The sequence below is a fragment of the Archangium sp. genome (assembly GCF_036277355.1).
Lineage (GTDB): Bacteria > Myxococcota > Myxococcia > Myxococcales > Myxococcaceae > Archangium.
Genome location: NZ_DASUNC010000142.1, coordinates 1 through 56,410, shown reverse-complemented (window position 1 = coordinate 56,410; position 56,410 = coordinate 1). Strand labels below are relative to the sequence as shown.

46 protein-coding genes and 2 pseudogenes (1 of these 48 cut by a window edge) are annotated in these 56,410 nt (G+C 69.3%); 16 read left to right on the top strand and 32 right to left on the bottom strand.

Going from position 1 to position 56,410, the window contains the following annotated elements; translation table 11 throughout:
* The 3 genes in view from VFZ09_RS34635 to VFZ09_RS34625 are tightly spaced (at most 3 nt apart) and all read right to left on the bottom strand, a layout consistent with a single transcriptional unit that may run on beyond the window.
* Positions 1-767: the 5' portion of a nitrate reductase cytochrome c-type subunit gene (locus VFZ09_RS34635; RefSeq protein ID WP_329732022.1), read on the bottom strand. The gene continues 22 nt to the left of window position 1, outside the view; the window shows 767 of its 789 coding nt (coding positions 1-767); the start codon lies at positions 765-767; its stop codon lies beyond the left edge, outside the window.
* Entirely contained in the window at positions 764-3,181 is a 2,418-nt protein-coding gene (locus VFZ09_RS34630; protein WP_329732021.1) for a molybdopterin-dependent oxidoreductase, read from the bottom strand. Before VFZ09_RS34630 ends, VFZ09_RS34635 begins: the two co-directional genes overlap by 4 nt.
* Positions 3,182-3,184: 3 nt before the next feature.
* Entirely contained in the window at positions 3,185-3,430 is a 246-nt protein-coding gene (locus tag VFZ09_RS34625) for a hypothetical protein (RefSeq protein ID WP_329732020.1), read from the bottom strand.
* 237 nt (positions 3,431-3,667) lie between these two features.
* On the opposite strand from VFZ09_RS34625, the gene VFZ09_RS34620 reads away from it, so the two are divergent.
* Genes VFZ09_RS34620 through dsrP form a run of 3 tightly spaced genes read left to right on the top strand, consistent with a single transcriptional unit; the run spans position 3,668 to position 6,440 of the window.
* On the top strand, positions 3,668-4,264 hold the full coding sequence (locus tag VFZ09_RS34620; protein ID WP_329732019.1) for a hypothetical protein: 597 nt from the start codon (positions 3,668-3,670) through the stop codon (positions 4,262-4,264).
* Positions 4,257-5,162: a 4Fe-4S dicluster domain-containing protein gene (locus VFZ09_RS34615; protein WP_329732018.1), complete on the top strand. Its 906-nt coding sequence runs from the start codon at positions 4,257-4,259 to the stop codon at positions 5,160-5,162. The genes VFZ09_RS34620 and VFZ09_RS34615 overlap by 8 nt, the downstream gene beginning before the upstream one ends.
* Positions 5,163-5,165: 3 nt before the next feature.
* The gene (gene dsrP / locus VFZ09_RS34610; RefSeq protein ID WP_329732017.1) at positions 5,166-6,440 is read left to right on the top strand and encodes a sulfate reduction electron transfer complex DsrMKJOP subunit DsrP; all 1,275 of its coding nucleotides are present in this window, start codon (positions 5,166-5,168) and stop codon (positions 6,438-6,440) included.
* Between the two features lie 166 nt (positions 6,441-6,606).
* On the opposite strand, the gene VFZ09_RS34605 is transcribed toward dsrP, so the two are convergent.
* Positions 6,607-7,392, bottom strand: coding sequence for a hypothetical protein (locus tag VFZ09_RS34605; protein ID WP_329732016.1), 786 nt, complete (start codon positions 7,390-7,392; stop codon positions 6,607-6,609).
* Positions 7,389-10,946, bottom strand: a complete 3,558-nt coding sequence (locus VFZ09_RS34600; protein WP_329732015.1) for a hypothetical protein — start codon at positions 10,944-10,946, stop codon at positions 7,389-7,391. The genes VFZ09_RS34605 and VFZ09_RS34600 overlap by 4 nt, the downstream gene beginning before the upstream one ends.
* 503 nt (positions 10,947-11,449) lie before the next feature.
* On the opposite strand from VFZ09_RS34600, the gene VFZ09_RS34595 reads away from it, so the two are divergent.
* The 3 genes from VFZ09_RS34595 (at position 11,450) to VFZ09_RS34585 (ending at position 14,489) form a co-directional block, all read left to right on the top strand.
* On the top strand, positions 11,450-11,677 hold the full coding sequence (locus VFZ09_RS34595) for an ATP-dependent Clp protease proteolytic subunit (RefSeq protein ID WP_414640782.1): 228 nt from the start codon (positions 11,450-11,452) through the stop codon (positions 11,675-11,677).
* A 63-nt stretch (positions 11,678-11,740) separates the two neighbouring features.
* The gene (locus tag VFZ09_RS34590; RefSeq protein WP_329732014.1) at positions 11,741-12,565 is read left to right on the top strand and encodes an SDR family NAD(P)-dependent oxidoreductase; all 825 of its coding nucleotides are present in this window, start codon (positions 11,741-11,743) and stop codon (positions 12,563-12,565) included.
* A 73-nt stretch (positions 12,566-12,638) separates the two neighbouring features.
* On the top strand, positions 12,639-14,489 hold the full coding sequence (locus tag VFZ09_RS34585) for a M48 family metallopeptidase (protein WP_329732013.1): 1,851 nt from the start codon (positions 12,639-12,641) through the stop codon (positions 14,487-14,489).
* A 7-nt stretch (positions 14,490-14,496) separates the two neighbouring features.
* Here the strand turns inward: VFZ09_RS34585 and VFZ09_RS34580 are convergent, their stop codons facing one another.
* Both VFZ09_RS34580 and VFZ09_RS34575 read right to left on the bottom strand, forming a co-directional pair.
* On the bottom strand, positions 14,497-15,405 hold the full coding sequence (locus tag VFZ09_RS34580) for an SPFH domain-containing protein (RefSeq protein ID WP_329732012.1): 909 nt from the start codon (positions 15,403-15,405) through the stop codon (positions 14,497-14,499).
* The gene (locus VFZ09_RS34575) at positions 15,402-16,430 is read right to left on the bottom strand and encodes an SPFH domain-containing protein (protein ID WP_329732011.1); all 1,029 of its coding nucleotides are present in this window, start codon (positions 16,428-16,430) and stop codon (positions 15,402-15,404) included. Before VFZ09_RS34575 ends, VFZ09_RS34580 begins: the two co-directional genes overlap by 4 nt.
* A 217-nt stretch (positions 16,431-16,647) precedes the next feature.
* On the opposite strand from VFZ09_RS34575, the gene VFZ09_RS34570 reads away from it, so the two are divergent.
* On the top strand, positions 16,648-19,089 hold the full coding sequence (locus VFZ09_RS34570; protein ID WP_329732010.1) for an ATP-binding protein: 2,442 nt from the start codon (positions 16,648-16,650) through the stop codon (positions 19,087-19,089).
* Between the two features lie 106 nt (positions 19,090-19,195).
* Entirely contained in the window at positions 19,196-19,957 is a 762-nt protein-coding gene (locus VFZ09_RS34565) for a hypothetical protein (RefSeq protein WP_329732009.1), read from the top strand.
* 31 nt (positions 19,958-19,988) lie between these two features.
* Here the strand turns inward: VFZ09_RS34565 and VFZ09_RS34560 are convergent, their stop codons facing one another.
* From VFZ09_RS34560 to VFZ09_RS34535, 6 genes are all read right to left on the bottom strand, one after another.
* Positions 19,989-20,771: an NAD(P)-dependent oxidoreductase gene (locus VFZ09_RS34560; RefSeq protein ID WP_329732008.1), complete on the bottom strand. Its 783-nt coding sequence runs from the start codon at positions 20,769-20,771 to the stop codon at positions 19,989-19,991.
* Positions 20,768-21,805 (bottom strand): phosphatase domain-containing protein, encoded by a 1,038-nt coding sequence (locus VFZ09_RS34555; RefSeq protein WP_329732007.1) that lies wholly within the window; start codon positions 21,803-21,805, stop codon positions 20,768-20,770. Before VFZ09_RS34555 ends, VFZ09_RS34560 begins: the two co-directional genes overlap by 4 nt.
* On the bottom strand, positions 21,802-22,830 hold the full coding sequence (gene plsX, locus VFZ09_RS34550) for a phosphate acyltransferase PlsX (protein ID WP_329732006.1): 1,029 nt from the start codon (positions 22,828-22,830) through the stop codon (positions 21,802-21,804). The genes VFZ09_RS34555 and plsX overlap by 4 nt, the downstream gene beginning before the upstream one ends.
* Before the next feature lie 85 nt (positions 22,831-22,915).
* A complete protein-coding gene (gene gltC, locus VFZ09_RS34545) occupies positions 22,916-24,904 on the bottom strand; it encodes an adventurous gliding motility protein GltC (RefSeq protein ID WP_329732005.1) in 1,989 nt (662 codons plus the stop codon).
* Positions 24,901-25,710 (bottom strand): outer membrane beta-barrel domain-containing protein, encoded by an 810-nt coding sequence (locus VFZ09_RS34540; protein WP_329732004.1) that lies wholly within the window; start codon positions 25,708-25,710, stop codon positions 24,901-24,903. The genes gltC and VFZ09_RS34540 overlap by 4 nt, the downstream gene beginning before the upstream one ends.
* Positions 25,707-26,552 carry an outer membrane beta-barrel domain-containing protein gene (locus VFZ09_RS34535; RefSeq protein WP_329732003.1) on the bottom strand — a complete coding sequence of 282 codons (846 nt, stop codon included), beginning with the start codon at positions 26,550-26,552 and terminating at the stop codon, positions 25,707-25,709. Before VFZ09_RS34535 ends, VFZ09_RS34540 begins: the two co-directional genes overlap by 4 nt.
* 300 nt (positions 26,553-26,852) lie before the next feature.
* Between VFZ09_RS34535 and cglC the strand changes: the two genes are divergently transcribed.
* From cglC to ybaK, 5 genes are all read left to right on the top strand, one after another.
* Positions 26,853-27,332 carry an adventurous gliding motility lipoprotein CglC gene (gene cglC, locus VFZ09_RS34530; protein ID WP_329732002.1) on the top strand — a complete coding sequence of 160 codons (480 nt, stop codon included), beginning with the start codon at positions 26,853-26,855 and terminating at the stop codon, positions 27,330-27,332.
* 69 nt (positions 27,333-27,401) lie between these two features.
* Positions 27,402-28,802, top strand: a complete 1,401-nt coding sequence (locus VFZ09_RS34525; protein ID WP_329732001.1) for a vWA domain-containing protein — start codon at positions 27,402-27,404, stop codon at positions 28,800-28,802.
* 162 nt (positions 28,803-28,964) lie between these two features.
* Positions 28,965-29,426 (top strand): 5-(carboxyamino)imidazole ribonucleotide mutase, encoded by a 462-nt coding sequence (gene purE, locus VFZ09_RS34520; protein ID WP_329732091.1) that lies wholly within the window; start codon positions 28,965-28,967, stop codon positions 29,424-29,426.
* A complete protein-coding gene (gene purK, locus VFZ09_RS34515) occupies positions 29,423-30,568 on the top strand; it encodes a 5-(carboxyamino)imidazole ribonucleotide synthase (protein WP_329732000.1) in 1,146 nt (381 codons plus the stop codon). Before purE ends, purK begins: the two co-directional genes overlap by 4 nt.
* Positions 30,569-30,572: 4 nt before the next feature.
* Positions 30,573-31,055: a Cys-tRNA(Pro) deacylase gene (gene ybaK / locus VFZ09_RS34510; RefSeq protein WP_329731999.1), complete on the top strand. Its 483-nt coding sequence runs from the start codon at positions 30,573-30,575 to the stop codon at positions 31,053-31,055.
* A gap of 42 nt (positions 31,056-31,097) precedes the next feature.
* On the opposite strand, the gene VFZ09_RS34505 is transcribed toward ybaK, so the two are convergent.
* The 13 genes and pseudogenes from VFZ09_RS34505 to VFZ09_RS34445 all read right to left on the bottom strand — a co-directional run bounded on the left by VFZ09_RS34505 (position 31,098) and on the right by VFZ09_RS34445 (position 45,434).
* Positions 31,098-33,809 carry a PAS domain S-box protein gene (locus tag VFZ09_RS34505; protein ID WP_329731998.1) on the bottom strand — a complete coding sequence of 904 codons (2,712 nt, stop codon included), beginning with the start codon at positions 33,807-33,809 and terminating at the stop codon, positions 31,098-31,100.
* Between the two features lie 266 nt (positions 33,810-34,075).
* Positions 34,076-34,882, bottom strand: a pseudogene (locus VFZ09_RS34500) (alcohol dehydrogenase catalytic domain-containing protein); the annotation flags it as partial.
* A gap of 191 nt (positions 34,883-35,073) precedes the next feature.
* Entirely contained in the window at positions 35,074-35,196 is a 123-nt protein-coding gene (locus VFZ09_RS34495) for a hypothetical protein (protein WP_329731997.1), read from the bottom strand.
* Positions 35,197-35,234: 38 nt separating this feature from the next.
* Positions 35,235-35,381 (bottom strand): annotated as a pseudogene (locus VFZ09_RS34490) (ISAzo13-like element transposase-related protein); the annotation flags it as partial.
* Positions 35,382-35,399: 18 nt separating this feature from the next.
* On the bottom strand, positions 35,400-36,866 hold the full coding sequence (locus VFZ09_RS34485) for a hypothetical protein (RefSeq protein WP_329731996.1): 1,467 nt from the start codon (positions 36,864-36,866) through the stop codon (positions 35,400-35,402).
* Positions 36,867-36,874: 8 nt separating this feature from the next.
* On the bottom strand, positions 36,875-38,137 hold the full coding sequence (locus VFZ09_RS34480; RefSeq protein WP_329731995.1) for a hypothetical protein: 1,263 nt from the start codon (positions 38,135-38,137) through the stop codon (positions 36,875-36,877).
* A gap of 59 nt (positions 38,138-38,196) precedes the next feature.
* The gene (locus VFZ09_RS34475; RefSeq protein WP_329731994.1) at positions 38,197-38,646 is read right to left on the bottom strand and encodes an arsenate reductase ArsC; all 450 of its coding nucleotides are present in this window, start codon (positions 38,644-38,646) and stop codon (positions 38,197-38,199) included.
* 19 nt (positions 38,647-38,665) lie between these two features.
* The gene (gene arsB, locus VFZ09_RS34470) at positions 38,666-39,772 is read right to left on the bottom strand and encodes an ACR3 family arsenite efflux transporter (RefSeq protein WP_329731993.1); all 1,107 of its coding nucleotides are present in this window, start codon (positions 39,770-39,772) and stop codon (positions 38,666-38,668) included.
* Positions 39,773-39,815: 43 nt separating this feature from the next.
* Complete coding sequence (locus VFZ09_RS34465) at positions 39,816-40,181, bottom strand: metalloregulator ArsR/SmtB family transcription factor (protein ID WP_329731992.1); 366 nt, start codon at positions 40,179-40,181, stop codon at positions 39,816-39,818.
* A 76-nt stretch (positions 40,182-40,257) separates the two neighbouring features.
* Positions 40,258-41,898, bottom strand: a complete 1,641-nt coding sequence (locus tag VFZ09_RS34460) for a hypothetical protein (protein ID WP_329731991.1) — start codon at positions 41,896-41,898, stop codon at positions 40,258-40,260.
* Between the two features lie 37 nt (positions 41,899-41,935).
* A complete protein-coding gene (locus VFZ09_RS34455; RefSeq protein ID WP_329731990.1) occupies positions 41,936-44,359 on the bottom strand; it encodes an alkaline phosphatase PhoX in 2,424 nt (807 codons plus the stop codon).
* 107 nt (positions 44,360-44,466) lie between these two features.
* Positions 44,467-44,967: a DUF192 domain-containing protein gene (locus tag VFZ09_RS34450; RefSeq protein ID WP_414640781.1), complete on the bottom strand. Its 501-nt coding sequence runs from the start codon at positions 44,965-44,967 to the stop codon at positions 44,467-44,469.
* 44 nt (positions 44,968-45,011) lie between these two features.
* Positions 45,012-45,434, bottom strand: a complete 423-nt coding sequence (locus VFZ09_RS34445; protein ID WP_414640779.1) for a TIGR02266 family protein — start codon at positions 45,432-45,434, stop codon at positions 45,012-45,014.
* Between VFZ09_RS34445 and VFZ09_RS34440 the strand changes: the two genes are divergently transcribed.
* Both VFZ09_RS34440 and VFZ09_RS34435 read left to right on the top strand, forming a co-directional pair.
* Entirely contained in the window at positions 45,433-47,793 is a 2,361-nt protein-coding gene (locus VFZ09_RS34440) for a hypothetical protein (RefSeq protein ID WP_329731988.1), read from the top strand. The two genes, VFZ09_RS34445 and VFZ09_RS34440, sit on opposite strands and share 2 nt — an antisense overlap.
* Before the next feature lie 92 nt (positions 47,794-47,885).
* Positions 47,886-48,353, top strand: a complete 468-nt coding sequence (locus VFZ09_RS34435; RefSeq protein ID WP_329731987.1) for a nuclear transport factor 2 family protein — start codon at positions 47,886-47,888, stop codon at positions 48,351-48,353.
* Between the two features lie 23 nt (positions 48,354-48,376).
* Here the strand turns inward: VFZ09_RS34435 and VFZ09_RS34430 are convergent, their stop codons facing one another.
* Positions 48,377-49,348, bottom strand: coding sequence for a homoserine kinase (locus tag VFZ09_RS34430; RefSeq protein ID WP_329731986.1), 972 nt, complete (start codon positions 49,346-49,348; stop codon positions 48,377-48,379).
* A 140-nt stretch (positions 49,349-49,488) separates the two neighbouring features.
* On the opposite strand from VFZ09_RS34430, the gene VFZ09_RS34425 reads away from it, so the two are divergent.
* On the top strand, positions 49,489-51,084 hold the full coding sequence (locus VFZ09_RS34425) for a tetratricopeptide repeat protein (RefSeq protein WP_329731985.1): 1,596 nt from the start codon (positions 49,489-49,491) through the stop codon (positions 51,082-51,084).
* A 71-nt stretch (positions 51,085-51,155) separates the two neighbouring features.
* Here the strand turns inward: VFZ09_RS34425 and VFZ09_RS34420 are convergent, their stop codons facing one another.
* The 5 genes from VFZ09_RS34420 to VFZ09_RS34400 all read right to left on the bottom strand — a co-directional run bounded on the left by VFZ09_RS34420 (position 51,156) and on the right by VFZ09_RS34400 (position 56,300).
* Positions 51,156-51,650 carry a hypothetical protein gene (locus VFZ09_RS34420; protein ID WP_329731984.1) on the bottom strand — a complete coding sequence of 165 codons (495 nt, stop codon included), beginning with the start codon at positions 51,648-51,650 and terminating at the stop codon, positions 51,156-51,158.
* A complete protein-coding gene (locus VFZ09_RS34415) occupies positions 51,647-52,975 on the bottom strand; it encodes a cyclic nucleotide-binding domain-containing protein (protein WP_329731983.1) in 1,329 nt (442 codons plus the stop codon). The genes VFZ09_RS34420 and VFZ09_RS34415 overlap by 4 nt, the downstream gene beginning before the upstream one ends.
* 43 nt (positions 52,976-53,018) lie before the next feature.
* The gene (locus tag VFZ09_RS34410; protein WP_329731982.1) at positions 53,019-55,028 is read right to left on the bottom strand and encodes an FHA domain-containing protein; all 2,010 of its coding nucleotides are present in this window, start codon (positions 55,026-55,028) and stop codon (positions 53,019-53,021) included.
* Positions 55,029-55,253: 225 nt separating this feature from the next.
* Complete coding sequence (locus VFZ09_RS34405; RefSeq protein WP_329731981.1) at positions 55,254-55,880, bottom strand: hypothetical protein; 627 nt, start codon at positions 55,878-55,880, stop codon at positions 55,254-55,256.
* A 12-nt stretch (positions 55,881-55,892) separates the two neighbouring features.
* Positions 55,893-56,300 carry a hypothetical protein gene (locus VFZ09_RS34400; RefSeq protein WP_329731980.1) on the bottom strand — a complete coding sequence of 136 codons (408 nt, stop codon included), beginning with the start codon at positions 56,298-56,300 and terminating at the stop codon, positions 55,893-55,895.
* Between the last annotated feature and the right edge of the window lie 110 nt (positions 56,301-56,410).

Below are 56,410 nucleotides of genomic sequence, written 5' to 3'. Positions count from 1 at the left end.
AGACCGGGCCCCCCTGCCCCACTGACGCGCTGGTCGAGCCGCGCCGAGGAGCCATGGCACTGCTGGCAGTTCTGCCGCTCGGGGTGCGAGGTGCGCAGCCCGGGGAGACCGCGCGGACCGTGGCAGCTCGCGCAGTTGTCCCGCATGAGCGTCGGGTGGGGCATGGTCGGCGGAGCCCCTGGCCACGCCCGCTCGCCCTTCCCCGCCGAGGCCAGTCCCACGAAACCATTCCTCGGAGAGTCCTTGTACGGAGCCAACGGACGCGGCGAGTCCCCCACCACATGGCACTGCGTGCAGCTCTGGTACGGCGGATGGCTGATCTTCGGAGCCACCCGGTTGCCCAGCTTCATCCCCTCGCCATGGCAGGCCAGACAGCCGGGCACCTCGCGCTGATCAATCTCATGGGGAATGGTGGGCGGCGCTCCGTCATAGGCGCGATGGCCCTGACGCTGTGCCACTGCCTGTGCGCGCTGCTCGGGGGTGGCCACGGGCAGCGGCTTCACCGGAAACGGCTCTTCCGCCAACGCGCCGATGGCCCCCTCGTACATGCGCGCATTGGCCCCTCGCCGCTGCTCTCGCAACTCGCCGTAGCTCGGAGCACGCTCGGCCCGTTGCGCGTGGGGATCCGAGGCCACCGGACGCTCCGGCATCTCCGGCGCGCGGATGCCCGCGAAGTACCCCGTGGCAGCGAGCGCCACCGCCACGGCGGCGCCCACGTGGAGCCAACGCGCTCCGAGACCACTGCCCTGTCCACCCTCGGGGCTCATCCCTGCTTCTCCGCGACGAGCTCACGCCGTCGCACACGGGCCGCGCACTTCTTGTAATCGGGCTGCTTGGAGAACGGGTCATGCTCGTCGAGGGTGAGCCCGTTGATGAGCAGCCGCTCGTCGAAGAACGGAACGAAGAGCGAGCCCTCGGGCGGCTCACCGCGGCCGCCGACCCACACGGGCAGGTCCAACTTCCCGCGCCGCGTCTCCACCGTCACCTGGTCCCCATTGCCCACCCCGAGCCGCCGCGCATCCGCGCGGTTCATCTCCACATACGCCTGGGGCATGGCGCGCTGGAGCTGCGGAATCCGCATGGTCATCGTGCCCGAGTGCCAGTGCTCGATGACGCGGCCGGTGCACAGCCAGAAGGGAAACTCGGTGTCGGGGGACTCGGGAGGAGGCTCGTAGGGGCTGAACCAGATCTGCGCCCGGTCGTCGTGCGTGGTCGAGTGGTAGAACTGGATGTCCCGCCCCTTCTTCACGTAGGGGTCATCGAAGCCGGCGAAGCGGAAGCGCGTCTCGCGCCAGCTGCCGTCCGGCTGCTGCACCACGGGCCAGCGCAGGCCGCGCGCCTTCACGTACTCCTGATAGGGCGCCAGGTCCTTGTGCTTGATGCGGGTCGTCTTCCGGTACTCCTCGAAGAGGTGCTCGTCCACGTTGACGTCGTAGTAGTGGGCGAAGTCCCAGAGGGGCACGGGCTTGCCGTCCTTGCCCTTCACCTCGAAGAGGAAGCGGCCGTCCTTGTCCTTCATGCCCTCGAAGCCAAGCTCGAGGAGCCGGTGGGCCACGGCGATGAGCTGCCAGGCGTCGTCACGGGCCTGGCCGGGAGGCTTCACCATCTTGAACCACTGCTGGGTGCGCCGCTCGGAGTTGCCCACCATGCCGTTCTTCTCCACCCACATGGCCGAGGGGAGGATGAGGTCCGCGATGCGCGCGGTGGCCGAGGGGTAGACATCCGAGACGATGAGGAACTTGTCCGCCAGCTTCCGGCTGGGGTCCACCAGCTTGTGCGTGTTGGGCAGCGTCTGCGCGGGGTTGGTGACCTGGACCCAGAGGGTGTGGATGTCGCCACCCTGCTCGGTGGGCGTGGAGAAGCGCTTCCACATCTCCAGTGTGTGGTAACCGGGCTTGTCGTGGAGACGGCCCTTGGGGACGTTCCAGATCTCCTCCATCTGGGCGCGGTGCTCGGGCCTGGCCACCACGCGGCCACCGGGGAGCGCATGGGCGAGCGTGCCCACCTCGCGCACGGTGCCGCACGCGGAGGGCTGGCCGGTGAGGCTGGTCGGCGCGTCCCCCGGCTTGCCGAAGTGTCCGCTGAGCAGGTGGAGCCCGTGGACCAGGTTGTTGATGGCCGTGCCCCGGGTGTGCTGGTTCATCCCCATGCACCACAGGCTGGTGATGCGCACGTCGCGCCGGCCGAACAGGTCCGCGAGCATCCGCAGGTCCTTCGCCGGCACACCGGAGATCGCCTCCACCTTCTCCGGGGTGTAGGGCTTCAGCAGCTCGCGGTACTCCTCGAAGGTGATGGCCTTGCCCTCGAGCGCGGCGGGCTCGCTGGGGGCGCGGAAGGCACAGTGGGCCTCGACGAAGGCCTTGTCGTAGGTGCCGTTCTCCACCAGCAGGTGGGCGATGCCACACGCGATGGCCAGGTCCGTGTTCGGCTTGAAGCGCAGCGAGTGGTCGCAGAAACCGCTGGTGCGCGTCTTGCGCGTGCCGATGTCGATGAGCGTCACCTTCTCCCCGCGCGAGCGGCGATCGATGACGCGCGAGAAGAGGACCGGGTGCATCTCCGCGGGGTTGTTGCCCCACATGATGAGCACGTCGCAGGCGTCGAGGTCGTCGTAGCAACCGGCGGGCTCGTCCACGCCGTAGGTGGCGAGGAAGCCCGTCACCGCGGACGCCATGCACAGCCGCGCGTTGGCATCCAGTTGGTTGGAGCCCAGGCCGCCCTTGACGAACTTCGAGGCGGCATAGCCCTCGGGGATGGTCCACTGGCCGCTGCCGTAGAGGCCGAAGCCCTTGGGGTCCTTCAGCACGCGGCGGGCGACGATGTCGATCGCCTCCTCCCAGCTGATGGGCACGTGCGTGTCACCCTTCTTGAGGAGCGGCGTGGTGAGCCGGTCGCTCCCGTAGAGGGCGAGCCCCACGTGGTAGCCCTTCACGCACAGCAGGCCCTTGTTCACCGGCGCCTGTTGATCACCCGCGATGGCCACCACCTTGCCGTTCTGCACGCCCACCTGCACGTGACAGCCGGTGCCACAGAAGCGGCAGGGCGCCTTGTTCCACTGCACGCCCTGGCCACCCGTGACAGCGGGCGGAGTCCCCGCCGCCTTGTCCTGGCCATACGCGAGGCGGCTGGCGGCGAGCGTCGCCGCCGTCATGGCCGTGCCCTTGAGGAAGTCCCGGCGATCCATGGTTCAGCGCTCCTCCTCGGAGAAATCCACCATCACGACGTCCACGAAGCTCACTCCGGGGAGATCCCTCAGGGACTCCGCGAGCGCCTCGCCCTCGGAAAGACTGCCGGTGTCCGTCACCACCGGAAGCCAGCGCTCCTCCAGGGGAGTCCCCAGGGTGATGCGCGGATCTCGAGCGACTTCACGAAGCGCGCTCGCCCTCCGTTCGGGAGAAGCATCGAGGGTGAGCACCAGACTGCTGATGGGCATACAGGCTCCGTCCATTCGGGCATGACCCCCAGGAGCAAGAGGTGGACCACCCCGGCCCCCGAGAGGAGCCGGCGGAGGTGACGCAAAGCCTGCGTTCAAAGCTGCCTCGCTGATGCAGGTTTTTCGCGGGCAGGCGGGCGGACCGGGACGTCTTCACGGTGGGCCCACAGGGACGGGAGGTGCTGGCACGGACGCTGCTTTGCGCAAGCACCCGTGGAGAATCCTCTCGACAGATGGATGCGCCCGGCGTTCGCCGCCGTGCTGCTCGCGTTCGGCGGGTGCGGGAAGGATCAGCCCGCTCGCTTCCAACCGCCCCCGGGGGCGCCCACCGGCAAGGAGACGCTCCACCAGCCGGCGAAGCTCACCTCGGTGGAGAGCGACCAGAAGGACGCGCTGGGCCGGCCGCTTCGCGTGGCGTGCGAGAGCTGCCACTCGCTGCGTGAGACGAAGCCCATGCCCTCGCGGCCCGAGGAGCTGAAGGAGTTCCACCAGGGCCTCCAGTTCCGGCACGGTGAGCTCGCCTGCACCTCGTGCCACCAGGCCAGCCAGCCGCGCTCGCTGCACCTGGCCACGGGCGAGCCGCTGCCGATGCCGGAGGCGGTGACGCTGTGCGCGCAGTGCCACGGGCCGCAGTACCGCGACTTCAAGGCGGGGGCGCACGGCGGCATGACGGGCTACTGGGATTTGTCGAAGGGAGACCGCACGCGGAACCACTGCGTGAGCTGCCACGACCCACACTCGCCGAAGTACGCGGGCGGGCATCCGGTGATGCCTCCGCGCCACCCGTCCGCCCAGGGCGAGCCGGACACGAAGGAGCCCCAGCACCATGAGTGACATCTTCTCCCGCCGCACCGTGATGAAGGGCGCCGGGGCCACGCTCGGGGCCGCGGCCTTCGCGCACGCGATGGCGCCGCTCACCGAGTGGACACAGGACCTGAGCGTCGATGCGTTCCTCCAGAAGCACTACAAGGAGCTGACGCGCGACGAGATGGCGCGAATCCTGGTCCACCTGAAGGCCGAGGCGAAACAGAAGTACGGCCGGGACGTGGACATCCAGGACCTGCCGCCGCAGGAGGGCGTGTCGTTCGGCTACGCGCTGAACCTGAGCGTGTGCATCGGCTGCCGCCGGTGCGCCGAGGCGTGCCACCAGGAGAACAACCACGACCGGAGCACGGGGAACTCGTACATCCGGGTGCTGGAGATGCAGCAGGGCAGCCTGGACCTGGAGCACGGCAACGCGAACTACGACCATCCGGTGCCGGCCGAGGGGAAGTACTACCTGCCGGTGCAGTGCCACCAGTGCGACAACGCGCCGTGCGTGAAGGTGTGCCCGGTGCAGGCGACGTGGAAGGAGCCGGACGGCATCGTGGTGGTGGACTACAACTGGTGCATCGGCTGCCGGTACTGCGAGGCGGCGTGCCCCTACCACGCGCGGCGCTTCAACTGGACGAAGCCGGAGATTCCGCCCGAGGAGCTCAACCCGGACCAGGGCTACCTCTCCAACCGCGTGCGTCCGCGGGGCGTGGTGGAGAAGTGCACCTTCTGCCTGCACCGCACGCGGGCGGGCCGGCTGCCGGCGTGCCTGGAGGCGTGCCCCACGGGGGCGCGGGTGTTCGGCAACCTGTTGGATCCGAAGAGCCCCATCCGCTGGGTGCTCGAGAACAAGCGCGTCTTCGTGCTCAAGGAAGAGCTCGGGACGCGGCCCCGCTTCTTCTACTTCTTCGACAAGTGAGCCATGGCCGCTACCCGACACCTGCTCGACTACCCGCGGTTCCTGGGCCGGCTCCTGTGGATGAGCACGGATGGGAGCTGGCGCTTCTACACGTGGATGACGGTGCTCACCGCGATTGCCCTGGTGGGTGCCAATGCCTGGGCACACCAGCTGGCCGGGGGCATGGCCCTCACGGGGATGAGCGACCATGTCTCATGGGGCCTGTACATCGCCAACTTCACCTTCGGGGTGGGACTGGCGGCGGGCGCGGTGATGATGGTCATCCCCGCGTACCTGTACCACGACCACGAGATGCATGACGTCACGCTGATCGGCGAGCTGCTGGCGATCGCGGCGATCTCCATCTGTCTGTTGTTCATCGTGGTGGACCTGGGGCGTCCGGACCGCTTCTGGCACATCATGCCAGGGATTGGCCGGTTCAACTGGCCGGTGTCCATGCTCTCCTGGGACGTGGTGGTGCTCAATGGCTACCTGCTCATCAACCTGCACATCTGCGGCTATCTCCTCTACATGCGGTTCCTGGGCCGCAAGCCGCGCAAGCAGTGGTACCTGCCGTTCGTCTTCCTCTCCATCTTCTGGGCCATCAGCATCCACAGCGTGACGGCGTTCCTCTACAGCGGGCTCGGGGGCAGGCCGTTCTGGAACTCGGCGCTGCTGGCGCCACGGTTCATCGCGTCCGCGTTCATCACGGGCCCGGCGTTCGTCATCGTGCTGTTGCAGGTCATCCGCCGCTTCACGGGGCTGCCCATCGGCGAGGGCCCGCTGCGCACGCTGACGTCGGTGATGCGGGTGACGGTGCTCCTCAACCTGTTCATGCTGGGCTCGGAGCTGTTCACCGCCTTCTATACGGGCGGCTCGCACGCCACGGCGGTGCGCTACCTGTTCTTCGGCTCGCACGGACACCATGCACTGGTGCCGTGGATCTGGTCGGCGGTGGCGCTCAACATCGCCTCGGCGGTGCTGGTGCACCTGCCGGCCACGCGGAAGCACGTGGGGCTGCTCAACCTGGCGTGCGCGCTGGCCTTCGCGGGTGTGTGGATTGAAAAGGGCATGGGCCTCATCATCCCTGGCTTCGTCCCGAGCACCCTGCACGAGGTGGTGGAGTACGTCCCCACCCTGACGGAGTGGAAGATCACCGCCGGCATCTGGGCCGTCGGACTGATGGTGCTGACGGTGGCGGTGAAGGTGGCATTGCCAGTGCTGAGCGGCCAGCTCGCGGCCTCGCACGGGAAGAGCGGGCACGGCGACGTGGCCCCCGAGGCACAACAGGCGGCGTAGGCCCTCAGGAGCAGAAGGGCGTGGAGCTACCTACCAGGGATTCGTGTGGAACGCAGGAACCGATCCTGGAGCAGACCGTACTCGAGAGCGGTGGCATGTCCGGCCCGCACCGCGAGCATTCGCTCGGACGGGTGCCTGCGCCAGGGCGAGGCCGCCCCGGCACCCGTCATTCATTTCGGAACAACTCCGGAGAGATGCCCAGCGCCGCGAGGATCCGCTCGGGCGAGTGCTCGTCTTTGATGGTACTCACCGCCGGCATGAATGAATCCTCACGAGGCGGCAGCGAGAAAAGGCCGATGCATTCTCCGCCCCGAAGAACGGTGACAAAGAACATATCCAGGCCTGGTGAGGCAACTACTCCATAGGCCGTTACATGTGGAAGCCATTCTGAGAGGGTGATGTCAGCGAAGCCTACGTCGCCAGTTCCGCTGGAGATCCGGAGCCCTTGCGGCGTGTCCTCGAAGCGATAGCGCCCCGGAGTGAGTGGCTCGCCAACATCCTCCTCCAGAACCCGAATCGCCTCTTGTGCCCGGACTCCTTCCACCACCGAGACCTTCCGCAGGGGATTTTTCGCGCTGCGGTTAGCCGCTTCCTCGCCTCCTGGCAGCGGACAACCAAGAGACTTCGCCAAGCCGTCTGGGCTCACCTCCAAGATTTCAAGCGCACCGTTTCGCCACGACATGACGGTCCAGGGGTCGTTGGCGCGCTCAATCGAGTACACCGGCTCATCGCATTCGAGCGACAGGGCTTTGGCGATTTGCATCTCGGCGCCGATGTCGATGGGGTCAGCTCCCACAATGGCATGGTAACGGCCACTGCCCAGGACGAACTCGAAAGGCAGTTCTTCTCCGTCCTCTTCGTCCCAGTCCGGCATCGCAAGGGCTAGGGCGCGGCTCTCCAGCCGTGTGGGCTCGCCTGGAGCCAAGACCGCCCAGATAGGCCACCGGTTCATGGCGCACCTCCGGACAAATCCTCGGGAAGCTTGAATGCGGCGCGCAACTGCTTCGTCTGCTCCAGTATTCGGGCTTCCTCCACTTCAATGACCTGTGTGCTCGGCGAGTGGTTCAACAGAAAGCCTTGAAGCTTGGCCTTGGTCGGCCCACTTAGCTTGTCGGTGATAACGAGAAAGGGTTTCCCCCGGGGCGCCTTCGCTGCATCGGCGAGTTGTTCGAGTAGGCGCTGCAGTTGATCTGCTAGTGCAGCCTGCTGGTCGCTGATTGGTTGCGCGCCTTGCTTGGCATACCATGCATTGAGCGCCATGCGCCACCTGTCTTTGTTCCAGCCCTTTGCTTCCACTCCATGTTGGAGCCGCGAGCCAAGTATTGCCGTTATCTCATTGTCGATGACGTGCCCCCCTTTCAATGGAACCTGTCGCCCCGTGAGCCGGAAGCCCGGGAAGAGCTTCTGTGCGTTGCGCTCTGTCAGCATCTCCATTGCGATGCCTCGGAGTTGCTCACGCGCCCGTCGTTGCACCGCTAAGTTCCACGGTTCCGCTGCCGCCTGCTGGAACAGTTTCCAAGCCGTCTTCTCGTTCCTGCCTAAGAAGTTGAGGTACTCCAGGGGAAGCCCCGTTGAGCGCAGCCAGCCCAGATCCACTCTGTCCCTACATGCCTTCCCCGCAAGCTTGGCCACGGCCTCGGCGTCCAGCTCCGGGTGGCTGACGAGCCACTCGGCTTCCTTCATGAAGGCGAGCGAGTCCACCAGGCTCGGCGCTCCAGAGCGCCTCAGCAACTGCGCCAGCGCAGGCTTCGCCGCACTGCGCGCGGAGGAGCGCAGTGATTCCACGGCGGCGAGGTACGCTTGGGCTTTGTCCGCCGGCAAGGCCGCCGCGCGCCGCGCCACTGCACCGTAGGCGCTCGCCATTTCCTGGCTCTCCGCCGACAACTGCTTGAGCGCCTCCAGCGTTTTCTCGGCCTCCTCGGCCGCGAGCCCCGCGCCGCGTATGCCCCCGAGGGCCCGTGCGGCGGCCATCTCTCCGCGGACGGCGAAGAAGGCCTGCTTGAAGGCCTCCGCGCCGCCAGGAAGGGAAAACCGCAAGCCCTCCGGCGTCGCAACGGCCTTGCCCTCGGCGAGCATCCGCTCCAGCGTTTTCACCAGGGCCTGGAGGGATTCCACCGACTCGCGCAGCCCGGACGAGGCCCGGGCACCCGCCGCGCTCAACACCAGCCCTCCCCGGTACACCAGCTCGCGTCCTATGCCCGAGGTGGTGAGCTTGTAGATGTCCCGGGCAGCCAGCGCCACCATGGCCGCGTCGTGCACTGCGAGAAAGTCCCGTCCCGCTGGCGTCCGCGACAGCTCGTCCCGGTACGTGTCCACCACCGCCAGGGCCGCCACCAACGAGATGCGGCCCACGAAGAGGCGGACCGCCGCTCCCCGTGCCGCCGCCAGCGTCCCGCCTTGCGCTGCCGTGGCCGGCACTCCTGTCAACAGCGGCGCCCGCGCCAGGGCCGACACGGCGCCGTACACCATGTGCATCTCGCTGATGCGGCCCACCGCCGACCAGACAGGCGACGTGTCCGGTGTGGAAGCGAGCAAGGCCAGCTCCATGGCCGTCATCAGGTGTGAGCGCGGCTGTGGCCCATGCACTTCCACCCGCACCCATTCCAGTGGGTGCAGAGCCCGGCTGCGCGGCGCCTCGTCCACCGAGGACAGGTAGCGGGCCTGGAATTCCTGCCGCACCGGCTGGAAGTACAGGGCCATGCGCCTGGAGGGCCCCGCCACTTCTCCGGCCAGAGCGGGTTCGGCCCCGAGGCGCACCCCCTGCTGCTCCTCCCACGCCTCCGGCGCCACCAATGTCGTGGACACCAGTCCAGAGGGGACGTTGAGCAGGTATGCCCTCTCGCCCTCACGCCCCAGGTGGAAGGTGGGCAGGGACTCGAGGAGCTCCAGCGTGAGGGGAAACGAGGCGAGTGCCTTCTGGGTGAAGGCCTGTCCCAGCGTCACCTTGCTGTGTGGCGCGTTGCTGCCAAGCAGCTTCTCCAGCGCCCCACCGGAAGTGAGCTTGCGCTCCAGCGGGGGAAACTCCATGTCGGGCGTGGACAGCAGCACACGCGCCAGCAGGTGCACCGCGTCCTCCCTCATGTCGGAGCTGAGCGCGGGGCCCGTGAGAAGGGTGTTGAAGACGCCCAGGCGCTCGTCCGGGGTGAGGAGGGAGAGCACGTCATGGTCGAGGGCGACGAGGGGCTGGGGTGCTTGCGGTGTCGCCGTGGCGAGGGCTGTCTGGAGAAGCTCCCGTCGCAGGGCCGCCAACCCGCCCGTACCGGGGAGCCCCGGCCGCCAGTCTCCCGGGCGGATGAGGAGCGTGCCCGGGTAGTACCAGTAGACGTTGCCTTTGGGGTCCTCGAGCGGCTCGGAAACTCCGGCGGCGGTGTTGAATTCGGCGCTGTAGCCCCGCCAACGGCCGTCCTCCCCGGGAATGATGACGCGCGGGCTTCCACGAGGAGCGTTGCGCACGCGCAGCTCCGCACGCGCCATGGAGCTCTCGTCGGTGAGCAGCAGCAGGGTACGCACCTGGACGCTGGAGCCGTCGGCGAAATAGAAGCGGCCCACCACGCTGCCCGGGGTGAGGACGGGCGCGCCATCCGTGACGTTGTCGCTGGCCTTGAAGCGCTTGGAGCGAAGCGCAATGGCCTTCCGCAGGGGCTCGGCGGCTTCGCCGAGGAGGTGCCCGCGCTGCGACTCGTCCCTCAAGGGCTCGAGCGCCTGGAGGTAGCGATCGAAGTAGCTCTCCCCTGCCCCATCTGGAATGTCCGAGCGTTGAGCCCAGCGCAGGCCGCGCTCCACCAGCGCGGCGGCCCCGGCCCTCTCCAGGGAGGACGCCGAGAGCTGGGAGCGGCTCCACGCCACATCCGCCTCCACCTGAGCCTCGAGGGCGCGGCGCAGGGTGGCGAGCAACTCCGGCGCGAGCGCTGACGGGTGGCGCACGCGCACACAGGCTTGGAGGCCCTCCTCAGCGCTGGAGGGAGACGCTCGGGGCTCGAAGTCGAAGGCGCCCGCCGCCGCGGCGTCCCCGAAGAGCCGCGAGGCGATGTCCTCGCGCGAGGCGTACCCGGGAACCCAGAGCAGCTCGGGCCGAGCCGGGTCCACCTGGACGGGGAGCGGCGCTGGTTCGGGCGAAATGACGGCCTGCGCGCCGGCTTCGTCTTCGAGCATGTCCTCTCGCTCGGGCTCGGACGGCTCGTCCTCCAACCACTCGGGTGGAATCTCCTCCGCAGGGGGGAGGCGCCAGGAGCGCACCAGGGCGGGCTCCCCCGCGTGCTTCCAGTCCCACTCATAAGAAAGCGTGAGGTGCTCTCCAGCGCCCACTCCCTCCGGGACGTCTACCTCCACCTCCTCCCGTCCGCGCTCACGGTTGACGACCCGGGGCAAGGCCTCGGGCGGGTAGGCCTCGAGCGAGTCCACCCGCAGCCGCTGGTCCTCGCCCCAACCGAGCGCCGCCGCGGCGATGACTTCCGCACCTGCCTTCACCACCAAACGGCCAGGGTCCACCACACGCAGGGCGAGCACGCCCTCCCTCCAGTCTTCCAGGCGGGGGCTGAGGGCTTCCGCTCGCGAATGCGCTTCGGCCGAGAGCGTCACCCGCCCCCGTCTCGACTCCTCGCCGGTCGCGCTCATGCTGGCGACGAGGCAGCTCACCGCCAGGAGGACTTGGAGGCTGCCTGCCGTGAGCGGGTGGAGCCTGTTTCTGCTCTTGCTCTCTTCTCGCCCACACCGGCCCCGCGCTGCATCGCCTTGCCCAACACGAGGGCCCGGCCGGCTTGGCGCCGGCGCGCTCCTCGCACGCCCGCGGGCGGACCTGCTCCACCGCACTGGCGCCTCGAGGGGCGGGACGAGTGCGCCGAGGTTGCCCGGCAAGGGGCGCTTCCCGGCGACGAGCGCGTGGTGTTTCGCCATGTGGAGTGGTCCCTCGAAAGGACAAACGCCCAAGAAGATAGCCCGCCGAGCAGACTCCTGAGAAAGGAGGGTAGCTCCGTTCCCCTTTCAAGTGGCCCCCTTTCAACTCTGTCGGACTGGTCGGGCACTGCCCTGGAACCTCCTCCGCCGCGGACCCCGAGGGCTGCCCAGGCGCTGGAGATCTCAACTCGCCAGGGGGCTCCGTCGCCGCGTCACTCGCCATCCGCGACACGATGGAGTACGTGCAACCGCCCATCACCACCCTCTGCATGCGTCAGTGCCACGGCACGGCCGCGATCCTGCTCCCCCGTCCGCCCGCCCGGCTGGCGGACACAGCGGCGTAGCCAGCGCAAGGGGCCATCCAAACATTGAGCGAAGCGTCTTTGCTCCCCACCAGGAGAGGGCTGATGGCTTCGTCCAAACAAGGAAACACCCGACAGTTCGCCGTCGTGACCGGTGCCTCCAGCGGCATCGGCTACGAGCTGGCCAGGCAGTTCGCCCAGAACGGCTTCGACGTGCTGATCGCCGCCGAGGACGATGGCATCACGGAGGCCGCGCGGAGCCTCTCGAACGGCGCGCACATCGAGAGCCTGAAGGTCGACCTCGCCACCTATGACGGCGTCGAGCGGCTCTACGCGAGGATCCAATCGCTCGGCCGTCCCGTGGATGCCATCGCCATCAACGCGGGCGTGGGCGTGGGCGGAGAGTTCACGGAGACGAAGCTGGAGGACGAGCTCAACCTCATCCAGCTCAACGTCACCTCGGCGGTCCACCTGGCCAAGCGGGTGGCCCGGGACATGGTGAAGCGCGGCAGCGGCCGGATCCTCTTCACCTCGTCCATCGCGGCCATCATGCCCGCGCCCTTCGAGGCGGTATACGGCGCGTCCAAGGCCTTCCTGCTCTCGTTCTCGGAGGCGCTGCGCAACGAGCTGGCCGACGCGGGCATCAGCGTCACCGCGCTCCTGCCGGGCCCCACGGAGACGAACTTCTTCCACCGCGCGGGGATGGATGACACGCGGGTGGGCCAGCAGAAGAAGGACGATCCGGCCCAGGTCGCGCGCCAGGGCTTCAAGGCGATGATGGCTGGCGAACAGAAGGTCTTCGCCGGCTCGGTCAAGACGCGGCTCCAGGCCGCCGTGGCCCGGGTCCTTCCGGATCCCGCCAAGGTCCAGATGCACCGGCTGATGTCCGAGCCCGGCTCCGGATCCGCTCCAGAGCCCGAGCACAAGTAGTCCGGAGTCAAGGGGCTCCCCAGGGCGACAGTCGGCGCGGTAGGGTCGGACCTCCCTCCACCCTCCGCCCGCCATGAAATCCGCTCTGACCATCCCCGGATTCCTCCGCGTCTACGCGCTGCCCGCCCTGTGGCTCTTCGCGCTCCCCGTCTTCGGCCTCTGGTTCTCCAGCCACGCCACCTCGCGCTTCGACCAGACATTCCTCTCCGCCGTCGAGGGGCAGCTCTCCGAGGACACCTCGCTCGAAGAAGGGACGCGGCAGGAGCTGCTGCAGTTCTTCCGCGCCGTCCCGGCCTCGGAGGCCTGTCTCTCGACGTCGGAGGAGCTGGCGGGCTTCCGCGACAAGCTCGGGGAGGCGTGCTCGGACCTGGAGCAGTTCGACTTGATGGGCCTGCTGGCGCTGGGTGCCGTGTTGCTGGGGCTCGTCTCCGGGATGATCGCCCTGGCGTGCGCGCTGGCGGCGTTCATCTCGCGGCCCTTCCAGTACGGCAGCTTCGTGGTGGGTTGGAACGTGCTCCGCATCACCGGGGCGCTGCAGGTGCTCGCCCAGGGCGTGCTGGCCGTGTGGCTGTCCTACTGGGTGACGGCGGTGTGGTTCGAGATCTACATCCCGAAGCTCATCGGCATCATCGGCCTGCTCGCGGCCTTCGCCCTCTTCCAGGTGGTGGCCGCCATCTTCCGCCGTCCCGCCATGGACTTCGAGGTGGAGGCGGAGGTGCTCGAGCCGTCGAAGGCGCCGGAGCTCTGGGCCCACGTGCGCCAGCTGTGCGAGCAGCTGAAGACCCAGCCGCCGGACCACATCCTCGCCGGCATCGACACCAACTTCTTCGTCACCGAGAGCGAGGTGCACGCCGGAGGGCGGACGCTCACCGGCCGGACGCTCTTCGTGAGCCTGTCCCTGCTGCGCCTGCTCGAGAAGTCCGAGGCGGACGCGGTGCTCGCGCACGAGATGGGGCACCTGCTCGGAGGGGACACGGGCCACGGCAAGCGGCTCGCGCCCATGCTCGCGCGCTTCGGCAACTACCTCCAGGCGCTGCGCGAGGGCGGGCTCACGCTGCCCATCTTCCACTTCATGCTGGCCTACCGCGGACTCTTCGAGCTGTCCCTCGGCCGCAGCCGGCGCGCGAGCGAGCTCGCCGCGGACCGGCTCGCCGCGGGCGTCACGTCGGGCCGGGACATCGCGCGCTCGCTCGTCAAGGTGGGCGCGTACGCGAGCTTCCGGGACCGCGTGGAGGCGGACCTCTTCAACCGCGGCGAGCAGCAGCAGACGGTGGCCATCGCGGAGCGGGTCGCGCTCGGCTTCGCGCAGTACGCCGGCTCCGAGGCCGTGCACGGAGACCTGAATGGCTCGGTGACGCCGCACCCGTTCGACTCCCACCCTCCGCTCGCCGCGCGCCTGGAGAACGTGGGCGAGGCGCTCTCGCCGGATGACGTGGTGAAGGTGCTGCTCGAGCCCACCCACTCCTCCTGGGTGAGCGCCATCCTGGAAGCGGAGGCCATCGAGGCGCGGCTGTGGGGCGCGTACGAGGAGCGCTTCGCGAGGGCGCATGATCTGGCGCTCGCCTACCGCTACGAGCCGGCCAACGAGGCGGAGCGGCAGCACGTGGAGAAGCACTTCCCTCCCCTCACCTTCCAGGGCAAGGAGGAGAAGTTGGAGGTCCGCCTGGACTACGCGCAGGTGAGCTGCACCGAGTGGGAGGAGCCCGTCCGGCTCGAGCAGGTGAAGACCGCCACCACCGAGGAGCGCCTGTTCAAGAAGTACCTGGACCTGCAGCTCGAGGGCGGCGGCCTGTTCAAGGGCAAGCGCTCCATCTGCCTGAGCAAGCTGCAGGACCCGGACGGGATGCTCAACGCGTTCGGGCACTACCTCGGGCGCCACAGGACCATGGAGGCGCACCGCAAGAGCACCCAGCAGGCGGCGTGAGCGGGCCTCACCGGGAGGGGGTGGCGGGGGACGCCACCAGCAGCTGCGCGAGCAGGTCGCTCTTCTGTCCCTCGGGGATGAGCGTCACGTTCGCGCTGCCCTCCTGGATGCGCTGCAGCTCCAGCACCTCGAACATCGCCGCGGCGACGGCCGGGTCCTGGGAGATGCGCTGCAGCGCCGCGCCCACGATTCGAGGGCGCAGGGCCGCCGCCTTGGCGAACTCGATGGCGGCCTGACGCTCGGCGGTGCTGGTGATGATGCTCACCTGGTTGGCGCCGTCCTGGCGGATGGCCGACGTCACCTGCCGCAGCCGGTTCACCACCTTCTCCTCGATCTGGCGGATCATCCCCACGTCGCGGAAGTGCACCTTGCGGATGTAGACGGAGCCGAGCTGGTAGCCGTAGGCGTGCGACATGGGGGAGACCTCGGTGCTCACCGTGCGGCTCATCGCGTGGCGGCTCTCCATCATGGTGGCCAGCTTCATGTTGGACAGGCAGCGCACGGTGGCGTTGCTCACGTTGGCCGCCAGCGAGCCGCGCGGATCCGCGTTCTCGAACAGGAACTTGAGGGGATCCGAGATGAACATCTCGTACCAGATGCCGATCCCCATGGGCGCGCCCTCCTCGGAGTTCACCGCCTGGCTGCGCAGGTACTGCTGGTCCAGGCGCAGATCCAACACGTAGCAGCGGCCCACCCAGTTCACCAGGAACGCCTTCCACCCCAGCCGCTGCCACAGGAGGTGCAGCCCGGGCTCGTCCAGCACGGCCACCACCTTGCCGAGCAGCACGTAGACGCGGCACGTGCGCTCCTCCACGGTGACGTAGAGGCCGAACACCCGGCACAAGCCCAGGAAGAGGGGCACGCCCACCCCCATGGCGACGAAGCCGAGCACGGCACCCACGAAGAAGCCCATCATGACTTCACCCCCAGCACCACGCGGCTGGCCTTGGAGAAGAGGCCGAGGCGGATGTTGCGCAGGTAGGACTCCAGCGCGCCGGGTCCGCTCTGGTGGAGCAGGGTGAGCTGCGCGGCCAGGGCGTTCAGGGGCTCCACCTCGGCCTGGGCCCGGAGGGTTTCAATCTCCACGGCGCGGCGCGACTGGACGATCTTCTGGTCCGCCGCCGCCTGCGCGAGGCTGATCTCCGAGGAGACGTGGTTGTGCGCGGTGTTGATGGCGGCGAGCGCCGACTCCACATCCCCTGGTGGATCGATGCCCGTGATGAGCGTGGCCTCCAGGGTGATGCCGTAGCGCGACAGGCTGCCTCGGCACTCGCGCTCCATGTGCTCGTTGAGATCCCTCAGGTTCTTGCGCAGGTCGTTGATGGAGACGCCGGACACGGCCGTGACCTCGACGGCCTGCAGGGTGCCCTCGACGACGGGCTCGGGGGGCGCCTCGAAGCTGGCGATGCGCTCGCGCAGGATGGAGATGAAGTAGCCCATCACGTGCGCGATGGGGTTCTTCACCGCGAAGAGGTACGCGTAGAGGTTCTGCTCGGACACGCGGTAGCGCAGCTGCCCGGTGAGCCCGGTGTTGAGCTGATCCTTGGTGACGGCCTCGAGCACCTGTCCGCCCTGGTTGGCGGTGGGGGATTCGGGGTCATGCGCCAGGCTGAGCGTCTGGGTGGCCACGGACACCTTCACCACGCGCTCCCAGGGCCATTTGAAGTAGGGGCCCCCGGGTTGGATGACCTCGAGCTGGGGGTAGACGTAGCGATCCTCGTCCGTGCGCGCGAGCCCCTCGCTGACGGGACCCCGCTTCGTGGTGGGCTCTCCGGCGAGCCGGACCGCGCGGCCGAAGCGCACCTTCACCGCTCGCTCGCTCTGGTCCACCGTGAAGAAACCGGTGATCACGCACCGCAACACGAACCAGCCCACGGCTCCAAAGACGATGCCCGTGCCCAGACCCACGGGCCCGAGCCCCAGCGTTTGCAGGAAGTCCATCCACCCCTCCTCGGAAAGTGCCGCCACCGCGCGGACATCATCCGCGAAGCGCCGCCTGCCCGGTCGTCCCAGTTCCGCACACCTGTTGCCCGGAAGACGGCGGTTGCTCGCACGCCCTCCCTCGCGGGTCCAAGGGAAGCCCTATTCCTCCTGGAGCCCTGGAGATAGAATGACAACCACCCGGCACCGCCCGCCTTCGCGGACCCGGACGGCTTGGATGCCTGCCCATCGCGAGCACATGGAATTGCTCCTCGTCAGTCCGCACCCCGGGTGCTCCATGGGCCAGCTCCTCTCGGACTGGGGGCACGCGGTGCGCCACGCTCCGGCGGCCGGGCAGGCGGCCGCGCTGCTCCCGGGCGTGGAAGGGGTGCTGGTGGTGGGCACCGGCCATGCGGTGGCCGAGGAGATGGCCCGGTTGCGCACCGCGGACATGCGGCCCCGGCCCTTCCTCCTGGCGCTCGTCACCGCGTCGGCGGAGCAGGTGCCGCTGGATGCGCTGCTCGCCGCGGCGGTGGATGACTTCCTGCTCATGCCCTTCGAGCCCGCCCAGCTCCAGACCCGGCTCGAGTGGCTCTCCCGGCGCAGGCGCGTGGGGATGCAGGCGCCCCTGGAGGCTCCCCGCTCGCGGGGCGTGCATGACCGGCTCTCGGCCATCATCCAGACGCAGAGCGACATCGCCAACGCCGGCCTCGAGCTGGACAAGGTGATGTCGCTCATCGCCGAGCGCGCCATGCGGCTGTGCGGTGCGTCCGGAACGGCGGTGGCCCTGGCCGAGGGCGACGAGCTCGTCTACCAGGTGACACACGGCAACTCGATGCCGCATCGCGGCTTCCGGCTGAAGCTCGCCCAGAGCATCACGGGGATGAGCATCCTGCGCGGCGAGGTGCTCCACACCCGGGACACCGAGGACGATCCCCGGGTGAACGTGACCGCCACGCGCGCCACCGGCATCCGCTCGATGATCATCGTCCCCCTGTACCGGGTGGGCAGCACCGTGGGGGCCATCAACGTCAGCTACCCCGAGCCCAACGCCTACGATGCCCTCGACGTCCGGACGCTCGAGATGATGGGCCGGCTGCTGGGCGCGGCGCTGAGCAACGCCGCCGAGTTCGAGGCCAAGCAGGCCCTGGTGGACGAGCTCGCCGCCACGCTCGCCGCGCTCCAGCAGAGCCAGGAGCTGTTCCACTCCTTCATGAACCACAGCCCGGTGCTGGCCTTCATGAAGGACGAGAAGGGCCGGCGCACCTGGGTGAACGAGCCCTACGCCCGCTTCTTCCACCGCGACGTGGAGTCGATGCGGGGAGTCGAGGACGCCGAGCTGCTGCCGCCCACGGCGGCCGCGCGGCTGAAGCGGGAGGACCGGGCGGTGCTCGCCAGCGGGCTGCCCCTCCAGTCCGAGCAGGTGGTGCCCTCTCCGGACGGGTCTTTGCACCACTGGCTCAACCACAAGTTCACCCTGCGCGATGCGAACGGCCGCCGGCTGCTCGGAGGCGTGTCCATCGACATCACCGCGCGCAAGCACGCCGAGAAGGCGCTGCGCCGCTCCGAGGAGAGCTTCCGCGCGCTCATCGAGGGGCTGCCGGAGGCCATCTTCGCGCACCGCGAGGGCAACCTGCTCTACATCAACCCGGCGGGGCTCGCCTTCCTGGATCAACGCTCGGTGGAGGCGCTCGCCGGACGCTCCCTGCTGGAGCTCATCCACCCGGATGACCGGGGAGCCGCCGCCAACGTGCTCGAGGGCTCGCTCGAGCAGGGCCCCGCCACCATGCGCGAGGTGCGCTTCCTCCGGGCGGGCGGCCAGGTGATGACGGCGGAGCTGAGCGCCCTGCGGCTGCTCTTCGACGGCGAGCCGGCCACGGTGGTGAGCGCGCGCAACGTCACCGAGCGCAAGCAGATGCAGGCGCGCCTGCTGCTCGCGGACCGGCTGGCGAGCGTGGGCACCCTGGCCGCGGGCGTGGCGCATGAGATCAACAACCCGCTCGCCTTCGTGCTCTCCAACCTCGGCTTCCTCGAGGAGGAGTGCCAGCTGCTGAAGGACCTGCTGCCGGAGGATCGGCTGCGCGAGCTGGAGGACGTGCTGCGCGAGACGAAACAGGGCGCGGAGCGGGTGCGGCACATCGTGCGCGACCTGCGGACGCTCTCGCGCGATGAGGGCGAGCAGCTGTGCGACGTGGACGTGCGCGCGGTGATCGAATCGAGCCTGGGCCTGGTGCGCAACGAGCTGCGCCACCGCGCGCGGCTGGTGAAGGACTTCGAGCCGGTGCCGCTGGTGCGGGCGAGCGAGGGGCGGTTGGGGCAGGTGCTGCTCAACCTGCTCATCAACGCCTCCCAGGCGGTTCCCGACGGACGGCCCACCGAGCACGAGGTGCGCGTGCGCCTGCGCGCCATCGCCGGGCGGGTCGTCATCGAGGTGCGGGACACGGGGTGTGGCATCGCCCCCGAGGTCCGCGACCGCATCTTCGATCCCTTCTTCACCACCAAGCCGGTGGGGACGGGAACGGGGCTGGGGCTCTCCATCTGTCACGGCATCGTGACGGGCATGGGAGGCGACATCTCCGTGGAGAGCGAGCTGGGACGCGGCAGCACGTTCCGCATCACCCTGCCCATTCCCCAGGCCTCCTCGGGCGAGCCCGGGTCGAAGGACGCGATGCCCGCGTGACGATTCCGGAACATCCCTCGTAACGCGGAATCCCTGTCAGACCCCCATGTTAAGAGCGCGGTCCCCCCAAGGAGGGCCTCTCGGGGCTCTCGACAAGGAGTGCCGCATGAAGTCCAAGTCCCTGAAGACGATGCTCGGAGTGCTGGCCGTCGTCGCCGCGCCCGCGGCCCTGGCCGGCCTCAGCATGACCCAGCCCATGTTCGAGTCGCGGATGAGCACGGCGCGCTCGGCCACCAGCCCCGAGGGCGCTGTCGTCAACCGCTCGGAGATCCGCGGCGCGCTGGGCAGCTTCCTGTATGACGACAGCCTGGTGGACAGCGGCGAGCGCGCCTATCTGGCCCCCAAGGTGAACGACGCCACCTTCCTCACCGGCTTCACCACCGACGCGCGGTCGTACTTCTCCAGCTTCTACGAGCTGAACGACGCGGCCACCAGCAGCGCGCCGCTGTCCGTCTACCCGGTGGACGAGACGCCCGCCCAGGCGTTCGGCGTCAGCGGCGTCCTGTCCAACAGCGCCGCCATCCAGGAGGGCTTCATCCCCTCCAACCAGGGCGTGGCCAACCAGTACACGCTGCAGTGGACGTACTACAGCTCGTTCGACATCACGAACGTGGGCACGTTCGACCCGAAGTCGGAGGCGGAGCTGAGGAGCGAGCTGGCGCTGCCCGGCGCCACGCAGGCGGAGATCGACGGCGCGGTGGCCTACATCAACCAGATCGCCGGCAACAGCAAGCGCATCTACATCGCGAGCTGGAAGAACGAGTACGGCCGTGGCGCCCCGGGAGACCTGGGTGGCTTCGTGGTGGCCGCCGTCAGCACGGACCGCCGCTTCGTGCGCTACGTCGAGTTCCAGACCTGGTCGGAGTAGCCGTCTCCGAGTAACGCCCCCCTGCCGGGCCTCAGCGCAGGCCTGGCAGCCGGGCCTTGAGCGAGGGCAGCACCACCCGGTCGTCCATCATCCGCTGGTCGAAGACGAAGTGCTCGGTGGGCTCCACCTGCCACCGGCCTCCGAGCCGCTCGTTCAGCGCCTGGACGATCTCGTAGTACGTCCACCGCTCGTTGGCGTCGAGCAGGTAGAGCCCCGGCTCGGCCCACGCGAGCGCCTGCAGCGCCCGCACGGTGTCATCCAGGAAGGAGCAGGCGGGAAACCACCGCGTGCTCGCCTCCACCCTGCCCCGCTCGCGCATCTGCGCCTCCAGCGAGGCCACCATGTTGTTGCCCGAGGGCCGCTCGTCGATCTGCCACCCCAGCCGCACCACGCGGGCCTCGGGGTTCTGCTCGAAGGCCCGCGTCTCGGCGCGCCGCTTCTCGTACCCGTAGCCCTCGGGCGCCTCCGGCTCCGAGTCCACCGTGAAGGGCCCGCGCGCATGGTTCGAGAACACCATGGCCGTGCTGGAGAAGACGAAGCGCACGCCGAGCTGCCGGGTGATCCACGCCAGCTCGCTCGTCCACTCGTAGTTGATGAGCCAGGACTCGTTGGCCCGCCCCGAGGGCCGCGAGGCCGTGGCCAGGTGGAAGAGCACGTCCGGCGCCACCGAGCGCACGAAGCGCTCCATGGCCCAGTAGTCGTCCACCGGGACGCTGTCCCGATCCCAGCAGGACACCTCGACGCCGTGGCGCCGCAGGTCCTCGCACAGCCGTGAGCCGACGGTGCCGGTGGCACCCGTGACGAGGGCCCTCATGGTGTCTTGCGTCCCTTGTGCGTGCGCGGGAGCGCGTGGTGGATGAGCTCCAGGTAGTCCACCGTCTGCGCCGGAGGCGGCGGGGGCGGCGTGCCCAGCGCGGCCAGGCGCTTGGTGAAGGCGGAGATGATGTCCGGCACCGGCCGCAGCGCCTGGATGAGCGTGTTGGGCCCCTCCAGCGCCTGCACCAGCGCCGTGGCCGCCTGCTGCAGCGGCAGGCCCCGGCGCAGCAGATCCTGGAACGAGTTGGACAGGGTGATGATGTTGTGCCCCGCCGACTGCACCATCTCCACGGCGATCTTGATGACCTGGGGGGCCGTCAGGTGCCCGTCGGCCAGCAGCACCAGGGCGGCCTGGAAGTAGTTGAAGATGGGCACCACGCGCGGGCCGTAGTTGGCGAAGTGCGCGGGCGGCGTCAGCCGGTCCAGGTGGATGAAGATGCGCCGCACGGGGTCCGCCACCGGCGTCTTCTTCCACGCGGAGAGCACCCGCTTCGCCTCGTCCGGGTACACCGCGGCCGCCTCGAGAATCTGCTGGAGCACCCGCTCGTCCACGCGCCCGGCGATCATGTCCGCGTAGAGCGAGTAGATGAAGGCATCCGCCTCGGCGTCATCGCCGAAGAGCACCTCCTCGGCCTCCACGGGGGCGTTGGCGCGGCTCTCCAGGAGCGCGGGCAGCTTGTAGCCCACCTGCCCGCGCAGGGCCCGGAAGCGCCCGCGCATGAGGTTGCCCACGTTGTCCTTGAGGACGAACTCGTCCCACACCACGCCGTCCAGCTTGAGCTTCTCCTCCAGCACCGAGCGCAGCTGCTTGGGGCTTCCGGAGACGATGCACAGCCGCGAGTCCCCGTTGGAGGCCAGCTCGCGGATGAGCGCGGACGCGCCCGGCACGGCCTGCTTCTCGTGGGCCTTCTGGAAGGCGGTGCGCAGCAAGTCCCGGAGCGAGTCGAACTCCGTCTGCAGGTACGTCTTGTCCAGGTCCCAGCGGTAGATGCGGCGCGGGGGCCTGGGATCGATGCGATCCGGAAGACTCACCGCGCCAGACCCTGCTGGATGGCCTTGCCCAGGTCATGGGCCACCGCCTTGGCGGCCACCTTGCCGGCATTGGAGATGGCCCGCGCCTTGGAGCGGCCATGCGCCTTGATGAAGATGCGATCGAACCCGAGCACCGGTGCGCCCCCGTACTGTTCCCAGTCGGTGATGTCCTTGATGCGCTGGATGCCCCCGGACAGCATCGCCAGGCCGGCGCGCCAGCGCAGGCTCTCCTTGTAGGCGTACTGGGCCAGTTCCACCACCGTATCGTGCACGCCCTCGAGCATCTTCAGGCACACGTTGCCCACGAAGCCGTCCGTCACCACCACGTCCGCGGTGCCCTTGGGGATGTCCACGCCCTCCACGTTCCCGATGAACTGCAGCCCCTGCATGGCGGACAGCGCCGCGTGCGCCTCCACCACCTGGCGCGGGCCCTTGTTGGGCTCGGTGCCGTTGGACAGCAGCGCCACCTTGGGATTCTCGTTGCGTGAGATGATGCGCGCGTACGCCGCCCCCATCACCGCGAACGTCACCAGGTCCTCGGCCGTGGCCTCCACCGTGGCCCCCACGTCCAGGATGAGCGAGAACGGATCCGCCTTCTGTCCGTGCCTGTCGCGGGTGGGGTACACGGCCGCCAGCGCCGCGCGCCGCACCCCGGGCAGCAGCTGGAAGTGACGGGCGCACGAGAGCACGCAGGCCCCCGTGTTGCCGGCGGACACGAGCGCATCCGCCTCGCCCTCGGCCACCAGCCGCGCCGCCACGGACACGGACGCGTCCGGCTTGCGCGCCAGCGCCTCGCCGGGCTTCTCGTCCATGCCCACGTGCTCGGAGGCGTGCTGCACGGAGATGCGCTCCCCGCTGTGCTTGGTCTCGGCGAGCGCGTCGTCGATGAGGGCTCTGTCCCCCACCAACAGCGCGTGGATGTGTGGTGACTCCAGCGAGAGCTGCGCGGCGCCCCTGACTACCTCCGCGGGGCCGTGGTCGCTCCCCATCACGTCGAACGCAATGGTGATGAGCTTGGTGGCCATGACAGCACCATCTTACACGTTCGTGGCAAACGCAAAGGGGCTGGATCCACTCGGATCCAGCCCCTGAGTTACTGGGAGTCCGGGCTCAGTTGCTCTCGCTGGCCTGGATGGTCCGGTTGGCGGTGTCGCGCTGGATGCAGCCCTTGGTCAGGGTGTACTGGTAGGTGCCCAGCTCGTCGCGCCAGTACTCGCCCTCGTACGGCCAGTACAGCTGGTCATCCGCCACTGCCACCGAGAACCTGTACTTCTTGACGACGGCCGTCTTGCCACCCGCCTTGAGCTGCTCCTCCAGGAACTCCTTCTCCTTGGTGACGGTCTCGAACTTGATGCGCAAACCGTTGGCCAGCAGCTGCTTGAGCGCCACCAGCTCCGTCTCCAGCTTGCCCTTGGCCATGATGCCGGCCTTCTCGATGAGGCTGGTGCGCTGCACCTTGAGGCCCTCGAGCAGTTGCTTGGACAGCTCGGAGTAGCGGAAGGTGTCGCCCTTCTCGCCGAAGGTGTCCATCTCCGTCTCCAGCTCGAGGATGGACTCGTTCGTCTTCTTCAGGTCCTGATCCGTGAGGGCCAGCCGGAGGATGCGCTCGAGGATGACGTCCGTCTCGCCCTTCTCCAGCCCCTCCTTGTTCTTCTTCTGCACGTCGGAGAGCACGCCGTAGTACTCGCTGGCCTCCAGCTGCTTCTTGGTGATCAGCTCCAGCTGATCATGCACCGGCAGGTAGGTGCGCTCGAAGTCCTGGAGGATGAGGCTGGATTCCCGGTAGCGGCAGTTCTCGTAATAGATGACCGCCTTGAGGATCATCGCCTCGGGGAAGTACTCCTCGCGGAAGAAGGGCGAGGACAAGGTGATGAGATTACCGAGGGCCTGCTCGTACTGGCCGACGCGGTAGTTGGCCCAGCTGGACTCGAACATGGACTCGAGCCACTGCGAAGTGCCGCGCTCCACCTTGTTGAAATAGAAGAGGGCGTAGCGGTTCTGCTGCATGCCGTAGTGGGTACGGCCCAGCTGCATGAAGGCCAGCTCGCGCAGCTTCTGGTTGGCCGTGGCCTGCTCGGCGTCCAGGCCCGCGCCGGAGCGGGTGACGCGGATGATCTCCTTCATGGCCTCGATGGCGCCCACGGTGTTGATGTCCGTGCGCCGGGCGGCCGCGCTGGTGGCGCGGTTGCCGAAGCGGAAGAAGGAGAGGCCCTCGAGGTACTTGGCGCGCGGGTAGAAGACGTCCGTCTTGGGGATGAGCAGCGTGAGCCGCTTCACCTCGTTGAAGCTCTTGTCGGCGTCCTCGGTGCGGCCCACCTGATCCAACGCCTTGCCACGCACGAAGTGGTAGCGGGCCAGCAGGTAGTGGAACTCGGTGCGGAAGCGCTCGGGGAACTCCTGGTTGGCGTACTTGGCGATCTCATCCAGGATGACGGTCTCGTTCTTCGTCTTGCGGCTGATGAAGAAGAGCCACTCCAGGCTGGTGCGGAAGAACTTCGTCTCGGGACCGACGGCGAGGATCTTCGAGAACTCGCCCAGGGACGAGTGGTACAGGCCCATGCGGTAGAGGGCCTTGGCCAGCACGTAGCGCGCCTCCAGGTGGAGGCCGGCGAGCCTGGCGTCCTGGAGCATCTCGAAGGAGCTCATCGCCGCCTTCTCGTACTCCTCGTTCTTGAAGAGCGAGATGGCCACGTCCAGGCGCTGGCGGTCACCGCTCTTGCCGGACACGTCCACCGCGTCGAAGGACATGGTGGGCGCGGCCTTGGGCTGGCTGGGCGTCTCCGCCGTCAGATCCAACCCCATGCCGCCCGGGTTGGCGGACGCATCCTGCGCCGCGGGAGCCGCGGGAGTGGCCGTCGCCGTGCCGGTGTCGGCCGGGGTGGTGGCGGAGGTGTCACCCGAGTCCGAGTCGGAGTCCTCCTCGGAGGCCTGGGTGGCCGTGGGCTTCTTGCCCTTGGGCGGCTTGCGGGAGGCCTTCTTCTTCTTCTTGGAAGGCTGGGAGAGATCCAGTCCCTCGAAGCTCTGAGCGGGCGAGGGCGTCGCCCACGCCAGCGAGAGCCCGAGGGTGGCGAGACAGAGGGGCCGGAGCAGACGTTTCATGGCTCGGGATGGGCGGAGGGGAAGAAGAGGGACACACCCAGCTCGAACATGAGCTGGTTGCGCAGCGTGGTGGCCGGGTTGAGGGCCTTCTCGACGTAGATCAGATCACGGAACTCGGTGCGCACCGTCACCCAGCGGTTGAGGAAGAAGCGCATGCCGACGCCGACGTTGCCGCCACCGGTGAGCTCCGCCGTCTTGGCGGGCCCGCGGTACTGCACCGCGGTGGCGCCCACCACGCCGTAGAGATCGAAGTGGAGGAACTGCTCGGCCAGCAGGGAGATCTTCCCGTAGATGGGCGCCCACTGCACGTCCACGCCGCCCATGAGGGTGAGCTGGCCGGGGGCCTCCCCATCCAGCTCCTCATAGGTGGGCCGGCGGCAACCGCGGGTGCTGCCGTCATCGCCGGTGAAGGTGCAGATCTGCGCCGCGCTGGCCACCGTGTTGAGGGCGTAGCCGGCGCGCAGGCTCAACCCCAGCGTCTCGGAGGGGTGGTAGGTGAGCGTGCCGCCCAGGATGTACTTCGAGAAGAAGGCATCCTTGATGGAGAGGGTGGCGGACGGGCTGAACTCGAAGCGGCCCTGCTTGAGGAACAGGTGGCCGGAGACGGGACGGACGCGCTCGCGCAGGGGGCCGAGACGATCCTTGTCCACCTCGGACACGTCGCCGGCCTCCTGCTCGGAGGAGCCGGACGCGGACGGAGCGGGCCTGGCCGGAGCGGCGGGAGCGGGCGCGGGGGCCGCGTCCTGGGCCAGGGCGGGCACGGGCGCCAGACAGAGCGCGATCAGCAGACGGGTGGCGGTCTTCATTCGGACTCCCGACCGGTCGACTTCATCGGGAAGAAGAAGGAGATGCCGGCATTGAGGGTCATGAGGTTCTGGGTGGCGCCCTTGCTCGTGTTGAGGGGCTGATCCACGTAGGACGTGTTGATGAGGGCCACGTTCACCGCGAGGTAGTCACGGGCGACGAAGCGCACGCCCACGCCGAGGTCCGCGGCGAAGTTGGGGCCGCGGGGCGTCCTGCTGGTCGTCAGCACCTGGGACGTCTGGGTGTTCACCACGCCGAGGCCGCCCAGCAGGTAGGCATCGAAGTGGAGGATGTCGTTGAGGAAGGCCACCTTGCCGTAGAGCGGGCTCCACTCCACGTCGCCCATGGCGGACCACTGGGGCACCGAGAAGAAGATGCGGCTGTCGAAGGTGCGCTTGGCGATGCGCACGTCATCCTCGGGCAGCACCTGCATGACGGAGAAGCGCCCGGCCACCGCCAGCGTGTCCGCCAGGTAGTAGGCCCCGCGCAACCCGGCGCCGAACTTGGTGTAGTACGGATCGTTCACCGACAGCGTGACGGCGGGCGCCAGCTCGAAGCGGCCCTTCTTCAGGTACACCTTGCGCTGCACGCTCTTGACGCGGTCGTCGAGCGTGACGTCGCGCTCCGCCGGCGAGAGCGGCTCGGCCGGGGGCGGCTCCGCCACCGTGGAGGGCAGCGGTGGCGGCTCCTCCGTGGGCGTCTCCGCGCTGGTGTCGGTTTCTTCCTGGGGCTTCTGCTCACCGCTGCTCAGATCGAGTCCGAGCCCCGTGTCTTCCTGGTTCTGGGCAAATGCAGAGGCTGGCGCGATGCACAGCGCGAGCACGATGGCCTGGAGGCGATTCACTTCCGGGAGCTCCGTGTCATGGGGGCGTCCGCCCACCGATACACCTTCGAAATCGGAGGCTGAGGCAGGCGCATCCTATCCGTCACGCTCGCAACCCATCAACCTAACTCCGCTCGCCTGCTCCCTCTGTTGCATGGCGAGCGCGACGAAAGGGCCCCGTTGTGTATCCACCCGGTACAGTTGCAGGGGGAGTGTCCGGCGCTCTCGCAGAGGGAGCATCCATGCAACCAGGGTCCGGTTGGCAGGGCGAGTCACTGTGCTACGGTGGCCGCCCACATGAGTCTCGTGAGGTGCACGTCGATGTCTTCGCGTCTGGCCCTGCTGGTGAGCGCCGTGCTGCTGTGCGGCGGTTGCAAGGTCAATTCCGATATCGGGAAGCGGTGCCTTCTGGTGAAGAAGAGCACGGACCCCAGCCGGGAGTCGGATCCCGTGGTGGTGAATGATCTGTCCGCGGGCCAGGACTTCATCTCCTTCGGCTCGCTGGATTGTGAGGATCTGGTCTGCGTGAAGGACGCGGACATGCCCGTGGAGACGGCCGACAACGGGCAGGTCTTCGGCTACTGCAGCAGCGCCTGCGTGCCGGACGAGCTCGTGGATCCCTGCCCCGTCACCGACCCGGAGGCGATCGAGTCGGTGAAGAGCCGCATGAGCTGCCGCGCCCTGCTGTTGGATCAGCAGGCCCTGGACGACCTGCGCCAGAAGGACCCGGCGACGTACCGCTCCTATTTCGGCGACAGCAACTCGCCCTACTTCTGCGCGGGCAACAAGATCACCCCGTGAGACGGGCGTAGAACTTTTTCGCGCGCCGTACGTCGACAGAGGGGCCCTCGCCGCAAGGAGCCCTCTGTCATGAACAAGACGGTCGCCTTCGTCTCCCTGGCCGCCGGACTCGCCCTCACCGCCCTGGTGCTGGGCCTGCCCCACGTGGCGCCGCCCCACCCCGCCACCCCGGTGGAGCCGCCCCGGCCCGCTACCGCCTCCAACGGCTCGTTGACCATGACGAGCCGCCTGTCCCACCCCTACATCACCCCGGGCAGCACGGATCTCTTCGTCACGGTGGACGTCACCGGCGTGGAGGTGCCGGGCTCCAAGCGCACGCCGGTGAACCTGGCGGTGGTCATCGACCGCTCGGGCTCCATGAGCGGCTACAAGCTGCAACAGGCCAGGCAGGCCGCGCGGCACCTCGTGGGGCTGCTGGGCCCGGAGGACCGGCTGGCCATCGTGCACTACGGCTCGGACGTGAAGAGCCAGCCGAGCCTGCCGGCCACGCCCGCCAACCGCGAGCGGATGCTCCAGTACATCGAAGGCATCTGGGACGATGGCGGCACCAACATCGGCGCGGGCCTGCACGCGGGCCAGTCGCACGTGGCGGCCGCCCGGGGTGACTCCACCGTCAACCGCATCATCCTGCTGAGCGATGGCCAGGCCACCGAGGGCATCACCGACGACGCGAGCCTGACGGAGATCGTCAAGAGCATCCGCGCCGAGGGGGTGACGGTGAGCGCCATCGGCGTGGGCACGGACTTCAACGAGGATCTGATGCAGGGCTTCGCCGAGTACGGGGCGGGCGCGTACGGCTTCCTGGAGGACGCGGGGCAGCTGGCCTCGCTCTTCCAGAAGGATCTGCGGCAGGCGTCCACGAGCGTGGCGCGGGGCGTGGAGCTGCGCTTCCAGCTGCCCGAGGGGGTGACGCTGGGCGAGGTGCTGGGCTACCGGTTCCACCAGGAGGGGCGCACGGTGCGGGTGCCGCTGCCGGACTTCTCCTCGGGCCAGGTGGAGCGCGTGGTGGCGCGGGTGACGGTGGTGGGCTCGCGGGCGGGGAGCGCGGTGGACGTCACGGGGCTGAAGCTGGCGTACACGGACCTGCTCAAGAGCGCGGGGGTGGAGAGCGCGGCGAGCCTGTCCGCCATGGTGACGGAGCGGCGGGAGGAGGTGCTGGCGCGGCAGGACAAGGACGCCACGGTGTACGCGACGCGGGCCCTGAGCGCGAAGAACCTGAAGATGGCGGCGCAGGCCCTGCGGGAGGGGCGCAAGGAGGAGGCGAAGGGCTACGTGATGCAGAACCAGGCCCTCTTCCAGGAGGCGGGGGCGGTGGCGAGCCCGGCGGCGGTGGCGGCGGACCTGGAGGAGCAGCGGGCGGTGCTCCAGGAGTACGAGCAGGCGTCCGACGACGAGTCCGTGGGGGCGGCGGTCAAGCGCACGAAGAGCAAGGCCATGAAGAGCTTCGGCAAGCTGGGCTCCACCTACTGAGCCCCCTCCCCCCCCGGATTTCGCCGCCTGGCCGTACGCTTCCGGTTGACCTGCGGAATCGCCCCACCCTATCTCCGCGTTCCCCGCACCTCCTGGGCATCACCAGGAGGGCGCACCGGAGGCGAGAGCTTGAGCGCGGACACACCGTGGGTGGGCGTCATCATGGGGGGCAAGAGCGACCTGGAGCATCTGCGCCCCGGCATCGACGTGCTGAAGGAGCTGGGCATCCCGCATGAGGTGCGGGTGGTGTCGGCCCACCGCACGCCGGACTGGATGATGGAGTACGCGGAGACGGCCGAGAGCCGCGGCCTGTCCGTCATCATCGCGGCGGCTGGAGGCGCGGCCCACCTGCCCGGCATGGTGGCGAGCAAGACGCTGCTGCCCGTGCTCGGCGTGCCCATCCCCGCCACGGTGCTCAACGGCTTCGACGCGTTGATGTCCATCGTGCAGATGCCCAAGGGCGTGCCGGTGGGCACCATGGCCATTGGCAAGCCGGGGGCCATCAACGCCGCGCTGTACGCCGCCTCCATCCTGTCGCTCAAGTCCCCGGAGCTCCGCGCGCGGCTCGCCGCCTGGCGGCAGGCCCGCACCGACGAGGTGCTCCGGGACAGGGAGATCGCATGAACAGCAAGAGGACCATCCTGCCGGGCGGCACGCTCGGCATCCTCGGGGGTGGGCAGCTGGGCCGGATGATGGCGCTGTCCGCGCGCACCCTCGGCTATCAGGTGCAGGCGTTGGATCCGGACCCGGCGTGCTCGGCGCGCTTCGTGGTGGACCAGTGCTACACGGCCGACTTCGGCAACGTGGGCGACGCCACCCGCATGGCGCGCGCGTGCGACGTGGTGACGCTGGAGATCGAGAAGATCCCCATGGACACCCTGCGCGCCGTGGCCCAGCACGCGCCGATGCGGCCGGGCCCCGGAGTGCTCGACGTGGTGCAGAACCGCGGGCGGCAGCGCGCCTGGCTGGCGAAGCACGGCTTCCCCCAGGGTCCGTGGAGGCAGGCGGACCTGCAGGAGGCCCTGGCCACCGCCGCCACCGAGCTGGGCGGCCGTTGCTTCGTGAAGGCCTGCGAGGGCGGTTATGACGGCCGGGGCCAGTACCAGGTGAAGTCCGCCGCCGAGGCCCCGGAGGCCTGGCGCGAGCTGGGCCAGCGCCCCGTGGTGGTGGAGGCCGCGCTGGACCTGGAGGCCGAGCTGTCCGTGCTGGTGGCGCGCTCGCCCAACGGCGAGGTGGCGGTGTACCCGCCCGCCTACAACCACCACGAGGAGCGGATTCTGGACTGGTCCCTGCTGCCGGGCCAGGTGCCGCCCCAGGTGAGCACCCAGGCCACGGAGATCGCCCGGGCCATGGCCACGGCGCTCGAGGTCGAGGGCCTGCTGGTGGTGGAGATGTTCCTCCTGAAGGACGGCCGGCTGCTGGTGAACGAGCTGGCGCCCCGTCCGCACAACAGCTTCCACGCCACCGAGGTCGCCTGCCTCACCAGCCAGTTCGAGCAGGCGGTGCGCGCGGTGTGCAACCTGCCCCTGGGCTCGGTGGAGGTGGTGCGGCACGCGGCCATCGTCAACCTGCTGGGCGACCTGTGGCTGAACGAGGGTGGGCCCAGGTTCGAGTCCGTGCTGGCCATGCCGGGCGTGCGCCTGCACCTGTATGGCAAGCGCGAGGCGCGCAAGGGCCGGAAGATGGGGCACCTGTCCGCCGTGGGCACCACGCCCGAGGAGGCGCTCGCCCGCATCAAGGCCGCCCGCCAGGCCCTGGGAGCGTGACACCGTGAAGACGAACGCGGCACGGTTGCTGGACTCGCTCGGCATCCGCTACGAGCTGCGCGACTACGACGTGGACCTGGAGGACCTCTCCGCCGAGACCGTGGCCGCCAAGGTGGGCATGCCTCCGGAGCAGGTCTTCAAGACGCTCGTGGCCCGCGGGGATCGCACCGGCGTGCTCATGGCCGTGGTGCCGGGCAACGGCGAGTTGGACCTCAAGGCCCTGGCTCGGCTGAGCGGGGACCGCAAGGTGGACACCGTGCCACTCAAGGAGCTCCAGCCGCTCACCGGGTACATCCGCGGCGGCTGCACGGCCATCGGGGGCAAGAAGGACTACCCCGTATTCGTGGATGAGACGCTCGAGCTCTTCGACGTCATCGCCGTGTCCGCGGGCGTGCGGGGCACGCAGCTCGTGCTCGCTCCCGCGGATTATCTGCGCGTCACCCGGGGCAAGGTGGGGCCTATTTCTCGCGACAAGCCCCACCCGTAGACCCTCACCCCGGCCCTCTCCCAGAGGGAGAAGGAGTTCCGCTCAGGCCAGCGGCAGGGTGAAGGTGAACGTCGTGCCCTGACCGAGCTGGCTCTCCACGTCGATGCGCCCCCCGTGCGCCTCGACGATGCCCTTGACGATGGCGAGCCCCAGCCCCGCCCCGGCGTTGCGCGCATGGCGCGCCTGCCAGAAGCGATCGAAGACGTGGGGGAGGTACTCGGGCTCGATGCCCTGCCCCGTGTCCGAGACGGAGATGCGCACCACGCCCTCTCCCGGCTCCGCGCGCAGGCGGATGAGGCCTCCCGCCGGGGTGAACTTGAGCGCGTTGCCCACGAGGTTCTGGAGGACCTGGTGGATGCGGACGCGATCGGCGCGCACGGGGGACAGCCCCGGCGCCAGCTCCACCTCGATGCGCAGGGACTTGTCCGCGGCGAGCAGTTCGTTCGTCTCGCGGGCCATCGTCAGCAGCAGGGCGACCTCCACCTCCTCCATGTCCATCGACAGGCGCCCCGCCTCCAGCCTGGCCACCGCGAGCAGATCCTCGATGAGCCGGTTCATGTCGAGCACGGACTGGCGGATCCGCCCCAGGGACTCGCGGGCGCCGTTGCCGGCCTCCCCCTTGGGGATCTGATACTGCTCGGTGAGGGTGGTCAGCAGGGAGATGGCGCTCAGGGGCGCGCGCAGATCATGCGAGACGATGCTGAGCGTCTCGTTGCGCAGCGTGATGGCCTGCTGCGCGGTGACGTACAGGCGCGCGTTCTCCAGGGCCTGCGAGGCCCGGTGGGCGAGCGCCCGGAGCAGGACGAGCTCCTCGGGGCCCTGCGCCTGGCGCGCCGGACCCAGTACCAGGACGAGCGCGCCCAGGCTGCGCTCGTGCACCACCAGGGGCAGGGCCAGGAGCCGGCCGCCGGGCACGAGCACCGGCTCCCCCGTGCGCACCGCCTGCTCCATAGCCTCCCCGAGGGAATCGCCCCGCATAGACGCCTCCCACGTGGGCTCGCTGGCGGCCACCACCCGCTGCCGCTTCTCCAGGGGCCCCTCCCCGAGCAGGAGCGCGCACCCATCCGCGAGCGCCGGCACCACCAGCCGGGCCACCGCCCGCGCCGTTTCCATGTAGTCCAGGGAGCGCGCCAGCGAGGCCCCCACCTCCGCGAGGAAGCGCTGTGACTCCTCCCGCTTGCGCTGCTCGGTGACGTCCCGGAGCACGGCCGCGTAGATGCGCTCGTCGCCCAGCTCCAGCCGGGTGATGGACACCTCCGCCGGGAACAGCTCCCCATCCTTGCGCCGGCCCTCCACGCGCCGGCGCGTCCCCATGCGGCGCGAGGCCTTCTCCGCGGACGTCGCGAAGCCCTGGAAGTGCTGGGCGTGGGGCTCGCGCTCCCGCTCCGGCAGCAACAGGTGCAGCGACTGGCCCATCACCTCCTCGGGCTGGTACCCGAAGGTGTGCCGCGCCCCCTCGTTGAAGAGCCGGATGCGCTGCTCCTCGTCCACCGCGATGATCGCGTCCGCCGCCAGCGAGACGAGCCCCGACAGCTTCGCCTCCGAGTGCCGCAGCGCCTCCTGGGTGCGCCACTGCTCGGTGATGTCACGGAAGTAGACGGAGACCCCCTCCGGCGAGGGGTACATCACGAACCGCGACCACCGGCCCGGGATGGCGGAGGGCACCTCGGCCTCGAGCGGCACCTGCTCCCGCGCCGCCCGGACCATCAGCTCCTCCAGCTGCGCGCCCGCCTCTCCGGGGAAGCACTCGCGCAGGTGCCGGCCCAACAGTTGCTCCCGCTTCAGCGAGAGGTACCGCTCCGCGTGCTGGTTCGCGTAGGTGGAGCGCCAGTCGCGATCGAAGGCGAGGAACCCATCGGTGATGCGCTCGAACACCGCGTGCAGGCGTGCGCGGGCCGCCTCGGCTTCCTCGCGCGCGGCCTCCTCCCGCGCCAGCCGCCGGGTGGCCTCCTCGGCGACCCGCCGCGCGGTGATGTCCTCATGTGTTACCACCACCCGCATGGGCCCGGGTCCCACGTAGCGGGTGACGCGCATCTGGAACCACTGCGGCGCGGATGCGTCACCGCCCAGGGCGTACTCCTGCTCGAAGCCCTCCCGGAGCCCGGCGAGCACGTCCCGGATGCCCCGCGCGGCGGCGCGCGAGTCCTCCAGCCCCTGCCGCGCGGCCGCGTCCGCCACGGCCAGGTAGTTCTCCCCCACACCGCAATGGCAGTCGCGGCACGTTCCAGCCACCAACCCATGGCGCGCCGCGAAGCGCCGCCAGGCCTCGTTGACGGAGACGATGACACCGGCCTCGTCGAGCACCGCGATGTGCGCCGACAACGAGTCCAGCACCGAGCGCAGGAACTGCTCCGACTCGCGCAGCACCCGCTCGGCCCGCTTCCACTCCTGGATGTCCCGGAAGAAGATCGACAGCCCGTCCTCCGACGGGTACGCCCTCACCTCGAACCAGACGGACAGCGGCGGGTAGTACTCCTCGAAGCAGACCGGCACCTGCTCGGCCATGGCCCGGTGGTACTGGCGATGGAACGCGGAGTGGACCGCCTCGGGGAACTCCTCCCAGACGTCGCGGCCCAGCAGCTCCTGTCTGGAGCGCTGCAGCAACCGCTCCGCCTCGGCGTTGAGGTAGGTGAAGCGCCACTGGCGATCGAATGCGATGAAGGCATCCGTGATGCGTTCCAGCGTGCTGAGCTCGAGGCCCTCGGCCCAGACCGTCTTGGGCAGCAACCGAGCCGCTGGCAGGAGCAATTCCATTCGGGCGTCCATTCACGGAGAGGAGAGAGCAGTGACTTCGTCCGTGAAACCCCAGGATGTCTAGACTCTGTGTAGGCGCGCAAGGGGACGCCCCTCCCGAGGCGCCCCCACGTCCGTCCCCACTCACCTGAAGTTGAGACAAAGGTTGGACATTTTGCGCACCGAGGAGCTCAGCGCTGTCCGCGGGAGCCGAGCAAGCCAATCACCACCGCGGGGATCAACACCGGCAACGCGCGGCGGGTGTGGTGGCTCCACGAGTCGACCCGGATGCCCAGCGCGCGATGCATCGGCCCGCCCGCGGCCTCGCAGCCCACCGCCTCGATGGTGGCATCCGCGCCGCGGCCTTCCGTCATCCCCTTCACCGTGGTGACGAGGTCCAGGTCCTTGAAGTTGAGCGTCTCGACGCCCAGCCAGCTCCGGGCGAACTCGAGCCGGTAGTCGACATGGTCGACGGCGATGACCCGGCCCGCGCCCATGGCCCAGGCCGACCACATCGCGAACAGGCCCACCGGGCCGCACCCGAGCACCAGGACCGTCTCACCGCCCTTGAGATCGCACATCTCGGCGGCCTGGTAGCCGGTGGTGTACGCGTCCGTGATGGGCAGGGCGTCCAGGTCCTCGACGTCCTCGGGGATCTTCTCGGCGTCCACGCCGATGAAGGGCACGCGGACATACTCGGCCTGGCCGCCGTCGTAGCCGCCCATGGTGTGCGAGTAGCCGTAGATACCGGTGCCCGCGTCGGTGGCCGGGTTGGTGTTCTCGCAGCACGCCGTTAGACCCCGCGTGCAGTAGTAGCAGCCGCCACAGAAGATCTGGAACGGCAGCATCACCCGGTCGCCCTTCTTGATGCCCTGGGCCCCCGGGCCCACCTCCTCCACGATGCCCGTGAACTCGTGGCCGAACGTGAACCCGATGCGGGTGTCCGGGACGAGCCCGTGCAGCAGGTGGAGGTCGGAGCCGCAGATCGCCGCGCTCGTCACGCGGACGATGCCGTCCTGGGGATGCTCGATCTTCGGCTCGGGTTTGTTGCGTACGGAGACTCGATACGGTCCGTCATGGGTGAGAGCTCGCATGTCGCGACGTTGTGCACCTTCACGGCAGGTGACACCGCCCGTCCGTCGAGCCCCCAGCGGGCTGCCAACCGATGCATTCGAGCAGCGCTCGCTGGCCTCGGACGCACACCAGCCAGCCTCGTGCCTGCCTGAGCGCCCTCCAGCCCCTCGTGCCTCAACTGGAACGAGCCCGCTTCACCACCTCTGTCCTGTCAGGGGTCCTCCCGTGCCATCAGCTCCAACGCGGCCCGGACCTGCACCAGGCCGAAGCCGAACGCCGCGTCATGGCCCGGAGGCCCGAGATCCTTCGCGGAACGCTCGAGCAGGTCGCGCACCTGGAGGGGGGTGGGTGCTTTGGGTGTCGCGGGAACAAGCTCTCGCGTTCGAGGTGCAGCGACTGCATGTCTTCATCGCTCACCTTCACGCCCGTCGGGTATTCCTCCGTATCGAGCGTATCGAGTGCCGCCTGAATGCGTAGCCCTGTTTCTGTCGTTGTACTCCCAATCAGGTTGACGACGACTGCAACGTAAATCCCCCCCTACCACTCCTCCGCCTGGGCGACCGGCACGGGCGCGGAGAAGCCTGGCGGCGGCGTCCCGCGGAAGGCCCGGGGAAGCTCCACGTAGAGGCCCTCCCCCTCCAGGTCCATCACCTCCTTCTCGGTGACGTCCGCCTTGTCCAGGTGGGCGCGGGCGCGGAGCACCTTCGAACGCCACTCGCCATCCACCAGCATGCGGCGGACCACCGGGTCCAAACCGGGGCGAATGGCCATGAAGCTCCCCTTCACGGGCCACCCCTCGGCCGTCTCTCCCTCCAGCCGGAACTCCTTGGCGACGACCTCCCGGTCGCGCTCCGGCTCGAATTGGATCTGGGTGAGGATTCCACCCGAGGCAATCCGCGAGGCGCCGAGCACGTGGTCCGGGAAGAGCTCTTCCACGGCCGGCCTGGACGGTGGGTTGCGCTCGTCCGCGTGTTGAAGCTCCAGGCCCCGGTGGCGGCGCAGCTTCACCGCCTTCACGGTGATGGGGGTGCCCCACTGGTGCCAGAGCCGGACCGGCACAGTGAGCCGCCCTTCGCCGTCCGCCGTCGCGGGCCCCGGCTGGGCCAGCAGCCGCACCGTCCCCTTCGTCATGAACACCTCGAACGCGGGATTCTTCAGCTCGAGGGCCTTGCTGGCACCGAGCGAGTCTCCCTTCGCGTCGAAGGCCTCGCACCGCACGAGGAAGTACGAGTACAGGGCCGTCTGCGCACGCGCGCTGAAGTCGTGGACGACCGTGCCCTCCGTGGTCTCCACCGTCGTGCCATCATCGAATGACCAGACGTACCGGACCGGGTGGAAGCGCGGATTCTCATCCCGCCCCTTCGCCAGGAAGGAGTCGATGTCGGGGTTGTGGCCGATCGGCGAGGCCGTCAGGCGCACGACGTCCCCGCTGCCGGGCTCCAGGGAGTGCACGAGCTCGAACTCATTGGGGAGACGGCAGTCCTTCACCTCGATGTCCGGCAGCGGGACGGTGGCGTGGGTGCCGTCACGGCCCGTCACGCTCACCGTGTAGCCGCCGCGCTCGGGAAGCCCCCCCTTGGAGGACAGGGAGAGGCGGCGCAGGGAGACGACGGGGCCCGCCTCGCCGCCGACGCGGTAGCGGAGGAAGGCATCATCGGCTCCACCAGGCGTGCGCGCCTTGACGGTCACCAGGACGTCCTCGTTGAAGCAGACGGACGTCTTGTCGGCGGAGACCTCTTCGATGACCGGCGCCGCCGGTGGTGGCAGCCTCGCGATGGGTGGCACCGGCTCTCCCGAGGGCTGCGGCCCGGGGCCACGCGGTGCCAGCATGGAGGGCTTCTGCCAGAGCGGCTCCCTCCCAGCGTGCGGCTCGACAGGCGAGGTGTCCACCGGCCCGGCGGACAGTGGAACCGCCTGCTCCTCGCGCTGGAAGAACCAGCTCAGGAGGGCGAGCGCGGCGAAGCCCGCGAGGGCGAGGAGGGCTTTGTTCCGGCGGCTGCTCATGAAGTGCATCAGTGAACCCATCCCCACCGGTAGGTGTCGGAGGACGACGTGCACTTGCACGTATTGCCGCTCCACCACGCCGGGTTCAGCTCGTACTGGTTGGCATCGCAGTAGCCGCCCTGGCACGCCCAGTCGAACAAGGCGTAGGCGGACGACACGGTGCCGCCCGTCTTGTAGCCCTGCGCCCCGGTGCGCTCGTAGAAATAGCCGCTCGTCTCGATGTCGGTTCCCGAGGGCCCGTCACTGCCCGAGCCCCACTGCGCGGTGCGGTAGCCCCCGGTGTACGCGAAGTCGTGGCCGAACGCCCATCCCTCGGCGGGATCCGTATAGAGCCAGCGCGCGCAGTCGCCCTTGTTCTGGCACTCGACGGCGCGGTCCCACTCCCAGCTACAGAGATCCGGCCTGGACTGGGCGTGGTCGAGCGGATACTTGGATTCACCGTAGCCTCCGCTGCCGGCGCACACGTCGGCGCCCACACCGGTGACGGCCGCGTGGCTCTTCGTGCAGCACGTGTCGTGGGCGTGGGCGCCCGGGTTCGCCTTCATCGCCGTCCAGCCATAGGCATCCCGCATGAAGCCCGTCGGGTCATTGCCGTCAGCGGGACACGTCCTGCCGAGCAGGCCACCGAACACCGCCTCGCAGTTCTGGCCATCGCCCGCCAGACCGTGGGCGTAATCGAGCGTGTCGAACGCGATGTCGTTGTCGTGATTGTCGTTGCGCCAGAACTGCACACAGTCGGCGTCGTAGCCAGCGTGTCCCGCGGCGGGGTAGACCTTCACCCAGGCGGTGACATAGTCGGTGCCGTACCCGCGGGTGCCCGGCCATACCCGGTAGTAGTCGGACACCGAGACCTGCACGGTCTGGCTGAAGATGCGCCCCTTCTTGTCCTTGGCCTTGCCCTGACGCCAGTGGTGGCTCGCACGCTGGACGGACGCGCTTGAGCCCGAGTCCCAACTATAGACATGGAGCGGAGCGCCGTTGTTCCAGCGCTCGATGGGCGCGCGCTGGTTGGAATAGCCATAGTCGGACCACTGCTTGTTGCTGGTATAGACGGTGACGCTGATGATCGACCCGGCGGGAATCTGCCACCAGCCCAGCTCGCGGCTCTCCCACCCGTTGGCCGCGTAGAATTTGGTGCTGGAGTAGCCCCAGGCGTTGCAGGCGCGCAGAACCCGGTGGGTGTACTGCTGCGCCCGCGCGGGCGTGGGCGCCACGAGCACTCCCACGGCGAGGCTGAGAATGAATGCAACTGCCTGGAACCGCTTCATCATGGATTCTCCGGAGGGAGGCGGATTGCGGCCGGAGAGCCAAGACGAGTGTTCCTGAAAAATCAAGTATCTCCAGGATAGGCCGTCAGCGTCCCCCGCGGGGTGCGCTCCTGTACGAGCCAGCCCTCACGGGCCAGGAAGGCCGACACGCGCGCGCGCACCTCGTCGCGAATCCGCCGCACGCGCTCCACCGGCTTGCCCTTGGGATCCTCCAGCGGCCAGTCGTCGCGCTTCAGCCCGGGCACATGCGGACAGGCCTCGCCACAGCCCATGGTGATGAGCCACTGCGCGTCCCGGGCCAGCTCGTCCGTGAGCCGCTGGGGCTTCGCTCCCGACAGGTCGATGCCCAACTCGGCCATGGCGGACTGGACCTCCGGGTGTACGCGCTCCCCGGGCTGCGTGCCGGCGGACACACCCCGGGCCTTCTGGGGATCGGCCAGCGCGTTGAAGAAGGCCGCCGCCATCTGCGAGCGGCCGGCGTTGTGGACACAGGCGAAGATGACCGTCTTCATGCTCTCTCCTGGACAGGGGCTACTTCGGGCCACCGAAGCGGCGGGGCAGCACGGTGGACTCCGCCCCCGGGAAGAACCGGCGCCGCAGCCACAGCGACAGATAGACGAGCGCGATGAGCGCGGGCACCTCGATGAGCGGCCCCACCACCCCCGCCAGCGCCTCGCCCGAGGCCATGCCGAACACGCCCACCGCCACAGCGATGGCCAGCTCGAAGTTGTTGCCCGCCGCGGTGAAGGACAGCGAAGCCGTCTCCTCGTAGCTGAAGCCCAGCTTGCGCGAGAGGAAGAAGGCCGAGGCGAACATGATGATGAAGTAGAGCAGCAATGGGAGGGAGATGCGCACCACGTCCATCGGCAGGCGGGTGATCTTCTCCCCCTGCATCGCGAACATCAGCACGATGGTGTAGAGCAGCCCGAGCAGCGCGGTGGGCCCCAGGCGGGGGAGGAACTTCGTCTCGTACCACTCCTCGCCCCTGAGCCGGGAGAGCCCGATGCGGGTCAGCGCTCCCGCGGCCAGCGGCACACCGAGGAAGATGAGCACGCTCTTCGCGATGCTCCACATGGACACATCGAAGGCGGAGCCCTCGGCCCCGAGCCAGCCAGGGACCACGGTGATGAAGAACCAGCCGAGCACCGAGTAGAAGAGAATCTGGAAGACGGAGTTGAGCGCCACCAGCACCGCCGCCAGCTCGTTGCTGCCGCAGGCGAGCATGTTCCACACCAGCACCATGGCGATGCAGCGCGCCAGGCCGATGAGGATGAGGCCCGTGCGGTAGTGCGGCAGGTCCGGCAGCAGCAGCCACGCCAGCGCGAACATCAGCACCGGCCCCACCACCCAGTTGAGCAGGAGCGAGACGCCGAAGAGCCTGCCTCGCGAGCGCAGCCGGCCCAGCTCGCCGTAGCGCACCTTCGCCAGCACCGGGTACATCATCCACAGCAGCCCGAGCGCGATGGGCAGCGACACCGTGTCCAGCTTCACCGTGTCCAGCCTCGCGCCGAGGTCCGGGAAGGCCCTCCCCAACCCGATGCCCAGCGCCATGGCGGCGAAGATCCACACCGGCAGGAGCCGGTCGATGAAGGAGAGTTTCCTGACGATGCTGTCGGAGGCCGCCGCCGTGGTGGTCATGGTGAGAAGGAGCTCCAGGAGAGAGGAGCCAGCGAGGCGCGCCTCACCGGCATGAATCGGGGCCTCGCGCCGCCAGCAGGCGCTCCACGTCCTGCCTCAGCACCTCGCGCCGGCCGAAGGCGGAGACCAGCGTCTTGAGCTGCTGCTTGCAGAACTCGTCCAACTGAGGGGCCAGCCGGTAGTAGACCCAGCTGCCCTCCCGGCGCGACTCGACGATGCCCACCGAGCGCAACACGCCGAGCTGCCGCGACGCGTTGGGCTGGGACAGGCCCAGCGCCGACTCGAAGTGACAGACGCACAGCTCCCCATGGGAGAGCAGCGCGACGATGCGCAGCCGCGTCTCGTCCCCGAGCGCCTTGAAGAAGCGGGAGGCCTGACGGACATCCAACGTGGAGACAGCGGCGGACATAACGACATCACAATATTCGAATGTCCTGCTGCCGCAACAAGCCCCGGGTGACATCCGCGTCACGGAGCCCGCCTGCTCACTCCCAGTCCAGGTGCAGCCGCCCGTCCGGATAGACGCGGCCCGCGTCCTCCAGGCCGGTGGAGCCGTTCTCCAGCGTCTGGTGCACGTTCCTCGGGGGCGCCAGCAGCGTGTCCCGGCCCTTGATGAAGGACTGCTCCCGCACCAACGCGAGGTACGCCTTGTCCAGCGCCAGCGCCCGCTCGCGCGAGGGGCTCACCAGGAAGGCGAGGTCCTTGTCCCCTCCCCTCGCCGCCCGGCGCACCGTGGCCTCGTCCAGCACCCCGCCCGGGAAGAAACGCGTGAGGATCTCCTCGTTGGCGCGGAACTCGTCGCCCCCCTTCACCCGCTGGAAGTACGTCAGCACCTCGGGGTCCACGTGGCCCCGCTGCGGTACGTCCTTCATCCCGCGCAGGTCCTGGTACCGCCAGCCCTCCCGGCCCGGCACCTTGCGCACGAAGGCGAACGTCTGGTCCACCGTCACGCCCAGGTTGCCGTGGCAGCCCATGCAGTACAGGTGCTCCTCCATCGTCTGCAGGCGCAACCGGCCCTCGGCGTCCTCGATGAACCCCTGGAGTTGCCAGCCGAAGTCGTTGAGCAGCCCCACGTCCGGCGTGCCCGCGTACACCGGCAGCAGGCCGCGCATCTTCTTGTCCTTCTCCTCCTCGTACACGTTCAGCGTGCGCCAGGTGTCAGAGCCCCCCACCTTGCGCATGTAGCGCAGCTCCTTCATGCGTGTGGCCAGCAGCGCGGGCTCGTCCGGATCCACGTAGCGCACGGAGTGGAGGAACTCGGTGCCGCCCGGGTACACGTTGGTGGCCACCGGCTCCTTCCCCGCGCCTCCCACGTACGTCGCCGGCAGGCCGATCAGCTCCGTCACCTCCGCGGAGAGCTGCCCGTCCCGGTCCAGGTCCACTCCAGCCACGCGCTCGTCCAGCGGCTCCACCGTGCGGCGCAGCTTCTCCGGCCGCGACTCGGTGGGCTCGGCCGTCATCGCTGCTTCGAGGATGGACAGGTTGATGCGGTACACGTCCCGCGACGGCCTGCCCGCCGCGTCCCGCCGGAAGGCCGGTGGCAGACGGATGAAGACGTCATCCGTGCTGCCGTTGGTGGGCCAGAAGGTGCCCAGGAAGGGCTTGTAGCGCAGCGCCCGCCAGCCGCTGCCATCGCGCGCGAAGCCGTCCTCGTCGAAGCCCTTCGCGAAGTCCAGGTCCGGCGTGTAGCCCGGGTAGCCCTCGAGCCGCTCCAGCGCCTCGCGCAGCGGTGAGTAGTTGTCCTCGCGGATGTACGCGAGCACCTCGTCGTCCGAGATGCGCGCCACCGCCGCCGAGCGGTCCGCGAAGAGGTTCGTCCAGTGGTTCGTCATCCCCACGTCCGAGAAGGCGTACTCGGACTGCAGGGCGGCATCGTCCATGCCGTTGAGGCCGACGCCTCCCGTGTGACACGTCCAGCAGGGGTTCGCCACGCCGTCCGTCTTCGTGTAGCACATCGAGGGAATCGGAGCCTCCCGGTTCTCGATGCGCATCCCCACCGCCCTCGCCTGGGCGAGCGGATCGTACGCCGGCCTCCGCCCCACGAGGGCCCCGGCCGCCAGCACCGCCAGAAGCGCGGGGGCGATGAAGGCCCCTCGCGCGCCGCTCTTCACGAAACGACGGAACATCCGAAGCGAGCTCCCTGCCGCGTGACTGCGTGACCGCCTACTTCGCGGGCCAACTGCTGAAGGTGTCCTCGCCCGGGTGCTGGACGCTGAAGAACAGCGTCTTCATGTCCGAGCTGAACGCGGGGCCGGTGGCCTCGGCATCGCTGGGCGTCGCCACCACGCGGAAGGCCTTGCCGAAGGTGGGCGCGACCACGCCGTCGGCGCCCGTCTTGTGGGCCGGATCCAGGTCCAGGTAGTAGAGCGCGTCCGCGGAGCTGTTGCCGCTGGCGCCGTAGTTGCCGTCCGTGCCGAACCACACGCCGCCCTCGCGGTCGATGGCGAGGTTGTCCGGGTTGGCCGCCACGTACGTCTGGTCCGTGCCCGGCGTCACCTTCGAGCCCTTCCACACGCGCTCGAAGCTGAACGTCTTCGAGGCGCCCGGGTGGGCCGCGTCGGTCTCGCGAATGGCGAAGATGGCGCCCGTGGTGTCCGTGCGCGCCTTGGTCTCGTCCACGCCCTTGTACGTGGTGCGCGTGCGCGCCACCCACGTGTTGTTGGCCTTGTCCAGCGCGGCGGTGATGAGGGTGCCGTTCTGGCGCAGCGCCGTCTGCTGGCCGTGCTGCGTGAAGGCCACGTAGAGCGTCGGCGTGCCGCTCGGGTCCTTCGGGTTCCAGTCGAGATCCTCGGGCCGGTTGAGCTCCTTCACGCCGATCTTCATGGTGGCGGTGAAGAGCGCGCGCCGGACGTCGGCGTCCGTGGGGAAGCCGCCCATGCCGTTGTAGCTCACGTCACGCAGCGCCTGGCCCACCGTCAGGTCCGGCAGGGTGAGCTCCTCCGCGTTGCCCGCGTACGGCATGGCCTGGCCGGCGTTGGGCGCCTTGTCCTCGTCGTTGTCCACCGACAGGCGGATCCACCTGCCCTCGCCCGGCGCGCCGCCCACGGTGTCGATGCCGCTGGCGTTGTCCAGGTTGGCGAAGTGGGCCACGTAGAGCGTGCCCTCATCCAGCAACTGGCGGATCTCCGCGCGCGTCATGCCCGCGGTGTAGACGCCCTTGCTGACGAACTTGTAGATGCCTCCGCTGCGCCGGTCGTCACCGCCGTAGACGACGATGGGCTCGCCAGGGAGGAGCTTCCAGTCCGCGCCCACCGCGAAGGTGGCGTTCTCCCAATGCGCGCGGCCCATGCCGCCCAGCTTGCGGTGGCCCACGCCCGCCGTGGTCTTCCCGTAGTACTCATCCGGGGCCGCCTCGGGATCGATCTCCGCCAGATAGCCGTTCATGTCCCGCGCGTGGCGCGCGTTCCTCGAGGCCGTGTCCTCGTTGGGCGTCGGGCTGAACTGACCCGACTTCTCCGCGGCGAAGAGGGGCGACACGTTGGCGCCCGCCGCGAAGGGGTTGGTGGTCACCGGGTCCGTCGTCCGGGGCCGGAAGTTCTGGCCGCTCCAGCCCGACTCCAGGTCCCCGTAGTAGTCCTGGACGTTCTCCTCGCCGGAGAAGATGGTGCCCCACGGCGTCTGGCCGCCGGAGCAGTTGGCCTGGGTGCCCACGACCACGCCCTCGGGCAGCTCGGTGCCGTCGTCCTTGTGGTCCAGGCCGGACAGTGGCTGGCCCACCACCTTGAGCAGCGTGCCGCTCGTGGCGTCGAAGCGCTTCGCCGCCGCGCCCCGATCCACCTGCCACTGGTGGGTGGCGTAGTCCTTCACCACGCGGAACCAGGAGCCGCCCACCTGGCGCTTGTACTGCTGCGTGTAGGTCTGCAGGTCCGCGTCCGCCCACCGGGAGGCGTTGACGTCGTTGTTGAGCACGCCCACGTAGCGCAGGAAGCGCGCCAGGACGTGGTGCTGGCCCGACGCGCCGGTGCTCGGCGTGGGACGGCTGTTGGAGATGTACTCGTGGTTCACCCACACCCAGCCCGCGCCGCCGCTGCCGTTGAACTGGGGCGCGCCCGCTCCCTGCCAGCCGTCACCGAAGTAGGCGATGTAGTCCGCGTTGGCGCCGAAGCGCGGCGACGTCTTCGCGTCGTAGCTCTTGAAGGTGAGCGGCTCCAGCCAGCGCACCACCACGTTGGAGCTCAGCCCCGGCACCGTGCGCACGGTGTCCGTGGCGGCGGCCGTCAGCGGGAAGCCGTCCGTGGCCGTGCCCCGCGCCTGGAGGTCCACGCGGCGCTTCACCAGGTCCACCAGGTTCGTCGCGCCCTCCCCGCCCACGAAGTTGACGGCCACCATGGAGGACAGCGGCGTGGTGGGATCCAACGGCGTACGGCCCTCGGCACCCGTGGGGCCCTGCGAGCCCGGAGCACCGTCCGCTCCCGGAGTGCCCGGAGCACCGTCCGCTCCCGGAGTGCCCGGAGCGCCGTTGGTGCCGTTGACGCCATCCCTGCCATCGGCGCCCGGGGGACCCTGCACACCCTGGCAGCCGACTCCGGCCAGGGCGCTACCCAGCAGGAGCGCGCTCGTGGCGAGCCCCAGAAAACGAGAAGACATGAGTGAAACCTTCCTCGGAGTCGTGGAAACGCCCGCCGTTCGGGCACGGGCGCGCGCATCCTGCGAGCACCGTGTGGCGTTCCCTTGAGAAGGGGGTCACATCTTCATCACGGCACGACGCGAATGGACTCCAGGCCCTGGAAGCGCACGGTGCCACCGCGCTCGAGGCCGTGGGCCCTGCTCCAACCGCCGGGCACCTCCAGCACGTAGCGTCCGGGCCGTCCCACCGAGCGCGAGGTGAGCGTACGCGGCTGGGCGTTCTCGACGATGCCGACGATCTTCCCCGCCGAGTCGATGAAGATCATGTCCAGCGGGATGAGCGTGTTGCGCATCCAGAAGCTCTGGACCTCTTCCTCCGGGAAGATGAAGAGCATGCCCTGCCCGGCGGGCAGTTCCTGGCGCCACATCAGCCCGCGCGTGCGCGACTCCGGCGTGGCGGCCACCTCCACGTCCACCCGGTGCACACCGCCCGCGGCGTCCTCGAGCAGCACCCAGGCCCTCGGCAGCGTGGCTCCTACGTATTCCTTCGCATCCACGTCCAACACCTTCCGGCCCCTACCCACTGGCGGGGATGGCTTGTCCCTGGCCTCGGGAGCCTCCCAGGCCATCAGCAACAGCAGCACGGCCCACGGCCCGCGCGGCCAGCGCCGGCTCAACCCTGGTGGAGCTGCTTGTTGAGCAGCTTCTCCGTCAGCTGCGTGCCGAGGCTGTCCGCCATCAACCGCTCCACCACGCCCTCGAACTCGCCGCGCTGGCGGTCGTCGTTGTAGATGAAGCGGATGCCCATGCCGGGCTCCTCGGCGTCGCCCTTGGACCAGACGACCTCGCCGAGCAGCTCGAAGGGCGCCTCGCGCTGGGGCACGGTGAGCTTGAAGAGGAAGCGCGTCCCGATGGGCAGCGGCTTCTTCGTCTTGATGAAGGTGCCACCCTTCGAGATGTTCTTCGTGTAGTCCGCGAAGAACGAGTTGAGCTTCTTGTAGTCCACCTTCAACTCGATGGGCGCTCGAGTGTGTTGGCGGATTTCGGCGCTTGTCTTCTGTTCGGCCATGCTGGGGGGAGTATAGGAGAAGGCCATGCGGCAAGTCCTCTTCCGTGCCACAGAGCTGCTCCGGCGCCCCCCGGTGCTGGTGCTCGCCGGGGCCCTGGCGGCTGGCGGCTCGGCCCTCGTGTTCCTCCCCCTCTTCGGGGTGCCCGGCTTCGAGCTGGGCCTCACCCTCTCCATCGCCGTGGGTCTGCTCGGGGGTGGGGTGGGCATCGCCGCGGTGCACCAGGAGCGCCGCCTGCTCGCCGGACAGGCTCCCGGGCAGGCTCCGGACGCACCGCGCCAGGACACCCCCGGCCGCATGGCCTGGAGGGCCCTGGCCCCCGCCCTGCTCCTCGACCTGGCCGTCCTGGTGCCGCCCTTCCTCGCGGCCACCCTGTACGCCCTGGTCGGCACCCGGTGCGACCCCTTCTCCCTGGTGGGCTTCTACCCCCTGCTCACCGTCCCCTCGGCGGTGCTGTCCGCCGTCGCCGGTGTCTTCTGCGGCTTCGCCACCCGCCGCTGGGGCCGCGCCGTCCTCCTCTACCTGGGGCTCTTCCTCCTCTCGGCGGTGCCCACCGCCTGGCCGCTCGTCTTCGGGCCCCAGGTCTACGCCTTCAACCACTTCCTCGGGCACATGCCGGGGCCCCTCTATGACGAGGCGCTCTCCATCTCCTCCGCCCTCCTCTGGTTCCGGCTGGAGACGCTGCTCCTCTCCCTCGCCCTCCTCGCGCTCACCGTGCTCTGCCTGGACGTGCCCGAGGCCCGCCTGCGCCGCCCCCGCCTGCGCGCCGGGGCGCTCGTGCTGCTCGGCGGGGTGCTCGTCCCCATCATCCTCCTGGAGGCGCATGGCACGGACCTGGGCCTGCGGATGACGGACGAGGCCCTGCTGGCGCGGCTCGGCGGGGTGCGCGACACGGAGCACGTCCAGCTCGTCTACCCCCGGGGCCTGCCCCGCGAGAAGGTGGAGCGGATGGCGCGGGACATCGAGTTCCGCTACGCCCAGCTCGCGCGCTTCCTCGGCGCCGCCCCCGAGGGCCGCATCCGCGTGTGGCTGTACCGCTCGGACGAGGAGAAGCAGGCGCTGGTGGGCGCGGGCCGCACCCAGTTCGCCAAGCCCTGGCGCCTGGAGCTGCACATCAACGGACGCGAGTTCCCCCACTCCGTCCTCAAGCACGAACTGGCGCACGTGATGGCGGCCCCGGCGGGCAGCGCGCCCTTCCGCGTCACCACCCGGCTGGGCGTGTGGCCCCTCATGGGCGTCATCGAGGGCATGGCGGTGGGCGCGGACAACGCCGTCCAGGGAGATCTCACCCTGCACCAGTGGGCCGCGGGCATGCGCCGGCAGAAGCTGGCCCCGGACATCCGCAAGCTGGTGGGCCCCGAGGGCTTCTACCAGTCCGCCCCCGCCCGCGCGTACACGCTGGTGGGCTCCTTCCTGCGCTACCTCGCCGACACCTACGGCCCGGACAAGCTGCGCGCCCTCTACGCCCACGCCGACTTCCAGGCCGCCTACGGCCGCCCCCTGGACGCGCTCGCCACCGAGTGGGAGACGTTCCTGGACTCGCTGCCCCTGGACGAGGCCACGGTGAGCCGCGCCTTCCAGCGCTTCCGCACCGGCAGCCTCTTCTCCCGCGCCTGTGCCCGCGAGGTGGCCCTCCTCCAGGAGGAGGCCCGGGACTTCCTCGCCAGCGAGCCGCAGCAGGCCCTCGAGCTGTACCAGCGCGCCGCCCGCCTCCAGCCCCAGGAGCCCTCCTTCCTGCTGGGCCAGGCCACCGCGCTGGACAGGCTGGAGCGGCCGGACGAGGCCTCCCAGGTGCTGGCCGCGCTCGCCGAGCAGGTGAAGGGCCAGCCCTCGCTGGAGGCGGAGGTGGCCCTGGCCCAGGCGGACACGGTGTCACGGCGGGGGAACAAGGAGCAGGCACGGGCCTTCCTCGAGCGGGTGCTCGCGCTCGCCCCCAGCCCGGAGGTGACGCGCACCGCCCAGGTGAAGCTCGCCGCGCTCGAGTCCGAGTCCCGCGCCGGCCCCATCCGCTCCTACTTCCAGGAGACACAGGAGGAGCTGCGCCTGTTGCGGCTCGCCACCGCCCTGGAGGGCACCCCGAAGGACCCCTACCTGAACTACCTCCTCGGCCGGCGCCTGCTCCAGGTGGACGCGCCCGTGGACGCCCTGCCCCACCTCTCCCGGGCCCTGGAGGGCGAGCTGCCCGATGCCCTGCGCCGCGAGGCCCTCCGCCTCCGGGTGCAGGCGGCCTACCTGGCCGGGGACTGCGGCACCGTCCGCCACGAGGTGGGCGCCCTGCCCGACTACGGCCCCGCCTTCCGCGCCGTCACCTCCGAGTGGGCCGAGCGCTGTGACTTCGAGGACCGCCACTTCGGGGGCCCCCTGGTGCCCCGCGACGCTTTCCGATAGACGCGCCAGCCACCCGGCTTCAATCCCCTCGCTCCCGGCACGGGGAATGCACCTTCCCGTGCGCGGTTGCCCCTCACGGAGACTCCACGACCATGAATGTCCGTCCGTTGCTCGTCTGTGCCCTGCTGGTGTTCGCCGCCTGCACCCCCCGCAACATTCCCGGCACGCAGATCGCCGACACCGAAGACAACCGCGCCATCATCAACGTGATGGAGCGCTTCCGCGCGGCCCTCGAGGCCCGGGATGCCAAGGCCCTCCAGGAGCTCGTCTCCAAGTCCTTCCGGGACAACGCCGGCACCGAGGACCCGTCGGACGATCTCACCTATGACAACCTGCCCCAGGCGCTCCCCGCCCTCTTCGCCCGGATTGACTCGCCCCGGGTGACCATGGACATCCGCAAGGTGGACGTGAAGCAGAACGGCGTGGCCACCGTCATCTACTACTGGAACGCCACGTGGCGGGCGCCGGGGCTGCTGGACAAGCCCCAGCGCGACTCCGAGCTGGAGCAGATGGTGCTCCAGAAGGAGGACGGGAAGTGGCGCATCGTCACCGGCTTCTGAGCCGGTAGGCCCGGCCCGCGCGCTCAGACACCGACGAGCGCGCGCAGGCCCTCGGGCCCCATGTGCGCCAGGGTGCGGGCCCGGGCCAGGTAGGTGCGGAAGTCCTTCGGTGCCAATTTGTCAGGCGGCAGCCCGGACAGGTGGAAATCCCGGATGCGGCTGGCGGTGTAACGCACCGCACCGAAGAGCGCGTGGCCGAAGAGGCTCTCGCGCTCCACCGGCACCAGGGAGCGCTCCACCTGGTAGCCGCGCAGCAGCGCCCGGCACAGCTCCGGCCGGTAGGCGCCATTGTCGAAGCACCACGCGTTGAGGGTGATGGCCACGTCCAGCGCGTAGAAGTCCCGGCACGCCATCTCGAAGTCGAAGAAGGCGCTCACCCGGTCCCCCAGCCACTTCACGTTGTCCATGAAGAGGTCCGCGTGGATGATGCCGCGCGGCTCCAGGCCTCCGCGCGCCGCCTCGGCCCGGGCCAGGTAGCCCCGCAGCTCTCCGGCGATGGCGGACAGCTCCGCGTCCGGGTGGCGCTCGAGCTCCTCCAGCCAGCCGCCCACCACCTCCGGGCCGTAGGGGTTGGGGCGCGAGCCGCTGAAAGACAGGGTGACGCGGTGCAGCTTGCCCAGCTCCAGGCCCAGCGACTCCAGGTGCTCCGGGGTGAGCTGCGCGCGGGTGAGCTCCTCGCCCGCCAGCCACGCGAAGACACTCACCCGGCCCCCCTCCATCTCCAGGAAGGGAGCGCCCTCGCGCGTGAGGAGGAGCCGCGGCGCGGGGCAGTGGGACTCGTGGAGCAGCGCGAGCAGCTCCGCCTCGAAGCGCAGCACCTCCGCCGAGCGCACCGTGGTGTGCCGCACGAAGAAGCGGCCCGAGGCCGTCACCAGCCGGTAGTTGGAGTTGATGGAGCCCTGGGGGATGCCGATGAACTCGCGCACCGTGCCGAGTCCGTAGGCCTCCGCCAGCCGGCTGAAAGCCTCCGCGTCGATGGTGGTGTAGAGCGCCATGATGTCCTCCCCGCGGCACACGCGCCGCCCCGGATGGGTGCCCCGCGTTGACGCTTCGGGGTGCCGTGCCTATCTACGGCCGACCCCATCGTCTCATCCATAAACGTCTGAAACCATTCAAATTTCAGGAGGCAGCCTCCATGACCCCGACGAATGGAAGCCCCGGCGGACCGCGGGACGGGAGGAGGCGGGAGAGCCTGCCGGGCGCGCTGGTGCAGCTGGGCGTGGTGGCGGTGATGCTGGCGGGCGCGGTGACGTACGTGGTGCACCGGGGACAGGTGCGCCAGCAGGTGGACGCGCGGATGAAGGCGGCGCGGACGCAGGCCCAGCGTGACAACCCGGCGGACCTGCGCAAGGCGCTGGAGGAGCTGGAGGCCCTCTTCCAGGTGGAGCCGGACGCGAAGGATGCCCGGGCGCTGGCGGCGGACGTGAACATGCGGCTGTGGCTGGAGTACCGCCAGCCGGAGGCCGAGGCGAAGGCCCGCGAGCAACTGGCGCGCGCCGAGGCCCTGGACTCGCGCTCGGGCGAGCGCTACGGCACGCGGGCGATGGTGCTGCTGGCCGAGGGGAAGGCGGCGGAGGCGGAGAAGTACCTGGAGGACTTGAAGACGCAGGGCGCCAAGAGCCCGAAGCTGGCGCTGGCCGAGGCGCAGGCGCTGCGGGCGCGCGGACGGCTGTCGGATGCGCGGCAGGCCTTCGCGCGGGCCAGTGAGGCGGCGTGGAGGGAGCCGCGCTACCCGGTGGCCCACGGAGAGGCGCTGATGGACGAGGGCATGTACGGCCAGGCCGCCGAGGCGCTGAAGAAGGCCACGGCCGCCAACCCGGAGCACCTGCGCGCACGGCTCTCGCTGGCACTCGCCCGGCTGTACCAGGGCACGGGGCGGGAGGAGGCGGCGAAGACGGTGTCGGACGTGCTGGCGCGCGAGGCCGAGCTCTCCCCGGCACTGAAGGCCCGGGCGCTGACGGTGCGGGCCGCGCTGGCGCTGACGGGAGGGAACACGGACGAGGCGCTGAAGGATGCCGGGGAGGCACTCGCCGCGTCGCCGGAAGAGCACCATGCGCTGTTCATCCGCGCGCGGGCGCTGGCGATGAAGAAGGACGCGGGCGCGCGCACGGCCTTCCAGGAAGCGGTGGCGAAGCGGCGCACGGCCACCCTGCTCTACCTGGATGGCGCGAAGGCGCTGCAGCAAGCGGGGGATGGCGAGGGCGCCCTGGCGCTGCTGGACGGCTACGAGAACGTCTTCCGCGACGTGCAGGTGCCGGCCCCCGAGGGGAAGACGGTGGCCGCCCTGGATCGGGATGACCGGTACTGGCTGGCGCGGGGCCAGGTGATGGAGGCACTGGCGCGCTCGGAGGACGCGATGGCGGCGTACGACCGGGCACTGGCGGTGAAGGGCGTGGGCATGGCGCGTGCGCAGTACGCCAAGGCCGCGCTGCTGCTGGCGCGCAAGGACTACGACGCGGCCCGGCCGCTGCTCACCGAGGTGGCTCCGGAGAACGGCATGGGCGCCATGCCCGAGGCATACGAGGCCATGGGTGAGCTGCTCTTCGCCAAGGGCGAGTTCGCCAAGGGCTGCCAGCACTACTTCTTCGGGTTGAGCCGCGCCCAGTTGAACGGGACGCCCGTCGAGGCACTGAAGGCCAAGGCCACCAATGTGGAGAAGCGCCTGGCCTCCGAGGGCCAGCCCGCCATGGCCAAGGCCTGGAAGACCGAGACGGACGCGCTGCTGCAGTAGGGGCACGGGCTCGACCAGGGGCCCGTGGCACCCTCACCCCGACCCTCTCCCGGAGGGCGAGGGAGAGGATTTCAGAACAGCTCGGTGGGGCTCAGGGAGCGGTGCTTCGCCTGCACGATGCGCCACTCGCCGTCGTCCTGCTTCTCGAATGTGCCCTCGATCAGGTAGGCGCTCAGCACGCTCTCCTGCGCCAGCGTCTCGAGCTGATCCGTCTCCGAGCGTCCGAAGATGATCTTCATCTGCACCTCACCGCGGCTCGGGTTCACCTCGGTGACGTTCAGGTCCTTCACGAAGATGCGGACCCAGTTGCCCCGGAGCACCTGCCCCAGCAGCACGCTCTTCACCTGACGCTTGTCCCACCCCTCGCCCGTCTGGAAGTTCTCGGCCACGCCCTCCATCAGCTCGGCCATGTCCTTGCGCTCGGCGGCGTCGGTCATCTGCACCACCTTGCGCGTGATGGCCTCCTTCACCCCGGGCTCTTCCCGAGGCCAGAAGGCCAGCACCGCCCCCGCCGCCACCAGCCCCAGCACCACTCCCAGTACCTGCCCTCTCGACAACGTCATCATGCGCCGCCGTCCGTCAGCAGCTCGTCCGCGTCGATGATCTCCGCGGGCCGCAACGCCTCGCCAATCTGCTTCAGCCGGCGATCCGAGAGCTGCTCCAGGTACTTCTTGATGTGCGGATACGTCTTCACCAGCTCGTGGAACGCCGCGCGCTCGAGGAAGAACGTCGCCGTCTTGCGCGCCGACACCACCGTGGCCGTCGCGCGCAGGCCCGTGAGCAGGGAGATCTCCCCCGCCACCTCCCCCTCGCGCAGCACGCCCAGGCGCACCGTGCCTCCCGCCGGATCCTCCTTCTGCACCACCAGCTCGCCCGCCAGCACCAGGAAGAGGCCCGGCGAGTGCTCGCCCTCCACCAGCACCTTCTCCCCGGGCTGCAGGGCCCGGAAGGTGAAGCGCTGCAGGAGCGCGGTCCGCTCGGACTCGGGCATGGGCTGGAACAGCGGCGAGGTCGCCATCACGTTCCGCTCCATGCGCTTCTGAGCGAAGGTGGCCAGCACCTGCGGCATCGACGGGAAGCTCTTGGCCACCGCGTTCAGGTGCTCGCGGCGGATCTCGAACACCTCGATGTCCGACACCGCGGTGATGCTGGCCGTGGTCAGCGCGCCCGTGAGCAGCGACAGCTCTCCGAAGATGGAGCCGCCCCCGAGGAAGCCCAGCGTCCGCTCCTCGCCCTCCGCCTGCCGCGTCACCTCGGCCTTGCCGGCGACGATGACGTGCAGCCGGTCCGTGGCCTCGCCCTCGCGGCTCACCACCTCCTCGGGCTTGATGGAGCGGTAGCCCATGCGGCCCACCAGGTCGATGAACGCGTCACGCTCCAGGTCCGCGAAGAGCGGCAGCGGCGGCCGATCATTCGGGTTGGCCGTGCCTCCCGGATCCGGCGCGGCGAGCACCTCGATGGCCCGGTCGCTCAGCTCCTCGCCGGACAACCCCATCAGGTCCGTGTCCACCTTGCCGTCATAGAGCGTCTCCGGCGGCAGCGGCGGAGGCACCGAGGCCCGTCCCGTCACATTGCGCGCCGCTCGAGCGTGCAGCCGCACCAGCGTGTCCTTCAGCCGCCGCTCCTGGGGCGCCAGCTCCAACCCCAGCTTGCACGCCGCCATCGCGGACAACAGGTAGTCGCGCCGCAACAGCCCCTCGGCGCAGGCGTGGTAGACGGTGACCGCCCGCTCCCGCTCTCCCAGCTCCGCCAGACACCGCGCCGCCAGCATCCGCGAGCGGTGATCCGCCGGGAGCCGGCGCACCGCCTCCGCGAACACCGCGAGCGCCCGCTCGAACTGGCGGTCCTCCAGCAGGTCCAGCCCCAGTTCCCGCAATGATGACTCGTTCATCCCTGTCCTCCACGAACCATGGACACCGACCCTACCCCACTCCCTACTGTTCGAGCGCCAGGAGTTGTGTCTCCGCCTTCGTCTTCAGCTCGGAGCCCTCGGACGCGAGCTGGAAGACGAGCCGGAACTTCTCCGTCGCCTCCTCGGGCTCCCGGTCCTTGATGAGGTAGGCCTGCCTGAACACGTCATTCAACTTCGCCTGGACGGATGCCAGTCCCGCCTGGGCCTTCTCGTCCTCCGGGCTCAGGCGCAGGGCGTCGTTGAAGAAGCCGTTGGCGTTGGCCAGGTCGCCGCGCGCCAGGGCGGCCTTGCCCGCGACGACGGCGGAGGCGGCGAGCTGGCCGTTGAGCGTGTCGCCCACGGGCCCCTTGAAGCCGATCTGCCGGTACAGCTCGGCCGCCGAGCGCAGCGGACGGGCCGCGGACTCCAGGGCGTTGGCCTGCACCTTGCGCTGGGCGTCCTGGTAGACGCGCGCGAACTGGGGCAGCAGCTTCTTGAGCAGCTTCGCCCGGTCGCGGATCTCCTTGTCATCCGAGTGGGCGTCGATGACCCGGTCGCACTCGAGCGCCGCGCGCGAGTAGTCCCCCGCGTTGAAGCGCTGCTCCACCGGGGAGAAGGCGGCGGCGATGAAGGCCTCGCGCTGCTCCTTGGCGCGGCGGGCCGCGGCGGCCCTCGCGGCGCGATCCTGGGCGGCAGCGTCCCGGTCCTCCTGGGCGATCAGCGCCTCCAGCTCCTCCAGCTTGCTCAGGTAGAGCGGCTGGCGCTCGATGGGGAGCTGACGGATGAGCGCGCGGGCCCCTTCCACGTCCCGGGCATCCAGCGCCATCTCCACCTGCTTCACCCGCCAGGCGACCTCCGCCGTGGCCAGCTCGGCGTCGAGCTTCTCGCGCATCTCCTCCGTCTTCACGGTGCCGTGCGGCGTCTTGGAGAGCAGCGCGCGGGCCTCCTCGAACCTGTTCTCGCCGGCCAGCTGGCGCACCTGCTCGAAGGCCTGCACGATGGCCAGCTCCGCGCGCGCCGTCTGCAGGAAGCCATGGGTGGGGATGCCCGGAAAGGTGGCCTCGGCCTCCTCGGCCAGCTTCACCGCCTGGGCGTAGTCGCCATTGCGGAAGGCGGCGCGCGCCTGCTGCATGAGGTCCTGGGCGAGCACCTCCTTCGGGTTGGGCGGCGGAGGGGGCGGCGGGCCCCGCTTGATGAAGAGCACGCCACCTCCGATGAGGGCGATCAGCAGCACCAGCGCGGCGGCGGCCAGCAGGCCCAGGTTGGTGCGCGGGGGCGGGCTGCGGCGCGGAATGTCCCGGATGTCGCGCACCTGCGTCTTCTTGTCGCGCTCGGCGTCGGGCTCCGCGCCCTCGGGGGTGGCGCCAGCGTCACCCGCGGTCCCGGCGGCCCCGGCCTCGGCGGCCTTCTTCGCGGCCTCCTCCGCTTCCTTGGCCTGACGCTCGGCCTCTTCCTTCTCCTTGCGCTCGGCCTCCTCGGCGGCGAGGCGCATCTGCCGGACGGCCTCCTGCTCGTCGATGAGGCGAATCCTCGTGCGGCCGATGGCGATGACGTCGTTGTGCTTGAGCTTGCACTCGTCCACGCGCTCGTCATTCACGCGGGTGCCGTTGCCGCTGACGAGGTCGCGCAGCATCACGCCGCTCTCGCCGCCGTACACCAGCTCCACGTGGCGGCGCGATACGGACTGGTCCAGGAGCATGAGATCGCAGTCCTGTCCCCGTCCGATGACCATGCGGACGCTCCGGAAGCGCTTCTTCCGGCCCTGATCCGGGCCCTCGAGGATCTCCAGCGTCAGGGGCGGACCGGCGCGCGTGGCGTCCGGGTTGTCGTCATCCTCCACGCCGGGCGTCGGGGTGCCCTCGTCGTCGTAGCCCTGATCGCCCGTGTCCTCGTCGGGCGGGTACGCCTCGTCCTCGGCGGCGCCGTACTCCTCGTCTCGGGGCGCATTGCGGCGCACCGCGCTGGCGGACTTGATGCGGGTGCTGTCCTGCGGAGCCTGCTGCGGCTCGTCGGAAGGGGACCTGCGGGAGGAGCGGCGGTTCGGGGGGGCCATGCGGTCCGGCATCTTAGAGCGCCAGCCCCAACACGCCCAACCCCGCTTGAACACAAGAGCTTTCCGGACGGATGCGGCCGGCTTCCACCCGGATGGAGACCCCTCACTCGCAGTCGGCTACGAGTGAAGCGTCCCCTGAATGTAGGCACATGTAAGCCCGCTCGTAATTGACGACGAGTGACACCCGTTCCGGAGCGCCCGGCGCACGCACACGGCAGGGCTCCATCAGTAGACGATGCAGTCGAACTTCTCGATGACGGCGCGAAGCTCTTCGGGGGTCGTCTCGAGCAGCCTGGCGGAGGCGGGAGCGTAGTAGGTCAGTGCCCGGGTCGCCGGTGGATTCTTGAGGAGCGTATCCGGGAGGATATCTCCATGGACGCCTGGCCATTTGACGCCACGCAGCGCAGGGGCTCGCGCGATAGGGTCCAAGATGGTGAAGCAGGGCCACTTGGGAAACCGGAGGGTGGCGGGGTCACAGCCCATGATGCGGCAGCCGTCCATGCGGGCCTCGGAGAAATCACAGTCCTCGATGCCCCCGTGCCCCGCCCTCTCCGAGTAGCCAGGCCAGTGCCCGAAATCGCAACCTGATAGCCGCCCCTTGAACCGGCATCCCTTCAGGGAGGCGAACACCCATTGCTGGTGGTTCTTCAACTCCTGCTTCACCTCGAAGGTGCAGTCGATGAACCGCGTGTCCTGGTCGAAGATCAGGTTCCCGCCGGAGACCTTCAGGACGAGGGTACAGTTGCGGAACGTCACGTTGGAGCCAAGGAAGTAGAGCGACCCCTTGTCTGTCAGCTCCAGCCGCTCGTTCTCGATGACCCGGTCCTCGTAGAAGACCTTGTTGTAGAGCATCCATCGCCCTCTTCAGAAGGTGAGCATCCGGAAGAACTCGCCCGCCATGCGCCGGCCATGCCGCGCCAGATTCGCCTCCGTCCCCGAGAGAATCTCGTACTTGAAGCCTCCCGGGACTTCCACATCGACGCCCTTGTTCCGGCTGAAGTTGTAGAGGTGCTTGAACTGACGGCTGACCTCGTTCTCCACGAAGCGCCCCCGGGCCTCGCGCTCCAACAGGCGGGCCAGCCAGTATTTGCCCTGCTTCTCGGCCCTTTCGATGGCAACGAGCTCGTTGTTCGAGAGCAGATGAGGCCCCCACTTCCTGGCGGCACGGGTGACGGCCTCCTGGAGCATGTCGCCCACCTTGTCCTCGGCGGGAATATCCGCGGCCGACTTGCCCCGGGGCAGGACGGCGTCCACATACTGCACCCCCGACATCACTCCCCAGCTCCGAGCAGGTGACGGTGACCTTGCGTGGGCACCCCCTCCAAGGAGTGCGGCTGCCAGTTACTCAGGCCTTTCGTACCCAGGACGGCCAGCGTTACGTC

Bases quoted from the DNA above. Each gene is read 5' to 3' on its own strand.
- VFZ09_RS34455 (WP_329731990.1), bottom strand. From the start codon at position 44,359: ATGTCTTCTCGTTTTCTGGGGCTCGCCACGAGCGCGCTCCTGCTGGGT.
- plsX (WP_329732006.1), bottom strand. From the start codon at position 22,830: ATGGCCACCAAGCTCATCACCATTGCGTTCGACGTGATGGGGAGCGAC.
- VFZ09_RS34435 (WP_329731987.1), top strand. From the start codon at position 47,886: ATGAATGTCCGTCCGTTGCTCGTCTGTGCCCTGCTGGTGTTCGCCGCC.
- VFZ09_RS34570 (WP_329732010.1), top strand. From the start codon at position 16,648: ATGCCTGCCCATCGCGAGCACATGGAATTGCTCCTCGTCAGTCCGCAC.
- dsrP (WP_329732017.1), top strand. From the start codon at position 5,166: ATGGCCGCTACCCGACACCTGCTCGACTACCCGCGGTTCCTGGGCCGG.
- VFZ09_RS34415 (WP_329731983.1), bottom strand. From the start codon at position 52,975: ATGAACGAGTCATCATTGCGGGAACTGGGGCTGGACCTGCTGGAGGAC.
- VFZ09_RS34620 (WP_329732019.1), top strand. From the start codon at position 3,668: ATGCGCCCGGCGTTCGCCGCCGTGCTGCTCGCGTTCGGCGGGTGCGGG.
- purK (WP_329732000.1), top strand. From the start codon at position 29,423: ATGAACAGCAAGAGGACCATCCTGCCGGGCGGCACGCTCGGCATCCTC.
- VFZ09_RS34405 (WP_329731981.1), bottom strand. From the start codon at position 55,880: ATGCTCTACAACAAGGTCTTCTACGAGGACCGGGTCATCGAGAACGAG.
- VFZ09_RS34590 (WP_329732014.1), top strand. From the start codon at position 11,741: ATGGCTTCGTCCAAACAAGGAAACACCCGACAGTTCGCCGTCGTGACC.
- VFZ09_RS34430 (WP_329731986.1), bottom strand. From the start codon at position 49,348: ATGGCGCTCTACACCACCATCGACGCGGAGGCTTTCAGCCGGCTGGCG.
- arsB (WP_329731993.1), bottom strand. From the start codon at position 39,772: ATGACCACCACGGCGGCGGCCTCCGACAGCATCGTCAGGAAACTCTCC.
- purE (WP_329732091.1), top strand. From the start codon at position 28,965: ATGGGGGGCAAGAGCGACCTGGAGCATCTGCGCCCCGGCATCGACGTG.
- VFZ09_RS34585 (WP_329732013.1), top strand. From the start codon at position 12,639: ATGAAATCCGCTCTGACCATCCCCGGATTCCTCCGCGTCTACGCGCTG.
- VFZ09_RS34425 (WP_329731985.1), top strand. From the start codon at position 49,489: ATGACCCCGACGAATGGAAGCCCCGGCGGACCGCGGGACGGGAGGAGG.
- VFZ09_RS34440 (WP_329731988.1), top strand. From the start codon at position 45,433: ATGCGGCAAGTCCTCTTCCGTGCCACAGAGCTGCTCCGGCGCCCCCCG.
- VFZ09_RS34420 (WP_329731984.1), bottom strand. From the start codon at position 51,650: ATGATGACGTTGTCGAGAGGGCAGGTACTGGGAGTGGTGCTGGGGCTG.
- VFZ09_RS34605 (WP_329732016.1), bottom strand. From the start codon at position 7,392: ATGAACCGGTGGCCTATCTGGGCGGTCTTGGCTCCAGGCGAGCCCACA.
- VFZ09_RS34485 (WP_329731996.1), bottom strand. From the start codon at position 36,866: ATGAGCAGCCGCCGGAACAAAGCCCTCCTCGCCCTCGCGGGCTTCGCC.
- VFZ09_RS34400 (WP_329731980.1), bottom strand. From the start codon at position 56,300: ATGTCGGGGGTGCAGTATGTGGACGCCGTCCTGCCCCGGGGCAAGTCG.
- VFZ09_RS34445 (WP_414640779.1), bottom strand. From the start codon at position 45,434: ATGGCCTTCTCCTATACTCCCCCCAGCATGGCCGAACAGAAGACAAGC.
- VFZ09_RS34560 (WP_329732008.1), bottom strand. From the start codon at position 20,771: ATGAGGGCCCTCGTCACGGGTGCCACCGGCACCGTCGGCTCACGGCTG.
- VFZ09_RS34465 (WP_329731992.1), bottom strand. From the start codon at position 40,181: ATGTCCGCCGCTGTCTCCACGTTGGATGTCCGTCAGGCCTCCCGCTTC.
- VFZ09_RS34480 (WP_329731995.1), bottom strand. From the start codon at position 38,137: ATGATGAAGCGGTTCCAGGCAGTTGCATTCATTCTCAGCCTCGCCGTG.
- cglC (WP_329732002.1), top strand. From the start codon at position 26,853: ATGTCTTCGCGTCTGGCCCTGCTGGTGAGCGCCGTGCTGCTGTGCGGC.
- VFZ09_RS34410 (WP_329731982.1), bottom strand. From the start codon at position 55,028: ATGGCCCCCCCGAACCGCCGCTCCTCCCGCAGGTCCCCTTCCGACGAG.
- VFZ09_RS34575 (WP_329732011.1), bottom strand. From the start codon at position 16,430: ATGGACTTCCTGCAAACGCTGGGGCTCGGGCCCGTGGGTCTGGGCACG.
- VFZ09_RS34625 (WP_329732020.1), bottom strand. From the start codon at position 3,430: ATGCCCATCAGCAGTCTGGTGCTCACCCTCGATGCTTCTCCCGAACGG.
- VFZ09_RS34565 (WP_329732009.1), top strand. From the start codon at position 19,196: ATGAAGTCCAAGTCCCTGAAGACGATGCTCGGAGTGCTGGCCGTCGTC.
- VFZ09_RS34525 (WP_329732001.1), top strand. From the start codon at position 27,402: ATGAACAAGACGGTCGCCTTCGTCTCCCTGGCCGCCGGACTCGCCCTC.
- VFZ09_RS34505 (WP_329731998.1), bottom strand. From the start codon at position 33,809: ATGGAATTGCTCCTGCCAGCGGCTCGGTTGCTGCCCAAGACGGTCTGG.
- VFZ09_RS34540 (WP_329732004.1), bottom strand. From the start codon at position 25,710: ATGAAGACCGCCACCCGTCTGCTGATCGCGCTCTGTCTGGCGCCCGTG.
- VFZ09_RS34475 (WP_329731994.1), bottom strand. From the start codon at position 38,646: ATGAAGACGGTCATCTTCGCCTGTGTCCACAACGCCGGCCGCTCGCAG.
- gltC (WP_329732005.1), bottom strand. From the start codon at position 24,904: ATGAAACGTCTGCTCCGGCCCCTCTGTCTCGCCACCCTCGGGCTCTCG.
- VFZ09_RS34630 (WP_329732021.1), bottom strand. From the start codon at position 3,181: ATGGATCGCCGGGACTTCCTCAAGGGCACGGCCATGACGGCGGCGACG.
- VFZ09_RS34450 (WP_414640781.1), bottom strand. From the start codon at position 44,967: ATGGCCTGGGAGGCTCCCGAGGCCAGGGACAAGCCATCCCCGCCAGTG.
- VFZ09_RS34580 (WP_329732012.1), bottom strand. From the start codon at position 15,405: ATGATGGGCTTCTTCGTGGGTGCCGTGCTCGGCTTCGTCGCCATGGGG.
- VFZ09_RS34615 (WP_329732018.1), top strand. From the start codon at position 4,257: ATGAGTGACATCTTCTCCCGCCGCACCGTGATGAAGGGCGCCGGGGCC.
- VFZ09_RS34460 (WP_329731991.1), bottom strand. From the start codon at position 41,898: ATGTTCCGTCGTTTCGTGAAGAGCGGCGCGCGAGGGGCCTTCATCGCC.